General features: G+C 70.0%; 58 protein-coding genes and 1 pseudogene. 27 read left to right on the top strand and 32 right to left on the bottom strand.

Translation table 11 applies throughout. From position 1 onward, the window contains the following. Window positions 1–32: 32 nt before the first annotated feature. Window positions 33–404 carry a hypothetical protein gene (locus CHC09_RS24960; RefSeq protein WP_089295622.1) on the bottom strand — a complete coding sequence of 124 codons (372 nt, stop codon included), beginning with the start codon at window positions 402–404 and terminating at the stop codon, window positions 33–35. A 171-nt stretch (window positions 405–575) separates the two neighbouring features. Between CHC09_RS24960 and CHC09_RS24955 the strand changes: the two genes are divergently transcribed. Further along, window positions 576–1,160, top strand: coding sequence for a class I SAM-dependent methyltransferase (locus CHC09_RS24955; RefSeq protein WP_089295836.1), 585 nt, complete (start codon window positions 576–578; stop codon window positions 1,158–1,160). On the opposite strand, the gene CHC09_RS24950 is transcribed toward CHC09_RS24955, so the two are convergent. From CHC09_RS24950 to coaD, 3 genes are all read right to left on the bottom strand, one after another. Then, window positions 1,127–1,753: a GNAT family N-acetyltransferase gene (locus CHC09_RS24950; protein WP_143232527.1), complete on the bottom strand. Its 627-nt coding sequence runs from the start codon at window positions 1,751–1,753 to the stop codon at window positions 1,127–1,129. The two genes, CHC09_RS24955 and CHC09_RS24950, sit on opposite strands and share 34 nt — an antisense overlap. Before the next feature lie 1,491 nt (window positions 1,754–3,244). After that, complete coding sequence (locus CHC09_RS24945) at window positions 3,245–4,210, bottom strand: tyrosine-type recombinase/integrase (protein ID WP_179277269.1); 966 nt, start codon at window positions 4,208–4,210, stop codon at window positions 3,245–3,247. A 410-nt stretch (window positions 4,211–4,620) separates the two neighbouring features. Beyond that, the gene (gene coaD / locus CHC09_RS24940; protein WP_089295835.1) at window positions 4,621–5,058 is read right to left on the bottom strand and encodes a pantetheine-phosphate adenylyltransferase; all 438 of its coding nucleotides are present in this window, start codon (window positions 5,056–5,058) and stop codon (window positions 4,621–4,623) included. A gap of 128 nt (window positions 5,059–5,186) precedes the next feature. Here coaD and CHC09_RS24935 point away from each other — a divergent pair, with 128 nt between their 5' ends. Both CHC09_RS24935 and CHC09_RS24925 read left to right on the top strand, forming a co-directional pair. Then, window positions 5,187–5,843, top strand: coding sequence for a 3'-5' exonuclease family protein (locus CHC09_RS24935; RefSeq protein ID WP_089295619.1), 657 nt, complete (start codon window positions 5,187–5,189; stop codon window positions 5,841–5,843). A gap of 943 nt (window positions 5,844–6,786) precedes the next feature. Then, window positions 6,787–7,185, top strand: coding sequence for a hypothetical protein (locus CHC09_RS24925; protein ID WP_089295617.1), 399 nt, complete (start codon window positions 6,787–6,789; stop codon window positions 7,183–7,185). Between the two features lie 149 nt (window positions 7,186–7,334). On the opposite strand, the gene CHC09_RS24920 is transcribed toward CHC09_RS24925, so the two are convergent. Both CHC09_RS24920 and CHC09_RS24915 read right to left on the bottom strand, forming a co-directional pair. After that, on the bottom strand, window positions 7,335–7,574 hold the full coding sequence (locus CHC09_RS24920) for a hypothetical protein (RefSeq protein WP_089295616.1): 240 nt from the start codon (window positions 7,572–7,574) through the stop codon (window positions 7,335–7,337). A gap of 50 nt (window positions 7,575–7,624) precedes the next feature. Continuing rightward, window positions 7,625–7,846 carry a hypothetical protein gene (locus CHC09_RS24915; RefSeq protein WP_089295615.1) on the bottom strand — a complete coding sequence of 74 codons (222 nt, stop codon included), beginning with the start codon at window positions 7,844–7,846 and terminating at the stop codon, window positions 7,625–7,627. A 353-nt stretch (window positions 7,847–8,199) separates the two neighbouring features. Between CHC09_RS24915 and CHC09_RS24910 the strand changes: the two genes are divergently transcribed. Then, entirely contained in the window at window positions 8,200–8,931 is a 732-nt protein-coding gene (locus tag CHC09_RS24910; protein ID WP_285551796.1) for a hypothetical protein, read from the top strand. A 60-nt stretch (window positions 8,932–8,991) separates the two neighbouring features. Here the strand turns inward: CHC09_RS24910 and CHC09_RS24905 are convergent, their stop codons facing one another. The 4 genes from CHC09_RS24905 to CHC09_RS24890 all read right to left on the bottom strand — a co-directional run bounded on the left by CHC09_RS24905 (window position 8,992) and on the right by CHC09_RS24890 (window position 14,673). Then, a complete protein-coding gene (locus tag CHC09_RS24905; RefSeq protein WP_089295614.1) occupies window positions 8,992–9,828 on the bottom strand; it encodes an undecaprenyl-diphosphate phosphatase in 837 nt (278 codons plus the stop codon). Window positions 9,829–9,887: 59 nt separating this feature from the next. Next, window positions 9,888–10,820, bottom strand: coding sequence for a tyrosine-type recombinase/integrase (locus tag CHC09_RS24900; RefSeq protein ID WP_089295613.1), 933 nt, complete (start codon window positions 10,818–10,820; stop codon window positions 9,888–9,890). Between the two features lie 4 nt (window positions 10,821–10,824). After that, window positions 10,825–12,423 (bottom strand): ABC-F family ATP-binding cassette domain-containing protein, encoded by a 1,599-nt coding sequence (locus CHC09_RS24895; RefSeq protein WP_089295612.1) that lies wholly within the window; start codon window positions 12,421–12,423, stop codon window positions 10,825–10,827. Window positions 12,424–12,579: 156 nt separating this feature from the next. Further along, a complete protein-coding gene (locus CHC09_RS24890) occupies window positions 12,580–14,673 on the bottom strand; it encodes a HEAT repeat domain-containing protein (RefSeq protein WP_089295611.1) in 2,094 nt (697 codons plus the stop codon). 207 nt (window positions 14,674–14,880) lie between these two features. Here CHC09_RS24890 and CHC09_RS24885 point away from each other — a divergent pair, with 207 nt between their 5' ends. Both CHC09_RS24885 and CHC09_RS24880 read left to right on the top strand, forming a co-directional pair. Beyond that, on the top strand, window positions 14,881–16,056 hold the full coding sequence (locus CHC09_RS24885) for an aminotransferase-like domain-containing protein (protein ID WP_089295610.1): 1,176 nt from the start codon (window positions 14,881–14,883) through the stop codon (window positions 16,054–16,056). Between the two features lie 86 nt (window positions 16,057–16,142). Next, entirely contained in the window at window positions 16,143–16,757 is a 615-nt protein-coding gene (locus CHC09_RS24880) for a dihydrofolate reductase family protein (RefSeq protein WP_089295609.1), read from the top strand. Between the two features lie 82 nt (window positions 16,758–16,839). Here CHC09_RS24880 and CHC09_RS24875 read toward each other — a convergent pair whose 3' ends face one another. The 5 genes from CHC09_RS24875 to CHC09_RS24855 all read right to left on the bottom strand — a co-directional run bounded on the left by CHC09_RS24875 (window position 16,840) and on the right by CHC09_RS24855 (window position 21,386). Continuing rightward, window positions 16,840–17,706, bottom strand: coding sequence for a sigma-70 family RNA polymerase sigma factor (locus tag CHC09_RS24875; RefSeq protein WP_089295608.1), 867 nt, complete (start codon window positions 17,704–17,706; stop codon window positions 16,840–16,842). Window positions 17,707–17,917: 211 nt separating this feature from the next. Beyond that, window positions 17,918–18,529, bottom strand: coding sequence for a response regulator transcription factor (locus tag CHC09_RS24870; RefSeq protein ID WP_089295607.1), 612 nt, complete (start codon window positions 18,527–18,529; stop codon window positions 17,918–17,920). Next, entirely contained in the window at window positions 18,526–19,641 is a 1,116-nt protein-coding gene (locus CHC09_RS24865) for a sensor histidine kinase (RefSeq protein WP_089295606.1), read from the bottom strand. The genes CHC09_RS24870 and CHC09_RS24865 overlap by 4 nt, the downstream gene beginning before the upstream one ends. A 21-nt stretch (window positions 19,642–19,662) precedes the next feature. Beyond that, window positions 19,663–20,451, bottom strand: a complete 789-nt coding sequence (locus tag CHC09_RS24860; protein ID WP_089295605.1) for an ABC transporter permease — start codon at window positions 20,449–20,451, stop codon at window positions 19,663–19,665. Next, window positions 20,448–21,386: an ABC transporter ATP-binding protein gene (locus CHC09_RS24855; RefSeq protein ID WP_089295604.1), complete on the bottom strand. Its 939-nt coding sequence runs from the start codon at window positions 21,384–21,386 to the stop codon at window positions 20,448–20,450. Before CHC09_RS24855 ends, CHC09_RS24860 begins: the two co-directional genes overlap by 4 nt. Window positions 21,387–21,500: 114 nt before the next feature. Here CHC09_RS24855 and CHC09_RS24850 point away from each other — a divergent pair, with 114 nt between their 5' ends. The 3 genes from CHC09_RS24850 to CHC09_RS24840 all read left to right on the top strand — a co-directional run bounded on the left by CHC09_RS24850 (window position 21,501) and on the right by CHC09_RS24840 (window position 24,523). Beyond that, on the top strand, window positions 21,501–22,019 hold the full coding sequence (locus CHC09_RS24850) for a 2'-5' RNA ligase family protein (protein ID WP_089295603.1): 519 nt from the start codon (window positions 21,501–21,503) through the stop codon (window positions 22,017–22,019). 347 nt (window positions 22,020–22,366) lie between these two features. Continuing rightward, the gene (locus CHC09_RS24845) at window positions 22,367–24,046 is read left to right on the top strand and encodes an ATP-binding cassette domain-containing protein (protein ID WP_089295602.1); all 1,680 of its coding nucleotides are present in this window, start codon (window positions 22,367–22,369) and stop codon (window positions 24,044–24,046) included. Between the two features lie 93 nt (window positions 24,047–24,139). Beyond that, window positions 24,140–24,523 carry a VOC family protein gene (locus tag CHC09_RS24840; protein ID WP_089295601.1) on the top strand — a complete coding sequence of 128 codons (384 nt, stop codon included), beginning with the start codon at window positions 24,140–24,142 and terminating at the stop codon, window positions 24,521–24,523. 163 nt (window positions 24,524–24,686) lie between these two features. On the opposite strand, the gene CHC09_RS24835 is transcribed toward CHC09_RS24840, so the two are convergent. Beyond that, on the bottom strand, window positions 24,687–25,043 hold the full coding sequence (locus CHC09_RS24835) for a DUF6204 family protein (RefSeq protein WP_089295600.1): 357 nt from the start codon (window positions 25,041–25,043) through the stop codon (window positions 24,687–24,689). Window positions 25,044–25,251: 208 nt separating this feature from the next. On the opposite strand from CHC09_RS24835, the gene CHC09_RS24830 reads away from it, so the two are divergent. Continuing rightward, on the top strand, window positions 25,252–25,659 hold the full coding sequence (locus CHC09_RS24830; RefSeq protein ID WP_089295599.1) for a hypothetical protein: 408 nt from the start codon (window positions 25,252–25,254) through the stop codon (window positions 25,657–25,659). Window positions 25,660–25,742: 83 nt separating this feature from the next. Here the strand turns inward: CHC09_RS24830 and CHC09_RS24825 are convergent, their stop codons facing one another. Further along, window positions 25,743–26,561 carry an SDR family oxidoreductase gene (locus tag CHC09_RS24825; protein WP_089295598.1) on the bottom strand — a complete coding sequence of 273 codons (819 nt, stop codon included), beginning with the start codon at window positions 26,559–26,561 and terminating at the stop codon, window positions 25,743–25,745. A 62-nt stretch (window positions 26,562–26,623) separates the two neighbouring features. Next, the gene (locus CHC09_RS24820; protein WP_089295833.1) at window positions 26,624–27,547 is read right to left on the bottom strand and encodes a dihydrodipicolinate synthase family protein; all 924 of its coding nucleotides are present in this window, start codon (window positions 27,545–27,547) and stop codon (window positions 26,624–26,626) included. A 71-nt stretch (window positions 27,548–27,618) separates the two neighbouring features. Here CHC09_RS24820 and CHC09_RS24815 point away from each other — a divergent pair, with 71 nt between their 5' ends. Both CHC09_RS24815 and CHC09_RS24810 read left to right on the top strand, forming a co-directional pair. Then, on the top strand, window positions 27,619–28,476 hold the full coding sequence (locus CHC09_RS24815; RefSeq protein WP_089295597.1) for a LysR substrate-binding domain-containing protein: 858 nt from the start codon (window positions 27,619–27,621) through the stop codon (window positions 28,474–28,476). A gap of 436 nt (window positions 28,477–28,912) precedes the next feature. Beyond that, window positions 28,913–29,533, top strand: a complete 621-nt coding sequence (locus CHC09_RS24810) for a hypothetical protein (protein ID WP_143232523.1) — start codon at window positions 28,913–28,915, stop codon at window positions 29,531–29,533. A 575-nt stretch (window positions 29,534–30,108) separates the two neighbouring features. On the opposite strand, the gene CHC09_RS24805 is transcribed toward CHC09_RS24810, so the two are convergent. Beyond that, window positions 30,109–30,783 (bottom strand): class I SAM-dependent methyltransferase, encoded by a 675-nt coding sequence (locus CHC09_RS24805; RefSeq protein ID WP_239138514.1) that lies wholly within the window; start codon window positions 30,781–30,783, stop codon window positions 30,109–30,111. A gap of 206 nt (window positions 30,784–30,989) precedes the next feature. Here CHC09_RS24805 and CHC09_RS24800 point away from each other — a divergent pair, with 206 nt between their 5' ends. The 8 genes from CHC09_RS24800 to CHC09_RS24760 all read left to right on the top strand — a co-directional run bounded on the left by CHC09_RS24800 (window position 30,990) and on the right by CHC09_RS24760 (window position 40,638). Further along, the gene (locus CHC09_RS24800; protein WP_089295595.1) at window positions 30,990–31,940 is read left to right on the top strand and encodes a DUF2332 domain-containing protein; all 951 of its coding nucleotides are present in this window, start codon (window positions 30,990–30,992) and stop codon (window positions 31,938–31,940) included. Between the two features lie 1,188 nt (window positions 31,941–33,128). Further along, a complete protein-coding gene (locus tag CHC09_RS24790) occupies window positions 33,129–34,634 on the top strand; it encodes a M1 family metallopeptidase (RefSeq protein ID WP_089295594.1) in 1,506 nt (501 codons plus the stop codon). Between the two features lie 363 nt (window positions 34,635–34,997). Further along, window positions 34,998–35,990 carry a TerC family protein gene (locus CHC09_RS24785; protein ID WP_089295593.1) on the top strand — a complete coding sequence of 331 codons (993 nt, stop codon included), beginning with the start codon at window positions 34,998–35,000 and terminating at the stop codon, window positions 35,988–35,990. A 92-nt stretch (window positions 35,991–36,082) separates the two neighbouring features. Further along, window positions 36,083–36,766, top strand: a complete 684-nt coding sequence (locus CHC09_RS24780; RefSeq protein WP_089295592.1) for a hypothetical protein — start codon at window positions 36,083–36,085, stop codon at window positions 36,764–36,766. A 125-nt stretch (window positions 36,767–36,891) separates the two neighbouring features. Beyond that, complete coding sequence (locus CHC09_RS24775) at window positions 36,892–37,425, top strand: hypothetical protein (protein ID WP_089295591.1); 534 nt, start codon at window positions 36,892–36,894, stop codon at window positions 37,423–37,425. Then, on the top strand, window positions 37,422–38,435 hold the full coding sequence (locus CHC09_RS24770) for a hypothetical protein (RefSeq protein WP_089295590.1): 1,014 nt from the start codon (window positions 37,422–37,424) through the stop codon (window positions 38,433–38,435). Before CHC09_RS24775 ends, CHC09_RS24770 begins: the two co-directional genes overlap by 4 nt. A gap of 21 nt (window positions 38,436–38,456) precedes the next feature. Further along, window positions 38,457–39,761, top strand: a complete 1,305-nt coding sequence (locus CHC09_RS24765; RefSeq protein ID WP_089295589.1) for a Dyp-type peroxidase — start codon at window positions 38,457–38,459, stop codon at window positions 39,759–39,761. A gap of 10 nt (window positions 39,762–39,771) precedes the next feature. Beyond that, the gene (locus tag CHC09_RS24760; RefSeq protein ID WP_089295588.1) at window positions 39,772–40,638 is read left to right on the top strand and encodes a bile acid:sodium symporter; all 867 of its coding nucleotides are present in this window, start codon (window positions 39,772–39,774) and stop codon (window positions 40,636–40,638) included. Here the strand turns inward: CHC09_RS24760 and CHC09_RS24755 are convergent. Genes CHC09_RS24755 through CHC09_RS24745 form a run of 3 tightly spaced genes read right to left on the bottom strand, consistent with a single transcriptional unit; the run spans window position 40,610 to window position 43,137 of the window. Next, window positions 40,610–41,713 carry a sensor histidine kinase gene (locus tag CHC09_RS24755; protein ID WP_089295587.1) on the bottom strand — a complete coding sequence of 368 codons (1,104 nt, stop codon included), beginning with the start codon at window positions 41,711–41,713 and terminating at the stop codon, window positions 40,610–40,612. The genes CHC09_RS24760 and CHC09_RS24755 overlap by 29 nt on opposite strands. After that, a complete protein-coding gene (locus CHC09_RS24750; RefSeq protein ID WP_089295586.1) occupies window positions 41,706–42,392 on the bottom strand; it encodes a response regulator transcription factor in 687 nt (228 codons plus the stop codon). Before CHC09_RS24750 ends, CHC09_RS24755 begins: the two co-directional genes overlap by 8 nt. Before the next feature lie 40 nt (window positions 42,393–42,432). Continuing rightward, window positions 42,433–43,137 carry a VanZ family protein gene (locus tag CHC09_RS24745; RefSeq protein ID WP_089295585.1) on the bottom strand — a complete coding sequence of 235 codons (705 nt, stop codon included), beginning with the start codon at window positions 43,135–43,137 and terminating at the stop codon, window positions 42,433–42,435. Window positions 43,138–43,166: 29 nt separating this feature from the next. On the opposite strand from CHC09_RS24745, the gene CHC09_RS45415 reads away from it, so the two are divergent. From CHC09_RS45415 to CHC09_RS24720, 6 genes are all read left to right on the top strand, one after another. Then, window positions 43,167–43,355 carry a hypothetical protein gene (locus tag CHC09_RS45415; RefSeq protein WP_143232521.1) on the top strand — a complete coding sequence of 63 codons (189 nt, stop codon included), beginning with the start codon at window positions 43,167–43,169 and terminating at the stop codon, window positions 43,353–43,355. A gap of 103 nt (window positions 43,356–43,458) precedes the next feature. Continuing rightward, complete coding sequence (locus CHC09_RS46560) at window positions 43,459–44,133, top strand: hypothetical protein (RefSeq protein ID WP_179277268.1); 675 nt, start codon at window positions 43,459–43,461, stop codon at window positions 44,131–44,133. Between the two features lie 37 nt (window positions 44,134–44,170). Continuing rightward, the gene (locus CHC09_RS24735; RefSeq protein WP_203833212.1) at window positions 44,171–44,713 is read left to right on the top strand and encodes a YbhB/YbcL family Raf kinase inhibitor-like protein; all 543 of its coding nucleotides are present in this window, start codon (window positions 44,171–44,173) and stop codon (window positions 44,711–44,713) included. Window positions 44,714–44,777: 64 nt separating this feature from the next. Further along, on the top strand, window positions 44,778–45,329 hold the full coding sequence (locus CHC09_RS24730) for a hypothetical protein (protein ID WP_089295583.1): 552 nt from the start codon (window positions 44,778–44,780) through the stop codon (window positions 45,327–45,329). A 7-nt stretch (window positions 45,330–45,336) separates the two neighbouring features. Further along, window positions 45,337–45,828, top strand: a complete 492-nt coding sequence (locus CHC09_RS24725) for a hypothetical protein (protein WP_089295582.1) — start codon at window positions 45,337–45,339, stop codon at window positions 45,826–45,828. A gap of 23 nt (window positions 45,829–45,851) precedes the next feature. Continuing rightward, window positions 45,852–46,454 (top strand): DUF3626 domain-containing protein, encoded by a 603-nt coding sequence (locus tag CHC09_RS24720; RefSeq protein WP_179277289.1) that lies wholly within the window; start codon window positions 45,852–45,854, stop codon window positions 46,452–46,454. On the opposite strand, the gene CHC09_RS24715 is transcribed toward CHC09_RS24720, so the two are convergent. The 9 genes from CHC09_RS24715 to CHC09_RS48485 form a co-directional block, all read right to left on the bottom strand. Then, the gene (locus CHC09_RS24715; RefSeq protein ID WP_089295580.1) at window positions 46,432–46,677 is read right to left on the bottom strand and encodes a hypothetical protein; all 246 of its coding nucleotides are present in this window, start codon (window positions 46,675–46,677) and stop codon (window positions 46,432–46,434) included. The two genes, CHC09_RS24720 and CHC09_RS24715, sit on opposite strands and share 23 nt — an antisense overlap. Before the next feature lie 33 nt (window positions 46,678–46,710). Next, window positions 46,711–47,400, bottom strand: coding sequence for a hypothetical protein (locus tag CHC09_RS24710; protein WP_089295579.1), 690 nt, complete (start codon window positions 47,398–47,400; stop codon window positions 46,711–46,713). Between the two features lie 96 nt (window positions 47,401–47,496). Continuing rightward, complete coding sequence (locus CHC09_RS46555) at window positions 47,497–47,637, bottom strand: hypothetical protein (protein WP_179277267.1); 141 nt, start codon at window positions 47,635–47,637, stop codon at window positions 47,497–47,499. Between the two features lie 73 nt (window positions 47,638–47,710). After that, a complete protein-coding gene (locus tag CHC09_RS24705) occupies window positions 47,711–48,910 on the bottom strand; it encodes an MFS transporter (RefSeq protein ID WP_179277266.1) in 1,200 nt (399 codons plus the stop codon). A gap of 366 nt (window positions 48,911–49,276) precedes the next feature. After that, window positions 49,277–51,052 (bottom strand): ABC transporter ATP-binding protein, encoded by a 1,776-nt coding sequence (locus CHC09_RS24700; protein WP_179277265.1) that lies wholly within the window; start codon window positions 51,050–51,052, stop codon window positions 49,277–49,279. A 13-nt stretch (window positions 51,053–51,065) separates the two neighbouring features. Beyond that, a complete protein-coding gene (locus CHC09_RS24695) occupies window positions 51,066–51,515 on the bottom strand; it encodes a lasso peptide biosynthesis B2 protein (protein WP_089295577.1) in 450 nt (149 codons plus the stop codon). Beyond that, window positions 51,512–51,772 carry a lasso peptide biosynthesis PqqD family chaperone gene (locus tag CHC09_RS24690; protein WP_089295576.1) on the bottom strand — a complete coding sequence of 87 codons (261 nt, stop codon included), beginning with the start codon at window positions 51,770–51,772 and terminating at the stop codon, window positions 51,512–51,514. The genes CHC09_RS24695 and CHC09_RS24690 overlap by 4 nt, the downstream gene beginning before the upstream one ends. Further along, window positions 51,750–53,555 (bottom strand): lasso peptide isopeptide bond-forming cyclase, encoded by a 1,806-nt coding sequence (locus CHC09_RS24685; RefSeq protein ID WP_275407891.1) that lies wholly within the window; start codon window positions 53,553–53,555, stop codon window positions 51,750–51,752. Before CHC09_RS24685 ends, CHC09_RS24690 begins: the two co-directional genes overlap by 23 nt. 102 nt (window positions 53,556–53,657) lie before the next feature. Then, window positions 53,658–53,783, bottom strand: a complete 126-nt coding sequence (locus CHC09_RS48485) for a putative RiPP precursor (RefSeq protein WP_143232515.1) — start codon at window positions 53,781–53,783, stop codon at window positions 53,658–53,660. Between the two features lie 470 nt (window positions 53,784–54,253). On the opposite strand from CHC09_RS48485, the gene CHC09_RS24680 reads away from it, so the two are divergent. Continuing rightward, window positions 54,254–54,415 (top strand): tetratricopeptide repeat protein, encoded by a 162-nt coding sequence (locus tag CHC09_RS24680; RefSeq protein WP_239138515.1) that lies wholly within the window; start codon window positions 54,254–54,256, stop codon window positions 54,413–54,415. Between the two features lie 529 nt (window positions 54,416–54,944). Here the strand turns inward: CHC09_RS24680 and CHC09_RS46550 are convergent. After that, window positions 54,945–55,151 (bottom strand): annotated as a pseudogene (locus CHC09_RS46550) (helicase associated domain-containing protein); the annotation flags it as partial. Between the last annotated feature and the right edge of the window lie 582 nt (window positions 55,152–55,733).

Raw genomic sequence — 55,733 nt, 5'->3', positions numbered from 1 at the left:
GGCCGGGCCGCCTCGCAGGCCCGGCCCGCCCGTCAGCCCTGACGCTCCAGCACCAGCGCAACCCCGGCCCGGGCCAGATGCCGCCGCGCCACCGTCATCTCCGCCTCGGTCCCGGTCAACCCGTCCTCCAGTACGGCCTTGAGCCGCGACAACGGCGTCCCGAACTCCCGCAACACCTTCATCACCGCCACCCGCCGCGACCCCGGATCCGCAGCGAACCGCAGCCGGAACACGCCGTAATGCTCCATGATCGCCCGCCGCAGATCCTCCGGCAGCTCCCCACGACCACACTCCAGCGCACCGCACTCGTGATCCACCGACCACCCCAGCCGCTCGCCGGCCACGAAGTCGTACACCCGGCCGGTCCCGCAGCAGGACGTGGGCACCGCGGTTCCGTCACTCATCACACACGCGATCATCACACCGGCCGCGCCGACGACGAACGCGGGGGAGTAGACCGTACCGCCGAAATCGCTTTAAGGTTTTGGCCTCTAAACCCGACGATCAAGGTACGAAGTCTCAAACGTCAGACCGACGCGATAGGGTCGTCGGACAGATCCATGGGGGAGGGCACGATGATCGACTACGACGAGCCGTACCGCACCGGCACCGCGCCCTGGGAGATCGGCCGCCCGCAACCCGCGATCACCGCCCTGCTCGAACACGGCGTGCGCGGCCCCAAAGTCCTCGACCTCGGCTGCGGCACCGGCAACCTCTCCATCGTCCTGGCCAACCGCGGATACCACGTCACCGGAGTGGACATCTCACCACTGGCCATCGAGAAGGCCCGAGCCAAAGCCACCGGCCTCACCGTCCGCTTCGAAGTCCAGGACGCCACCGCACTGACCCTGCCCAACGCGCCCTTCGACACCATCTTCGACTGCGGCCTGCTGCACAACCTGCACCGCAACGGCGGCGTCGACGACTACCTCGCCCAACTACCCGCACTCAGCGAACCGGGCACCCTCGTCTACGTCCTGGCCATCTCCGCCGACGCCGGCGAGCACTGGAGCATCACCCGCGACCACCTGCAGCAGTGGTTCCCCGAACCCACCTGGACCGACACCGCCATCAAAGACGTCGAAGTCCTCGCCCAGGTCGACGGCGAACAGCTCAAACTGCCCGGCTACCGGCTGCGCACCTCCCGCTCGTTCACCTGAAGATCACCCGGGACCAGACTGAACACCGCAAGATCACCCCGGCCCGACCGGGTCCACGACGCGTTGCGCAGCACACCCTCGAAAACGAAACCGGCACTCTCCGCCACCCGCCGCGACGCCACATTGCGGGTATCCGTCTGCAACGCCACCCGCACCAGCCCCAACTCCGTCAACGCCCACCGGCTCACCGCCCGCGCCGCCTCCACCGCGAAACCGTTGCCGCGCGCCCACACCGCCGTCCAGTAGTGGATCTCGGTCGTCTTCGCCGTCCAGTCAGTACCGAACAACGCCACATGACACGCCAACCGGCCGCTCTCACGCTCCACGCCGGCGAAATTCTCCCCACGCGAACACCAGTCGAGCACCAGATCGAGACTCGCCCCGGCATACCGGAAACCCACCGGCGCGAAACGCAGAAAACTCTTCTCGTTCCAGACCGCGTGCACACCGGCGGCATCACCGGCCTCGAACGGCCGCAACACCAGCCGCTCCGTCGACAACACCGCACCCACCGGCAACCTCATGAAGATCAATTTTAGCCGGGGCACGGCGTTCCCCTGCGCATCGCCTGCTCGAGCCGCGGCGGTTTCCACCGCCCCAGCCGACCCATCGCACAGGATCCGCACGGCAAACGGCCGCGCCCGAGGGCGCGACCGTTTGTTCGACGACTACCGCCGCTAATTCCCCTCGGACCAACGCCAGGGGCGTCCGGCGCGATAGTTGCGGTCCACGTCCACGTCGACATTGCGGTACGGCGACCCGTAGTTACGGTCGACATCCACATCTACATCGCGGTATCCGGGACGCCACGGGCGTGCCCCACGGTAACGGTTGTAATCTACGTCAACATTGCGGTACGGAGACCCATAGTTGCGGTCCACGTCCACATCTACATCGCGGTATCCGGGACGCCACGGGCGTGCCCCACGGTAACGGTTGTAATCTACGTCAACATTGCGGTACGGAGACCCATAGTTACGGTCCACGTCCACGTCCACGTCGCGGTACCGGGGACGCCACGGGCGTACCGCACGGTAATTGCGGTCGACATTCACGTCTACGTCCCGGTAGGGCGACCCGTAGTTACGGTCGACATCCACATCCACGTCGGGCCAACCAGACCGGGCGTGAACGGCTGTCGTCGAACCTGTGCCGCCTGAGGAGGCGAGCGCCGGGACCGCCCCGATCGTCGCCCCAGCAGCGAGCCCGATCCCCACCATCAGCGTGCGTGTCATGACGTTCAAGGTTCATTTCCTTCCGAAGAACTACCGACTCCGACAAGACGACCACGACTTTCGGAAATACATTCGCGTTCCCGCGTTAGGTAGTTGTTCGGCCGATGACCACACCCTCCGAACGGTCAATTTCTCGGCATAATCACGCAACCCAGGATTCACCCCAGAAGATCTCGGCGATAATCCGGAATCACTTCCCTGATATTGATCTTACAATTGAGGCCAGAATTCATTCGCGTTACCGGCGTGAATACGGATAGCAGAGGGGCAATAACGCTCGCAAGTGACCAAGCCGGGGGAGTACGCCATCACACCCAATGCCACTCAGCATAAGTTGATCTCGGATGCGATCTCATGCGTCGCACCCGCAACCGCGCCGTGTGCCCGCCAGCCACCGTCCGCCTTGGGCCACCCTCCTGGCCGCCGCCTGCGATTCGCGGGTGGGCGCGTCTATCTGCCGGGGTGCGGCGGGATTGCGGAAACTCGCGGGCCAGCTGGTGCTGATGGTCATGCCCCAGCCTGGGATACAGCCGAGCCACCCCGACTGGACCACAGGGGCGTAGCAACAGCAGCGATACGACCATGACAACCAGCCGGGACCGCCACCACCGCGAACGCGGAAACTTTGCGCACGTACCGCCGCGCCGCGGGTCCGCAAGTTGCTGTCGCGGCCCACCTTCCAGGAGCCCCCGCCCGCATCTCGGGACGACCCTGTCCTGCCACCTACCGCGAACGGCGCTACCGGCGGTCACACCGCATGGCGACCAACCCAGCCACCCACACCATCGCAAGCAAACCCCGAGAGACCCCACCCCATTCAAGGTCAACTTAGGTTGAGTGGCATTGCCGTCACGCCAACTCGCGCAACACCCGATTCGTGCGATTCGACTGGATCGCCGCCCGCTGCTGCTCCGCCGTCACCTCGATGTAGTTCTGCGACGTAGCCAGCGACGCATGCCCCAGCAACCGCATGATCTCCGACGCGTTCGCCCCATCCTCCGCCAACCGCGTCGCGAACGTATGCCGCAACGCATGCAACTGCGCCCCACGCGGCACCCGATCACCGATCCCCGCCCGCCGGAAACACGACCGCACCAGATACTGCAAACCACCCCGCTGCAACGGCTCCCCGAACCGATCCACCAGCAACGGCGCCGACTTCTCCACCCGACCGAACCGCACCCGCCGGCTCGCCACATACCGCCACACCGCCGCATCCAAACCCGCGTCGATCGGCACCGTCCGCGGCCGCCCACCCTTACCGGCCACCTCCACCCGCCGCTCACCATCACGCCCCGACACCGCGCCCACCGTCAAACCAAGCAACTCCGACAACCGCAACCCGGCACACAACGCCAACGCCAGCACCAGCACATCGCGCTCCGGCCACGGATCCCGCTGCCGCTCATCAGCGCGGGACACCACCCGCAACAACTGCTCCGGCGTGTCCTCACCCCGCAACGGCTTGGGGGAGTGCGCCACCAGCCGCGGCTTGTCCACCGCCGACATCGGATTGCCCGCCACCACACCCTCGGTCACCAGGAACGTGAAGAACGCGTTCCACGACGACCAGGCACGAGCGATGGAAGCGGGGGCGCGGTCCGCCGCGAAACGCGCGAAGGCGGCACGCAGCACGCGAGGGGAGAGGTCGGCCGGGGCGGTAGGGGCGGGCACGGCGTGCTGCAGCACCAGGGTGAGATCCCTGCGGTACGCGGCGAGGGTGTGTGCCGAGGGCTTCCGTGTGGCTCGAGCGGCCAGGAACTCGTCGACGAACTCAGCCAGGGGAGTCGGCTCGACAGGTGATTCGTGCTGCATAAGAGATATTATGCATGATATATCCATATCTGTACCCAGATGGACCTTAGCATGCCTGCAGTCCGTTTCAAGTGCCGTTCACCGGGCACGGGGCTGCCCGGCCGGGGAAGGGCGGGGCTGCTCGAGCCGAAACCGACCAGCCGGCGTAGTCGTCCCGCTCGGGGCGGCTAGCGATCGCAACCTGTCCCGAACTCTGTCCACGGACGCTTCGGGGGGCGTGGCTCAGCTTCTTACGGCGTACCCCAGGGAAATGATCGTCGGTTCGGACCCGGCCGATCTTGCCGGGTCTTGCGCATGCGAAGTGCGGCGGCCGTGCCCCTGAAGGGACCCCTTTCCGCGTTCTAGTTGACATAATGTGCATTATCGACCTGATATTTTGGCCTGGATCCGGGCGGACGGCGGGAACGTGGTCAGGCCACAGTCGCGCGGACGATGGTTGAAGAGATCGTCGCCAGTTCGGGCCGGGTCGGCATGAGCAGGGTCGTGACACCCAGCGTCTCGTTCATCGCCGCCAGCTGATTCTCCCGCACCACGTCGCCGGTGTTCCGCACCCCACGGATGATCACTCCGGCCCCGTGCTGCCGGCAGTAGGCCACGGTCAGCCCGTTCCAGGCCGCAACCGCAACGTTCTCCCACTCCCTCGGGAGTCCGGCACGGATATCCGCCGCGCGGTGCACGCCCGACCTCGTGGGCCGCTTCTCGTCGTTGACCGCGACCAGGACCGTCACGTGTTCGAACAAGCGGCGCGCCCGATCGACGAGATCTCGATGCCCGGCGGTGAAGGGATCGAACGTACCTGGATAGACCGCTCGGGAATTCCGAGGATCGCCGACAGGGCCGGGAAACATCGACACATGTTACCTACCGGCGGACGACTCCCCCTCCCCTGTGGCCGGCGTCAGCAGCCCGTGCGGAAGTAACGGAGAGTAACGCTCCGAGAGGGACTGAAGCTCGCCGGTTGAGCCTAGGGACGATCATGGTGCCGACGGGCAGGCTCCCTGGCGACGAGAGACGTGGAGGCTTCGTTTTGCGGGACGAGTGGGTGTATGTCGTGACGGATATCGAGACGGACGGGCCGTGGCCGGGAGCGAATTCGATGCGGTCGTTCGCTTCGGTCGCGGTCACTGCCGAGGGCGAGGAGGTCGGCGTGTTCGAGGCGGTTCTCGAGCCGCTCGCCGGCGCGGCGCCGAATCCGGCCACGTATGCGTGGTTCCAGACGCAGCCTGAGGCGTGGGCCGCGGCGACCGCCGATCCACGACCGGTCCCCCAGGTGATGGCCGACTTCACGGCGTGGGTGCGCAGCCTGCCGGGGCCGAGGATGTTCGCGGCGTCGCCGCTGGCGTTCGATGGTGGGTGGATCGATTTCTACCTACGGCGGTTCACCCGCTACGGGTTGGTGCAGGGGCCTTATGAGACGGATGTGCTGTTCGACGGTCCCGGCCTGTGTCTGCGCAGCTATGCCGCGGCGGTCACCGGCCGCCCGGTCGCCGAGGTGTCGCCGGAGACGCTGCCTGCGGGGTGGCTCGGCGATGTTCCGCACACGCATCGGGCGATCGACGATGCCCGTGGCTACGCGCACCTGCTCGGGGTGTTGTTCCATCGGGCGCGGGCGCTGCAGGAGCCGGAGGCCTGACCGCCTCTCCCCTGCGCGGATGATCATCGGTTGTGGAGCTTTACGGGTACGACGGGGGTAGGCACAGCCGGGGTTCGGAGTTCGTGCTGACGGCGGAGCGTTTGGCGGCCGACTTCGAGGTGGGTGTGGAGCATGCGAGGTGGGCTCTCGAGGAGTTGAGGTCGTTCGAGTCGCAACCGGCTTCGGCGTTGGTGACGGATGGTTCGGGGTTGCTCGGTGAGCCGGGGTTCTGGGCGCGGGATGTCGCGGCGTTGGAGGCGGTGTTGGGGCTGCGCCGGGTGGAGTGGCTCAGGCAGTACCGGGCCGAGGCGTGGCCGGCCTTCACCGTCGGGCGCGGTGGCACTGGTGGTGTATCGCACCGATCTGGCGCCCACGCTGGGTCCGGGGTGTGTGGAGCTCGCTGAGGAGTACCGGGTCGATTTCTGGCTGGCGCCGGGTGACGGTGGGCCGGGGATGATGCTGGCGGACCTGTTGGGGCATTGGTTCGGGCCGGCGTTGCGGTGGGTGGAGTTGCGCGGGATCGTTCGGGCCGCACTGCCGGATCGGGTGGCGGCGGCGCGGCGGTTGTTGCTGTTGGCGCCGTTTCTGGGTGATGCCGCTGCCGGTGACGAGGCGGTGGATTGGCTGGCGCGGGCGTTGGGGTTGGTCAGTGGGCGGGATCAGCGGTCGGCTGAGGTGCGGGCGGCGGAACGGGGTTTGGGTGAACGACGGGTGTTACTGCAAGCGCAGTCCGGGCCGGGAGTCCCAGTTGCGTCGTGTGGACGTGGCTCTGGCGCCGGGTGTGGGTTCTCCCTTCCCTGCTGTGGCGACCCCCGTAGCTTCGAGAGCGAGAGTTGGCCCCGGCTAGGAACGAGTCTTGGCCCCATTACGCGATCGCCCGGTCCATGGTCACGGGCGGTTTTTGGCCCCACCGCGGTTGATCGGCAGCGGGCATGATCTAAGGGTGCTGGTCGAGATTGAGAACGTGAGCCGGTTCGATTGGAGCCCGTTCCCGATAGTGCAGGTCCAGACTCCGGTGGGCCGGACGGCGGTGCCGTGGTGTGGCGCGCCGGATGCTGTCTTGGGGCGGTATGACGTCGAGTGGACGATCGACCTGGAGATCAGTTGGGGTGTGAACGCGAAGCTCGCGGCCGGGCCTGGGCCAGCGATCTTGGCGGGTGACCATTGCGTGATCTTGCGCGGGCGGTTGGGTTTGACTCCCGACGGTGCCGGCGTCCTGGATCTGGACGGGTCGATGATCCTGCTGGACTTCGTTGAGCCTCCGCCGGCAGAGGTGGACGCGAGCTGGGTGCAGATTTACGTTCCTCACAAGGATGTCCAGCTGCATCCGTTCGAGCTCTAGGCTGCCATCGCTCGCTTGTCCTCGGGGCGGACGCCAGAAGGCTGAAGTAGCGGCTGACCTGTCATTCGGCGCCGGCTATAAGAGCGGTTCTCCCCCGGTCGAGGATTTGGCCGGTTTGTTTCGGGCGTCGATTTGTCGATGTCGTCGGGTCAGGGTGCGGGCCGGCCGTCATCGTCCCAGAAGCCGCTCTCTGCGCCGGTGGCGTGGAGACCGGCGTGGAGAGCCTCGCCGGTCAACGCGGCCGGCGTGCTCGGGTTGGCGCTGCCGACGTGAATCCGTGTGAGCGGATTGGCGAAGGCCAGGCGCTGGGCCTTGAGGACGCCGAACAGGTCATGCAGGACGTGAGCGTCGCCAGCCCGGTGTTTGCGGTCGTCGAGCCAGTCCAGCACGTCTTGGCGGGTGACCTGCCGGAGAGTGGTGTAGCGGTCGGTGATCTCGGTCAGGAAGGGGTGGGCGGCCGCCGGCAGGGTGAAGGTGGTGATACGGGGACGGCTCGCCGCCGTGGGGTGCCGTGTCGTAGCACGGTGATCCAGACGACGAGGTCGTCGCCGGCGGCGAACAGGACTTCGAGCACGCGCAGGCCGGAGACGCCGTGCGGGCTCATCGCGGTGACGGTGCTGGCCTTGACGGGCTCACCCGGTTCGTGGCAGCTGGCGATCATCCGTAGACCGCGGCGGACCTGAGGAACAGTTGCTGGCCGGTGCTGGCCGCAACGGTCAGGTCCAGCGCGGTCTTGCAGTGGGGTCCGGCGATCAGGCTGGCCTGCCGGCGGCAGAGCCGGCAGACGCCGTCGTCGACCGGGAAGGCTTGGCGGGCGCAGGTGCGGCAGCGGCGTATACGTGGCCTTCCAGGAACGCTTCCTGCCCGCAGGAGGCTGTCGGGCAATTGGTTCGGGTTGGCCCCGGGTGGTGAGTTGTAGGGTCTTGATCTTGCGTGATCGGCGGGGCGAGCGGTTGTTGTCGGTGGCGGCTGGTAAAAAGAGTCCTCTCATACAGGCGTACGAAGGTGGGGACGATGGCCGTGGCGGGCGTGGAGGCCCGTGGGTTGACCACGGAGGAGTTGGACGGGTTCCGGGACGCGTTGGCGGCTGGGCGTAAGCCGAGGGTGCAGTTCACCGAGTCGGCGGGGCAGATTTCGGGGCAGATCGGGCAGGTGGTGGCGCTGGAGGATCCGGCCGTCTCCGAGGAGTGGGTGGTGGTCCGCTTCGGGCGGGACGAGTTGCCCTTCTCCCCCGGTGATCTGCGGATCGCGCCGAAGGGTGCGGCGGCGAGGAAGGCGGTGCCGGTGGTCGAGCCGGAGCCGGAGCCGGTGTTGTCGGGGCCGGAGTTTTTGATCGACAAGCCGATCGAGAGGCCGAAGCCGGCGCCGGTGCAACGTAAGAGCGAGGACGTCATGGACAAGGAAACGCAGGATGTGTCGGCGCCGGCTCCGCGTAAGGCGGTGCGGGCGGTGAAGGCGAAGCCCTCGCCGTCGTTGACGGTGACGCTGGCGTATGGCGAGGGTGAGTGGACCATCGGTGCGACGCAGGGCGCGAAGGCGCTGGCGAAGCCGTATGTGATTCGGCCGGCTGAGGCGTTGAAGATGGTTCAGTTGATCGATGTGCCGGGGGTGCAGGAGGCGGTGGAGCAGATCCTGTCGGCGGAGCGGTCGGAGGCGGAGCAGCAGGCGCAGAAGTTGCGGGCTGAGCTGGCCGAGATCGAGGCTCGGCTGGCGGAGCTGGGCGAGGCCGGTTCCGCTTCGTCGTGATGGCTGGGTTTACGAAAAAGGCGCCCGCACGTGTGTGCGGGCGCCTTTTTGGTGGGTCGGTTACTGGGCGCTGATGGTGCCTGTCGCGAGCAGGAGGATGAGCAGGGAGCCGAGGGCGAGGCGGTAGAAGATGAAGATGCTGTAGGAGTGCTTGGCGACGAATTTGAGCAGCCAGGTCACCGAGAAGTAGGCGACGACGAAGCTGACCGCGGTCGCGACGAGGGTGTTGGTCCAGCCGACGCCGTTGGAGATGTTGTCGAACTCTTCGTAGCCCTGCAGGAGCGATGCGCCGGTGAGGGCGGGGATGGACAGGAAGAACGAGAGTTTGGTGACGGTGACCCGGTCCAGGTCGCGCAGCAGGCCGGCGGACATGGTGGAGCCGGATCGGGAGATGCCGGGGATGACGGCGAGGCACTGGACGACGCCGATGATGAGGGCGTCTTTCCAGGTGACGTCGTCTTCGTGGCGGACCTGGGTGGCGGCGTGGTCGGCGAAGGCCATCACGCCGGACCAGAGGATGAGGGCGCCGGCGACGAACCAGAGGCTGCGCAGGGTGGTTTCGATGGCGTCTTTGAAGGTGAGGCCGGCGATGATGATCGGCAGTGAGCCGAGCAGGACGGCGATGGCGAATCGGAAGTCCGGGTGGCTGCGCTGGTCCTTTTTGGCCAGGCCGCGGAAGAACGCCGGGACGATGCGCACGATGTCCTTCATCAGGAAGATGATCGTGGCGAGGACGGCGCCGGACTGGATGATCACCGTGAAGGCGGTGATGTCCGGGTCGTCGAGTTTATGGCCGAAGAGTTTCTCCAGGATGGTCAGGTGACCGGTGCTGGACACCGGGAGGAACTCGGTGACGCCCTCCACAGCGCCCATCACCACTGCTTCGAAGATGTTCAAACCCTGATCCCGCCCTGTTTGTAGCTAAATCTGGCCGGGACAGAGCATAGGGGGACGTGTCACGCCGTCCTGCGGCGGTCCCGGGCCGCCGCGATCGTGTACGCGGGGTCACGATCCAGGTTGTGTCGGTCACGGTCGTAGCGGCGGGTGGTGCGCGGGTCGGCGTGCCCCATCGCGTCCTGTACGTCTTCCAGCGGTACCCCTTCGGCGCGGGCCGTGGTGGCGAAGGCGTGCCGCAGGGAGTGCGGTGACAGCTTTTCGGAGCCGGCGATTCCGGCTTCGGCGGCGAGGCGGCGGACCAGGCGGAAGACGGCGTGCCGGTCGAGGCGGGCGCCGGAGGCGGTGGCGAAGAGCGGGCCCTGCTGCGCGCCGCGTACGCGCAGGTATTCGTCGAGGGTCGCGGCAGCCGACGGGGCCAGGACGCGGCGGCGGGGGCGGCCGCCTTTGCCGACGAAGCGGACGGTGCGGTGCCCGCGTTCCCAGCCGAGGTCGGCCAGGTCGAGGCTGACCAGTTCACCGACGCGCAGGCCGAGGTCGGCCAGGAGGGTGAGCACGGCGCGGTGGCGGGTGGCGGCCGGGCCGGCCTGAGCGTCGGCGGCGGCCAGCAGCGCGTCGACCTCCTCGGCGGTGAGGCCGACGGTGGCGGAGTGGTCGCGGTCGACGTAGGGGCGGTCGGCGCCGCCGACGGGGTTGGCCGCGACGGCGCCGAGTTTGACGAGGAAGGCGTACCAGCTGGAGAGGCCGGAGAGCTTACGGGCGACGGTCGCGGCGGCCATCGGCCGGGCTTCCAGGCCGCGGGCGTACGCGTTGACGTCGAGGAAGGACGCGGACAGCGGGTCGAGTCCGCGTTCGGCGCACCAGGTGAGCCAGGCCGTCACGTCACGGCGGTAGGCGTCTCGGGTGTGGTCGGACAGTCGCCGGTTCTCCAGCCAGGCGTCGGTGAATTTGGTGGCTGACGCGGTGACGTGGGGCAGCAGCGACATGTGTGCCATCGTGTCAGTTCTCGATCACGGTGCCGTCCGCGACATGCCAGTGGCGGGTGTGGCCGACCGCGTCGGCGAAGTACCGGTCGTGGCTGACGATCAGCAGGGTGCCGCGGTAGCGGCGCAGGGCCTCCTCGATGACGTCGAGGGCGTCGAGGTCGAGGAAGTTGGTCGGCTCGTCGAGCAGCAGCACCCGCGACGGACTGTTGACCAGGACGGCGAGCAGCAGGCGGCGCAACTCCCCCGCCGACAGGTCGCGCAGGCGCGCGCTCCATTGCTCGGGCTCGAACTGGTGGCCGGCGAGCAGGTGTTCGGCGTCGTCGGCGTAGACCGGGACCTGGGAGCGGAAGTAGTCCATCACCGTGGTGGTGGTGCGCAGCTCGTCGGCGGTCTGTGGGAGCACGGCGACGTGTGGGTGCGCGGCCGCGATCGCGCGCAGCAGGGTGGTCTTGCCGGAGCCGTTGCGGCCGGTGATCAGGATGCGGTCGGCGCGGGTGACGTCCAGGTCGACGTGGTCGAGCAGGGTGCGCTCGTCGTAGCCGACGGTGAGGTCACGGATCTTCAGGACGATCTCGCCGGGGTCGCCGTCGTCGTCGGGGAAGGCGAGGGTCAGCGGTGGGCGTTTGCGGGGTTCGGCGATCCATCGTACGGAGGCCATCTGCCGGCGTAGCCGGTTTTCCCGGACCTTGGCCTTGCGGGCGACCAGGCGCGCCACTCGTCGCAGGTGCGGGGCTTCGGCGCCGGAGCGGACGGTGTTCTCGACGCCGCGGGCGTAGCTCTTGGTGCGTTCGATGTCGGCTTCCCAGCGGGCGCGGTCCTTCTCCTGGGCCTCGTAGTCGAGCAGCAGGCGTTGCCAGCGGCGTTGCTTCTCCTCGCGGTAGGCGGTGTAGCCGCCGCCGGGATAGTCCTGGGGTTGCTGGTCGATGCCGTCGAGCTCGATGATCCGGGTGACGGTGGCGTCCAGGAACGCGCGGTCGTGGCTGACGGTCAGGACACCGCCGGGGTACTGCTGGAGCCAGTCGCGCAGCCAGGTGGCGCCCTCGGCGTCCAGGTGGTTGGTGGGTTCGTCGAGCAGGAGCAGGTCGGGGGTGCTCAGCAGGGCGCGGGCGAGCATCAGGCGGGCCTGTTCCCCGCCGGAGATCGCGGACAGCGGCAGGTCGTCGTCGAGGTGGTCGATGTCGAGGCGCTGGCGGATCTCGGTGAGCCGGGTCTCGGCGGTCCAGCCTTGCAGGGCGGTCCAGCGTTCCTGCGCGTGGGCGTAGGCGTCGAGGACGTCGTCGCCGTCGGTCAGGCGGGCTTCCAGGGCGCGCATGGCGGTGATGACGTGTGCGAGTTCGCCGAGGCCCTCGGTGAGGTAGGCGGCGACGGTTCCGGTGGGGTTCGGGACCTGCTGGGTCACGTAGGCGATGCGGGCGCCGGGTGGCCGGGTGACGCTGCCGTGGGTGGGTGGCAGGTCGCCGGCCAGCACGCGCAGCAGGGTGGTCTTGCCGGCGCCGTTCGGGCCGACGACGCCGATGCGGTCACCGTCCTGCAGGACGAGGTCGAAACCGGAGAAGAGCAGGTCGCCGTCGTGGGCGCGGGCGAGATTGCTGGCTTTGAGGTGTGCGGGCATGGCGGCCTCCGAGAGCAAAGATCAACACCGATTGGGGCGTACGGGGTGTTGGTTGCTCTCACATGAGTCGCTCGTGCTCCCTTGGCTCTCGGCTGCGCGGACAACTCTGCCTCGGGGCGCGGGCGGGCCGCAACCGAAATTGGTGTGGGCAACGCGTCACCGGCGGGTTCGGCGCGGGTCGCGCGCGGTCAGGGCCGCCGCGACGGCGTGCAGGCGGTGCCGCAGCAGGTCGTCCGACCAGCAGTTCTCGTCGAAGTGGGCGACGCGGATGCGCTCGTCGCGGGTTGCCAGTCGCAGCAGCGCCGGGGCTGCGCCGGCCGCGCCGATCGTGACGAGGGTGTCCAGCGGGTCGACGGGGTTGCGGGGGTCGAAGGGCTGCTGCCGTGGACTTGCGTGGCCGTCGGCGACGGCAGAGATCAGGGGGCCGGCCAGCTCGTCGGCGGGGACGCCCAGGCCGTGCAGGGCCACGGCGGCGCCGTTTCGGGCGTACCACTCGGATGTGAGAAGTCTGCGCAGCTCGGGCTGCAGGTCGCCGCAGGCGCCGAGCTCGGCCAGCAGCGCCGCCGCCGGGCCGGCCGGAGCGAACCCGGCCCGCAGCACCGCCCGCAGGGTGGGCAGGACCTGTTGCGCGTCGCCGGTCGCGCGCCAGGCCACCCGGGCCGCCGCCACCCTGCTGTGGCGCTCGTCGTGGTCTCGCTCCGGCGCGTCGCCGGTGAGCCGACGCCGGAGCGCCGGCAGCAGGACGGCGGCCGCCGTTGCGGCGTCGGCGACCAGGTCCAGCTCGTGGGCGCTGGGGGTGTCGCGCCTTCCCGGTTCGAGGCGGATCGCGGCGGCGGCGATGAGCGGCCCCGGGTCGCCGGTCAGCGTCAGCACGGCGTGACCGGCCCGGATGTCGCCGCGAGAGGCCAGCTCGGTCAGGGCCGCGACGGCCGGAGCGGCCGTGGCGGGATCGGGCGCCAGGATGCGGGTGAGGGCGCGGGCGGCCATCGCCGAGTTGTCCGGCAGGACGGCGATGATCTCGGGGACGGCGTCGGCGGCGGCCGGGCCCCAGGCGCTCAGGACGGCGAGCAGGTCGTCGCGGTCGTCGCGGGGTCGCGTGGCGTGTGACACCCGCGCCGGCGCCACGGGCAGGGCGGCCAGCCGGCGGCGGACGGCGGCGAGCACGTCCGGGTCGAACGGCGGCCGGAGACCGCTGAGCAGGCCGAGGGCCTCGTCGGCGAGCAGCGGCTTCGCGTAGCCGGGATGACCGAGACGGATCAGGATCTCCAGTGCGCCGTGGTCGCTGTGGCCGGCGGCGCTCAGCAGCAGGTCGGCCACGGGTGCGGCGGCCTCACCGGCGGCCAGGGCGGCCTGGGTGGCGGCCGTGCGCACCTGCGGATCCGCGTCGGCGAGCAGGGTCCGTAGCGCCGGGAGCAGGCCGGTCGTGGCGGACCGCGAGCTCCTGAAACGGACGACGAGGCCGTAGGCGAGGCTCGTCCGGGCGTCCGCGGACTCGGCGCGGGCCATCGTCGTGGCCAGGTCGACGGCCTCGTCGGCACCGGCGGCGGTGAAGATCCGGTCCCAGCCGGGGCCTTCGCCGGACCACGGGTTGTCGTCGGGATCGAGGCGGGCGAACGCGTCGGCGACCGATGCCCGGGCGGCGGCCGGCAGCGGACGGCCGGCGAGCACGACGGCCAGCGCGGCCGCGGCCCGGATCTGCGGGGCGGGGTCGCGGAAGGCGGCGTCCAGCAACGGCTCGGCGGCGACCGGGTCGAGCATGGCGAGGCCGGGGAGGACGTTCGCCCGTACCCCGGGATGGGTCTCGGTGGTCCAGAGGTGGTGCAACGCGTCGGTGAAGTGCGGGCCGCTCCACGCGGCCGCGTAGGCGGCGTACCGCCGGATCTGCGGATCCGGATCGGCGAGCGCCGCTTGCAGCGGCCCGCTGTGCACGGCGACGGCGGCCCGGACCGCGTGCCGCGCCGGCCCGTTGACCTGTTCCGGGTCGCACAGGCCGCCGAGAATGTGCAGCAGGTGGTCGCGACGGTGGACGCCGGGTGTGGTGGCGAGTTCGATCAGGAACGGGACGACCGCGACGGTGGCCGGATACACCGAGCACTGGTGCCAGATGCTGGAGAGGAGCTCGTAACGTCCCTCGCCGGCGGTCTCGGGAAACGGCGAGGCGATGTCCCGCAGGATCGCGGGCGTCTCGGTGCACGGGCCGTAGGCGCCGTCCAGCGCGGACCAGTCGATGTCGTCGATTCCGTTCAGCACCGGATCACCGTATGCGGTGCCGGCACGGCCGCCGGGCGGACCAATTCGCCGAACCAATCCGGTGCGGTTGCCGGAGTTAGCCGGCGTTAGGCTGCTGCTGTGGCCTTGACCAGGCCGCCCTTTTTCTCCCGCCGCGCGCGTTGATGGCACGACCGTCCGTAGTACGTGGGCTTGCTTCGCACCTCACCTGGAATTGGACTGTGTGTCATGCCTAGTCAGCGTCTTGCCAACGTGGCCAGTTCGCCCGTGCGGGATCTGCTCGCCCTGATCGAGCGACCCGAAGTGATCTCCTTCGCCGGTGGGTTGCCGGCGCCGGAGCTGTTCGATGTCGAGGGCTGGCGGGCCGCCTTCGACACGGTGCTGTCCGGTGCGGGCGCCCGCCGGCACCTGCAGTACGCCCCGACCGAGGGTGACCTGCGGTTACGTGGTCACATCGCGGCCCGTACGACGCGGCGGGGCCTGCCGACACGGGCTGAGGACCTGCTGGTGACGACCGGGTCGCAGCAGGGGTTGACCCTGGTGGCGGCGGCACTGCTGGATCCGGGCGCGACGGTGGTGGTCGAGGAGCCGACGTATCTGGCCGCGCTGCAGTGCTTCAGCATGGCGGGCGCGCGGATCGTGCCGGTGCCCTCGGACGAGCAGGGGGTGGATCCGGCGGCGCTGGCCGAGGTGTTCGAGCGGGAACGCCCGGAGCTGCTGTACCTGGTTCCGACGTTCGCCAACCCGACCGGGCGCACGCTGGGCCGGGCGCGGCGGGAGCGGGTCGCCGAGCTGGCCGAACGGTACGGTGTCTGGATCGTCGAGGATGATCCGTACGGTGAGCTGCGCTATCGCGGTGCGGCCCTGGAGCCGGTCGCGTCGCTCAGCGAGCGGGTGATCTACCTGGGCAGCCTGTCGAAGATCGGTGCGCCCGGGCTGCGGCTCGGGTGGGTGCGTACGCCGCGGGAGCTGCGCTCGGCGCTCGTCGTGGCGAAGCAGGCGGCCGATCTGCACACCTCGACGATCGATCAGGCGGCCGCCGCCGAATATCTGTCCGTGGCCGATCTGGACGCTCACGTGCGGGGGCTGTGCGCGGCCTACCGGGAGCGCCGCGACACCATGCTGGGGCTGCTGCCGCGGGTTCTGCCGGACGGGGCGGTGTGGAGTGATCCGGACGGCGGGATGTTCGTGTGGGTCACGCTGCCCGGCGGGGTCGACACGGCGCGGGTGCTGCCGGTGGCGTTGCGCCATGACGTGGCGTTCGTGCCGGGGGCGCCGTTCTTCGCCGGCCGGGCCGAGCCGGCGACGCTGCGGCTGTCGTTCAGCTCGACCAGCCCGGAGCGGATCAGCGAGGGCATGCGGCGGCTCGGCGAGGCGGTACTTTCGGCCGGGGTCGCGGCGTGAGAACCGGTCGCGGGTACCGGGCGCGCGACCGTCGAGTTTGGGATGCTTCAACGGTCTGAACCCCTGATGTGAAGGGAACACCCGCGATGGCGAAGCTCGTCTCGACTCTGTTCATCTCGGCCGACGGGGTTGCCGAGATCGATCCGGACTGGCATTTTCCGTACTTCGACGATCACATGGGGCGCGCGGTCAGCGAGGATTACGACAGCGCGGACGTGCTGCTGATCGGCCGGGAGACGTATGACAGCTTCGCCGGGGCGTGGCCGCAGCGGGAGGCCGCCGGCGAGCAGGACGCGCCGTTCGCCAAACAGCTCGGGGACATGCGCAAGGTGGTGGTGTCACGGCGGCCCGCGCAGTTCAGCTGGCGTAACAGCGAGCTGCTGGCAGGCGATCTCGTCGCTGGTGTCACGGCGCTCAAGGCGGATCCGGCGATCAAGGGGTTGTTGATCCCGGGGTCGATCTCGGTGGTGCAGCAGCTGCTTGCGGCGGGGCTGGTCGACGAGTTGCGGCTGCTGGTGCACCCGGTGGCCGCGCGTAAGGGGCGGCGGCTGTTCGACGACGGGGACAGCCCGTATCACCTGACGGTGGTGACGGCCGAGGTGTTCCCGACCGGGGTCATCCGGGTGATCTACGCGCCCGCCGAAGCGCCGGGCAAGGTGGGGTATGACGAGGTCAAGGGGCAGGTTCCCACCGGCAGCTGACCGGCTTTCACGCGTGAGGTCGCCCGGATCGGCGAGGTCGTGGGGCTGACGCGGACCACGACCCCGCCGGGCGACGGCCGCATCAGGCGGCGGTGGCGAGGCGTTCGCCCTGAGCGTCGGTGATGCTCAGGCGGGTGGCCATCGTGCTGCGGGCGGCGATCTGCGCCGCGTAGGCGGCACGCTTGCGGGTGACGCAGCTGTCCTTGACGGCCGGGCCGCTGACCTGCTCCATGTGGATGCTCAGGCCGTCGCGCAGCAGGGCCAGGGCCTCGGTGCGCAACTGCGAGACGCGTGACTCGGTGACGCCGAGTTCGGCGGCGACCTCACTGAGCGGGCGCTCCTGAAGGAAGGAGGACTCGACGACGAACCGCAGGCGCTCGGGCAGCACGACGACGGCGTCGTGCAGGTAGCCGAGGCGCTCGCGGTGCAGCAGGGTCTCCTCCGGGTTCATCGCCGACTCGGTGACCATGTCATCAGCGGAGCCGGTGGCGAAGCCCTGCAGCGACAGGACGGCGGCGCGCTGCACGTCGTCGTCGACGTTGCTGAGCTCGCCGACCGCGACGCCCAGCAGCTCGGCCAGTTCCTCGGTGGTCGGGGTGCGGCCCAGCTGGCGGGTCAGCTCCTCCCGGGCCACGTCAGCGCGGCGAGCGCGGGCGCGGACCGAGCGGCTGGCCCAGTCCATGCTGCGCAGCTCGTCGAGCAGGGCGCCGCGGACACGGACGGCGGCGAACCGGCCGAACGGGATGCCGCGGCTGTCGTCGTACGCCTTCGCGGCGGTGACCAGCGCGGCGTAACCGGCCGAGGCCAGGTCGTCGCGGTGCACGTGCGGCGGCACCTTGAACAGCATCTCGCGGACCATGTGGCCCACCAGGGCCATGTTGTCGCGGATCAGCTGCTCCTGCTCGCGGGTGACGGAGCAGACGGCGGACTTGTTCGCGGTCGCGGTCATTTCGGTTCCCCCCGGAATGTCGGTTGCTGGGGGAACTTTTCGCGGCTACGGGTGCAGCGAATGGCCACTCTTAGTTGCCGGTCGGTTGCACCGCGAATTTCTTCTCAACTACGGCGCAGCGGCCCCGTCGGCATCGCCGCGGGTGTATCAGCGGCCTCGATGGCACCACCGGACCCGGCGCGACCGAGGGCGGGAGCGGCGTACGGCCGGGTCAGTCGATCAGCCACCCGTTGTCGACGGCGAGACGGACCGCCTCGGCGCGGGTGCGGGCACCGGTCTTACCGATCGCCGAGGACAGGTGATTGCGTACCGTACCGTCGGAAAGACGCAGTTCACGGGCGATATCAGCGACCGTGCCGCCATCGCTGGCGGCGCGCAGCACGTCCGTCTCCCGTTCGGTCAGCGGCGAGTCGCCGTGCGCCAGGCTCTGCGCGGCCAGGGCCGGATCCACCACCCGCAGGCCCTGATGGACGCGGCGGACCGCGTCGGCCAGTTGCCGGGCCGGAGTGTCCTTGACGACGAAGCCCCCGGCCCCGGCGGCCATCGCCTGGCGCAGGTAGCCGGCCCGGCCGAAGGTGGTCACCATCAGCACCTTGCAGGCGGGCAGGGCCTCGTTGAGCAGCCGCGCCGCGGCGATCCCGTCCAGCCCGGGCATCTGCACGTCGAGCAGGGCCACGTCGACCTCGTGCGCGCGGGCCGCTTCGAGCACCTCGTCGCCGCGGCCGACCTCGGCGACGACCTTGATGTCGGGTTCCAGGTCGAGCAGGGCGGCCATCGCGCCACGTACCAGGGCCTGGTCGTCGGCGAGCAGCAATTTGATCAAGAGGGGACCTCCACTCGTACTCGGAATCCCGGCCGGTCCCCGCGTCGGCCGGCGGTCAACTGCGCGCCCATCTCCTCGGCCCGCCGGCGCAGCCCGGCGAGGCCCTGCCCGTTGCCCGTCACCGTGCCCGGGCCCGGGCCGTCGTCGACGATCTCGACGCTGTCCGGGCTCAGCCGGACCTCGGCGTTGCACGCCCGGCTGTGCCGCACGATGTTGGTGACCGCCTCCCGGATCGTCCAGGCGAACAGCTCCCGGTTGCGGGTCGGCACGTCATCGGCCGCGCCAGGCAGTTCGGCCTTGACGTCGGCCGCGGCCAGGGCGGCCTTGGCGGCGGCGATCTCACCGGGCAGCGAGATGCCGCGCATGCCCAGGGCGGTCGCCCGCACGTCCGCCAGCGCGTCGCGGGCCAGCGCCTCCAGACCCTGCAGCTCGGCGCGGGCCCGTTCGAGATCCACGTCCAGCAGCCGCTGGGCGAGCTCGGCCTTGACCGCGACGACGGTCAGCGAGTGGCCCAGGATGTCGTGCAGGTCACCGGCGATCCGGGACCGTTCGTCGGCGACCGCCAGGTCGGCGAGCTCCTGCTGCGCCTGGATCAGCCGGGCCTGGCGTTCGAAGGCCAGGCGCATGCCCCAGGTGGCGGCGGCGGCCAGCACGACCGCGAGGGCGTACCCCTGGCTGACGGCATGCCAGCCGGGCGCGAACCGGATGGAGACCTCCACCACGAAGGCCACCGCCAGCGCCACGGCGAGTCCCTGCCGCAGCGGCAGGCCCATCACCGCGGTCGCGCTGAGATACACCGCGCAGGTCAGGGTCGACTGCCCGGCCGCCGGCAGCTGCAGCAGTGCCAGGGCCAGCATGACCGCCAGGCCGATCCAGACCGGCAGCGGGCGCGGGTACAGCACGTCCCCGCGCATGCGCCGGACCATGCCGATGATCGCCATGTAGACGCCGGCGAACAGGGCCAGGGCGGCCAGGCCGACATCACGCCACACCCCGGCGGGATGGTCGAGCAGGGCGTTGAGGTTCTCCCCCAGGTAGAACAACCAGATCGCGGCGAACACCCAGCCGAAACGGAAGCCTCGGCCGGGTGCCTCGGGTGTCGCGGACGCCATGACAGGAAAGGTACCGGTGGGTCAGACCCGAGCGGTGTCGCGGCGGAACCGCCACATCGCGCCGACGGAGAAGACCAGGGTCCAGACGGCCACGTTCACGATCGCCTGCCACAGGTGACCGGACTGGGTGACCGGGTAGCGGGCCAGCTCACCGACGCCGTACACCGGGGTGAACTTGGCGACCGTGGCGAACGTGTCGCCGAGCGTGTCGAGCGGGACGAACAGGCCACCGGCGAACGACAGCAGCGCCAGCGCCGGGCCGAGGATCTGCATCACGTTCTCACTGGGCAGCAGGTAGCCCATGAACAGGCCGAACGCGGCGAACACCAGGGCGCACACCCAGGCCAGCAGGGCGCAGGCGATCCACTCCCCGACCGGCAGGTCGGCGCCGAAGAACACGCCGGTCACGTTCACCACGACCACCGACACCAAACCGATGATCATCGCGATGGTGAGCTTGACCGCGACGTACGCGGCGGGTTTGAGCGGGGTGAGGCGCAGCTGCCGGCTCCAGCCGGCGGCCCGTTCGATAGAGACCATCGCGCCGCCGGAGGTGGTCGCCAGCATCGCGCCGTAGACGGCCATGCTGATCAGCACGTAGCCGGTGACGTTGCCGTCGCCGACCCGCTCGTGCTTGTAGTCCGCGCTGGTCCCGAACAGGATGAAGAACGCCGGCGGCATGATGACGCTGAACACGACGGTGCGCTTGTTGCGGACCAGCCGGCGCAGCTCCAGGGCGATCATGCCGAGGCTGAAGCCGCCGAGGGCGGGCAGGGCGCGGGTCTGCGGGGTGGCGGTGGTGGCGGTCATGCCGCGGTCTCCTCGTCGGCGGTGAGGGTGAGGAACGCGTCCTCCAGGTTCCGGGAGGTGATCTCCAGGTCCCGTGCGTCGGTCTGGGTCAGCAGGTGCCGGGCGATCGCGTCGGTGTCGCGCCCGTGCAGGTAGACGCTGTCGCCGCGGACCTCGCAGGATTCGACGCCGGGCAGCCGGGAGAGGTCGGCCGGCTGGGCGCCGGGCAGGGTGGCGCGGACGGTGCGGCCGGCCGCGAGAGCCTTGATCTCGGAGGCGGTGCCGTCGGCGACGATCCGGCCGCGGCGCACCAGCACCACCCGATCGGCGTACGCGTCGGCCTCCTCCAGGTAGTGGGTGGCGAAGATGACCGTCCGGCCGCCCTGGGCGTCCTCGCGGATCGCGTCCCAGAACTCACGGCGGCCACCGACGTCCATGCCGGTCGTCGGCTCGTCCAGGATCAGCAGCTCCGGATCGGGCAGCAGGGCCATCGCGAAACGCAGCCGCTGCTGCTGGCCGCCGGAGCACTTGCCGACCAGCCGGTCGCCGAGGTCGGCGATCCCGGCCCGCTTGAGCGCGACCGCGACCGCCGAGCGGGGGCGGCCGAACAGCACGGCGGTCAGCCGTACGGTCTCCTCGACGGTGTAATCCTTGAGCAGGCCACCGCTCTGCATCACCGCGGAGACCAGCCCCAGCGCGACCGCCTCCTGCGGGGCCCGGCCATAGACCCGGACCGTGCCCTCGGTGGGCTGCGACAGCCCGAGCAACATGTCGACCGTGGTCGTCTTGCCGGCGCCGTTCGGCCCCAGCAGGGCGACCACCTCCCCGGGGCGGATGCGCAGGTCGATCCCGTCCACGGCGGTGACCGTGCCGAATCGTTTGACCACGCCGTCCAGGTTCACGGCCGGCTGCCCCGTAGCGGCGGCCGCGAGATCGGTTGAAGCGGTGAGCGTCATGAGGACATCCTGTTGTGCGGACGCGGCCGGGACCCCCGTCATGCGTCACGGCTCGCTCATGACATCCGTCAGTATGTGCTTGGCCCGTCAGCGCCCATCGTCGACACTTCCCGGATGGAACCGACGCAGAGCGCCCTGATCGTTCCGATTCCGGAGGCCGAACCGGCCGTCGCCGACCTGCGAGCCCGCCTCGACCGTTCCGCTTCGTGGGGTGTGCCGGCCCACATCACGGTCACCTTCCCGTTCCTGCCGCCGAAGCAGCTGAGCCCCCGGGTGCTCGCCGCGGTCCGCCTGATCGCCGCCGGGGTGCCGCGCTTCTACCTGAGCCTGGACAGGGTGAGCTGGTTCGACAAGCGGGTGCTGTGGCTCTCGCCCAACCCGGCCGAGCCGTTCCGGGAGCTGACCAACCGGCTCGCGGTCCGCTTCCCCACCGCCCAGCCGTACGGCGGCCGGTACCCGGAGGTCGTCCCCCACCTGACCGTCGGGCAGGACGGGCCGGACCTGCCCGAAGCGGCCGCCGAAGTGGCGCCGAAACTGCCGATCCGGGCCCGGGTCACCGCCCTGCGGCTGATCACCGGCCGCCCCGAGCCGGGCGACTCCTGGCAGACCCTGACCGACTTCCCGCTCGGCTGACAACCCTTCCAAAACCCCATTCCTCCGGTACGACCTGTGGGGCCCCGTGCGGATCCCGCGCGACGTCGCCGCCGCACCGGGCGCTGCCGTGCCCTGTCGAGTGGGCGCGCATCGTCAGGGCGGCGCGGGGGTGATCACAGAACGGCCGGACCTCACGAAACTCGGATGAGCAGGGGATGCCGCCGCTGTTAGCATCGCCGCCATGGCACGAGGTATCTGGTCGCAGAAGGTTCGCACCGCCCGCTGACGGCGGCGCGACCTGTCTGCTGAATCCGCGCTCGCCGTCCCGGTCCCCGCCGGGCGGCCGCTTGTCGCTGCCCGGCTCCGCCGCGAGCCGTGGAGCTTCGTTGAATCCCGTCCCGAACCCCGAAACCCTGTCCGCGCCCGTCGAAGCGGGCGACAGCGCACACCTGCGCGCCGAGAACGTCGTCGTCGTCCGCGGGTCCCGGCGTGTCCTGAACGACGTCTCGGTCACCGTCTCCGCCCGCTCCCGAATCGCCGTCGTCGGCGAGAACGGCCGGGGCAAGACCACGCTGCTGCACGTTCTCGCGGGCCTGATCCCGCCCGACGCGGGCACCGTGCACCGGGCCGGCACGATCGGCCTGGCCCGCCAGGAACTGGCGGTGCGCCAGGGTGCGACCGTCGGCACCCTGACGGCCGAGGCGCTGGCCGACTCGCTCGCGGCCCTCGCCGCGCTGCAAGAGGCGACGGGCGCGCTGGCCGCCGGCGATCCCGAGGCCGGCGACCGGTATGCCACCGCACTCGAGACCGCCACCCGACTCGACGCGTGGGACGCCGAACGCCGGATCGAGGTCGCCCTCGAAGCCCTCGGCGCCTGCACCGACCGCGACCGCACGCTGTCGACGCTGTCGACCGGGCAGCGTTACCGGGCCCGGCTGGCGTGCCTGCTCGGCGCGCGCCACGACCTGCTGCTGCTCGACGAACCGACCAACCACCTCGACGCCGGCGGGCTGGACTTCCTGACCCACCGGCTGCGCGAGCACGACGGCGGTCTGGCCGTCGTCAGTCACGACCGGGCGCTGCTGCGCGACGTCGCCGACCGGTTCCTCGACCTCGACCCGACCCGCGACGGCGGGGCACGCCTGTACGTCGGCGGCTATGACGCCTGGCAGGAGGCCCGGCGGCGCGAAGGTGAGCACTGGCGGCAGGAGTACGAGGAGCAGCAGCTCGAGCAGCAGCGGCTGCGGGAGGCGGTATCGAGGGCCCGTGACCGGCTCTCCACCGGCTGGCGGCCGGACAAGGGAACCGGCAGGCATCAGCGCCAGTCCCGCGCGCCGGGCGTCGTGCGGGCCCTGAACAGCCGGCAGGACGCCCTGCGGGCACATCGGATCGACGTGCCGAAGCCGCCGCCGTCGCTGCGCTGGCCCGAGCTGGACATCCGGCCGGGTGCGCCACAGGTACGGGCGCATGGTGTCACCGTCGACGGACGCCTGGGCGGTCCCGTCGACCTCGCCCTCGACGGCGGCGACCGGCTGCTCGTCACCGGGGCCAACGGCGCCGGGAAGTCCACACTGCTCGCGGTCCTGGCCGGAGCATTGCAGCCCACGCATGGACACCTCTGGACGGCGGCGCCCGCACGGATCGCCCTGATCACTCAGGAGGACCGTGGCTTCGGCACAGGGGACGCCGAACGCCGGGGCGACGTCGGCCTCGAAGCCCTCACCGCGGGCGAGGTGTACACCCGCCACGTCGGACGGCTGGTGGCCCGGGAGGCCGACGTCCTCCCGCTCGGGGCGTTCGGGCTGCTGGACTCCGAGGCGATGCGTACGCCGGCCGGGCGGTTGTCGCAAGGGCAGCGGCGGCGCCTCGATCTGGCGTTGGCGCTGGCCGGATGGCCCAGCCTGATCCTGCTCGACGAGCCGACCAACCACCTGTCGGCGGCCCTGGTCGACGAGGTGACCGACGCTATTCGTCGTACGAGTGCCGCCGTGGTGGTCGCCACGCACGACCGCCAACTGTTGCGGGATTTCGCCGACTGGCCGCGCCTGGAGATCGACGGCGGGTAGAGGGTGCCGCCACTGTCCACAGGCGGAAGCTCCGGGTGGCGGTTGTCCACAGGCGGGACATGGGCACGTGCGGGGACGGGCATGATGGGCGGCATGAACAGCAACCCGATCCGGCACATCACCGTCGACGCCCACGACCCGCTCAAGATCGCACAGTTCTGGGCGCAGGTCACCGGCTATCCGGTGGACGACGACTCGGATGCCGAGGGGGCGCTGCTGAGGTCGCCGTTCGAGCAGTCGCCCGGGCTGCTGTTCGTTCCGGTGCCGGAGGACAAGACCGTGAAGAACCGGCTGCACCTGGACATCCAGCCACCCACCGGCACCCGCGACGAATTCGTCGACGCGATGCTGTCGCTGGGCGCGACCATTTACGAGGACCACCGCAACCCCGACGGGACCGGCTGGGTCACCATGCGCGACCCGGAGGGCAACGAGTTCTGTGTGGAGCGCAGTGCCGGTGAGCGCAGCGCGACCTGAACGCGCCGTGGGACGGCACGATCGTGCCGTCCCGCGGCCGGGTCCGGTGCCCCGGGTCCGGTGCGCCTGGGTCCGGTGTTCCCGCGAGGGCCAGTCGCCTCGTCCCCCGGCGAGCCTGGGCGCGTGAAGTGGCGGGCTACGCCGAGGCGGGTCGCAGCCTCGGTCAGGAGGGCTTGGCGGCCTCGCGCTTGCCGCGCTTGCCCAGGGGCACCTCGGACATGTCGACGGTCTGGGAGGTGATCTTCTTGTAGCCGTAGCCGCGCTGGTCCAACCACGCGATCGTCTTCGCCTCGGCCCGGGCGGTGACCCGCGGGATCTCCTTCTCGTCGGTGACCTGCTCGGCGAAGCGGAACGTGAAGAACGGCCGGGCCGCGATGTCGTAGGTGACGTGCCCCTGCTCGGTGTACTCGACGGTGAGCAGGTCGTCACCCCCGTCGGCCTTCAGTTCGGCCTTCTGCTCGTCGGTCAGGTTGTCGAAGGATCCGCGTACGGTCACGCGAATCGTGCGGCTGTCGCTCATCGGGTCAGTATCAGCGCGAGCCCACGGCCGCGACACCGGTTTACCCGCGCCGGCCACCGAGCCTGTGAGCCGAGACGGTTCCGGATTACCCGCACCGGCCGCTGCGCTCGTCGGCGGGCCGAATTTGCTGGATTGGTGCGGTTGCTCCCGGGCGTTACCGTCGCTCACTGAAATGGCGATCATGGCGAATTGTGGGGAGTTGACGCGGATGAAACTGAGCAGGACGACGCGGGCCCGGGCGCTGATCACGGTGCCGGTGACCGCGGCCCTCGTGCTGGCCGGCACCGCCTCGGCGGCATCGGCCAGCAGCGCGCCGCCGGCGGCGAACGGTTACGACGTGTGGTGTGTCTCGGTGACCGGCGCGAAGGCGTGCTTTGCCGCATACGGTGATCGGGTCTGGGTCAAGGACACCAAGGCGAACGGCGAGAACGCCGCCGGCGTGATCCAGGGACCGCACTGGGCACGGCGCTGCATCAACGACAAAGGCGCGGCCTCCGGCTGGGTGATGTGCGACTTCGACGTGCCGGAGTACCAGGACGGCCTGCTGTGGGCCGTGAACAACCCGTTCATCGGCAGCCAGGGCAGCGTAAAGATCAACACCGGCAACCTGATCTGATCCCGGAGCCGGGCCGGCTTCGCCGAATACGCGGAGAAGACCGCCGGGATCCGCACGATCCCCGTCCCGCCGGGCACAGCGGGTCAGCGGGCGAGGAACTCGTTGGCGCCGCGCAGCCGGGTCCGCAGCACCTGCTTGGCGCGGTCCAGGACCAGGCGGACGTCGCCGGGGCGCTGCAGGCCCAGCGCGGCCAGCGAGGCCGACGGGATCGCGGCCGGGTCGAGGCCGTCGCGGTGAGCGACCAGAACGCCCAGGTCGTAACGGCTCACCGCGTCGGCTCCGGCCACGTTCAGGACGCCGGCGAAGTCGCCGGACGCGAGTTCGAGCAGGGCGTCGGCCAGGTCGTCGACGTGGACCGGTTTGCGGATCTCGTCGGTGAACAGGGCGCCCTCGACGCGGCCGGCGATCAGCTCGCGAGTGAGTAGTTCGTGGGCGCCGTTGCCGTCGCCCAGGATCAGCGACGTGCGTACGACGGCCGCCGACGGGTCGATCGCCCGGACCGCGGTCTCCGCGGCGGCCTTCGCGGCGCCGTACCGGTAGACCGGGTCGGGCAGGGCGGACTCGTCGTAGTGGACGTCGCGACCGGAGAAGATCGCGTCGCTGGAGACGTGCACCAGGCGGATCCCGCGGGCGGCCATCGCCACGTGCGCGGCGCCGTCCGCGGTGGACGGCCAGTCGTTGCGGTCCCGGCCGGAGGCCGTGTGCACGATCGCATCCGGCCGGACGTCGGCCAGGACACGGCGGAGGTCATCGGGGTCGCGGATGTCCAGGCGCACCTCGGCGGTCGGCGCCGGGGCCGCCAGGTAGGTGCCGACCGGCTCCCAGCCGGCCACCGCGGCACGGGCGAAAACCCGCCGGCCGAGAGATCCGCTACCACCGGTGATCAACACGCGTCCCGTCACACCGCGCAGCCTATCCGGCGCACGGCAAAGCGTTGTGCATCGCGAAGGCCACGCCGGGCGGCTCAACCGGCGTATCGGAGGGCGTTTTGCAGGGCGGTTGGCGAAGCGGGCAGCAGCGGCAGCCGTACCGCGGGGGTGGGAATGCGGCCCTGTGCGTGCAGGACTGCCTTGATCACCGTGGGGTTGGGCTCGGCGAACAGGGCCGTTGACAGCGGCGTCAGCTCATGGCCCAGCTTGCGGGCGGTGGATACGTCGCCGGTGCGCCAGGCCGTGGCCAGCGCGACGAAACGGTCCGTGGCGACGTGCGCGGAGGCGAGGATTCCGCCGGTGGCGCCCAGGGCGAGCAGCGGGGACAGGTAGATGTCGTCGCCGCTGAGCACCGCGAAGTTCGGGGGCGGGTCGGCCAGCAGGGCGATCACGTCGGCGTCCAGCGTGCCGGTCGCGTATTTGATGCCGATCACGCGGTCGAGCGTGCCGATGGCGCGCAGGGTCGCCGCGTCGAGGGGCTGGCCGGTGCGTGGGGGTACGTGGTAGATCACCAACGGGACCGGGCTGATGGCAGCGAGGGCGGTGAAGTGCGCGAGGACGCCGGCCGCACCGGGGCGTACGAACGGCGGGACCAGGCTCAGCATGGCGGTGACCTGCGGGAACTCCGCGCCGGGGCGGGCGCCGGCGGGCAGCGGGGCGTGGAGGCCAGCGCCGGGGCGGGCGCCGGCGAGGAGTGGGGCGTGGAGGCCAGCGTCGGGGTGGGCGCCGGCGAGCAGCGGGGCGTGGTGGTGGGCGCAGACCTTTGACAGGACGGTCAGGATGTCGTGCTGTTCGCCGGGGGTCAGCGCGGACGGCTCGCCGGTGGTGCCCAGGGCGACGAGGCCGGTGGCGCCCGCTTCGAGAATCTGGTGGGCGAGGCTTTCCAGTGCGGGGTACGCGACCGCCCCGGACTCGTCGAACGGGGTGATCATTGGGACGAATACGCCGGTCAGCTCCATGGTCACCAGCGTTGTCCGCCTGGAGCATCAGGTCCAGTTCACGTTTCTGGTGCTGTTCGTAAGCTGAGCTGATGCTCGACGTGCGGAAGCTTCGGCTGCTCTGTGATCTGGAACGTCTGGGGACGATCGCCGCGGTGGCGCAGGCCCGGTCGTATACGCCCAGCGCGGTGTCACAGCAGCTGGCCACCCTGGAACGGGAGGCCGGGGTCGCCCTGCTCGAACGCAGCGGCCGCCGAGTCGCGTTCACGGCGGCCGGACAGGTGCTGGCGCGGCACGCGGCCACCGTTCTCTCCGCGCTGGAGGAGACCGACGCGGCCCTGGCCGCCGTGCGGAGCGGGCCGGCGGGACCGCTGCGGATCGGGGCGTTCCCCACCGCGGTGCGGACGTTGCTGCCGGCGGCGCTGGTCACGCTCGGCTGTGACCATCCCGCCCTGGAGCTGATGGTGACCGAGTTGGATCCGGCGCAGGTGCCGGCGGCGCTGCGCGAGCGGCGCCTGGATGTGGGGCTGCTCAACGACTACGACGTGGCGCCGGGGGACGTGGATCCGGACCTGGACTCGGTGCCGTTGCTGGAGGAGACGGTGTTCCTGGCGGTGCCGGTCGCGGTCCGGTGCGGCACGCTGGCCGAGGCTCGCGACCAGCCGTGGATCATGGCGAGTGAGGGGACGCTCTGCCATGACGTCACGCTGCGGGTGTGCGCGGCGGAGGGATACCGGCCCCGGGTGCGTCATCGGGCCGATGACTTCGTGACCGTCCTCGCCCTGGTCGGGGCCGGCCAGGGGGTGTCACTGGTGCCGGAGCTCGCGGCGTCACCGGTGGAAGGGGTCCGTCTGCTCCCGCTCGGGCTGCGGCGGCGTACGCGGATCGCGTACCGGAAAGGGGCAGCCGGCCACCCGGCTGTCGCCGCCCTCGTCGCGGCCCTGAGTTGAGCCGGGATCAGAGCCATCTCAAATTGGGAAACGCCCAATTGCTCGGGCCTGACCAGCCGCGGTTTTCTGCCGCCTCCAGCCTGGCTGCCGGGTGATCAAATGGAGCCTTACGGTCGGACCGATCATGTGGCCCAAAACGGTCCGACCGTAAGGCTCCATGCCCCTTTTCCAGCCTCTGGGCATATGCCCTTTCCGGACCGAATTGGCCGGCCGCTTGAGTTGTGGCCAGCCTTGGCGAGCGCCACGGTAAGTAGCCTGTTCAACAGGGATTATGCCTGTCTGGGACGCCTCGGCCGGGCGTCTCGATCTTGGCCTTATCGTACTTTCGGACGATGCCATTATGCCTGAACGGACGATATTCGAAAAAGCGTCGTTTGACGTACGAGGCGACGTGATCGGCTTATCCATGTAGAACCTTTTCAGAAAGGACTTACAAATGGACAAGCTAAGGCGCTTGCTGATGAATGGAATTGGTCTGGCAACGGGCGCGTTCATCGGAGTGGCACCCGCAGCCGCGACACCGCCCACCGATCACGTTCCAGCAGGTATCGGGAGCATCGGTAGTGGCGCCAAGGCGCCCGGCGGCAACAAGCCGATCTTCGCGAACCAGGCCGCCGGCAAGTCGTTCGCCGCGTACGGGGCGAAATCGATCCCGGATCAGGAGGCACTGCAGGTACCGCCTGACGAAGAGCCACCGGGTTCGACCGAACCGGACTGGTGGAAGTACGAGTTCCCGAACCGGAAGTACACCCCGGACTGGGATAAACCATCCCAGAAACCACCCGACACAGAACCACCAAGCTCAACCGAACCGGACTGGTGGAAGTACGAGTTCCCGAACCGGAAGTACACCCCGGACTGGGATAAGCCGTCTCAGAAACCGACCGGCGAAAAACCACCGAGCTCAACCGAACCGGACTGGTGGAAGTACGAATTTCCGAACCGGAAATATACCCCGGACTGGGATAAGCCAAATTCAGGCCAGTTCGAGAATCCACCCCAGTCCGACAACTCGGAACCGCCAGGGTTCGAGCCGCCGCCCGGAGGTTTTCGGTGACCGACCCGCAGTTCGGGTAGTTCCGGCAATCCGGCCCGTCGCCGGAGTGCGGCCGACAGCAACGGCTCAGGCCTGCGGTGATGCAGCTTCGTGAAGTGCCCTGGGCCCAGCCTGGATCGAGGCGAAACCGGGCGACGATCTCTCGATCGAGAGTCGCAGGTCGCAACCTATACCGGCTGCGACCTGCGACTCTTTGTGCGTGGTGGGCTTCGGAGCCACCCGGCTGCTGATCAGTCGTGTGCGTCCGGCGGTGTTTTCGGGCCCAGGCCCGGCGTTGTCAGGGTTCCCGGGTCCGGCGGCTTGTTCGGGCCTGATCCCGGCGTCGTCAGGGTTGATGTATCCGGCGGGCCGAGGCCCGGGGTCGTCAGGGTCGATCCGTCCGACGGTGGCGTTGTCAGGGGTGCTGCGACAGCAGGCGCAATTCCGATCATGGCGCCTGCTGTCAGACCGACTCCGACCGTCAAAAGGCATCTCAGCGCGTCCATTCGTAAGTCCTCTCAAGATTGACTCGATCGCTGACAAGCCGATCACAGTTGCACCACCGGTGCACCCGAAAGCCGAATTCGATCGAGGACCTACAGCACCTCGTGAACGGTCAGGCAGGCTTGTGAGCCTCGATCAGAAAGCGTCGTGAATGCGCGACGAACGGGCCGTCCGACGAGATCTTCTCGTGCAGCGCGCGCAGGCGATCCGCATAGGCGGACACCGTGAAGCCGGGAACCGTCCAGATGACTTTGCGGAGGAAGACGATGACCGCGGCGACGTCGAAGAACTCCATGCGCAGCCACTCGTCGCGCAGGTCGAACGACCTCCAGGCCGGCGGCGGTCGCGGCCGCACGGTGGCTGGCGGGCTCGCGGACGGAACCGGCGGGCTGCGGGCCCATCATGAATTCGTACAGCTCACGCACCGAGTTCGCCCCGACCTGCTGGGAGAGGTAGGTGGCGCCGGCCGCGAGGACCCGGGAGACCTCCGCATAGTCGGTCACCACCGGATGGCGGCTCACCACCAGATCGAACGACCCGGCCTCGAACGGCAGCGGATCGTCCTCGGCCGCCTCCACCACGACTCCGCCGAGCGGCGCGAGCCGTTCCCGCGCGAGGGCGGCGTTCGGCGGCCACCCCTCGGTCGCCACGAGCTTGTCCACCGGCGAAGCAGCACCAGCGCCGGCGGCAGCAGCAGCGGCACCGGCGGTGGCCAGGACCTCTCCGCCGCCGGTCTGCAGGTCGAGGACCCGCCGAGCGTCGGCCATCCGCGCACCCACCAGCCCGGCGTAACCCCAACTCGGCCGCTGCTCGGTCGCCCGTCCCGCGAACCAGGAGAAATCCCACCCCTCGACCGGCGCGGTCCTCCCCTCGGCGACAAGATCCTCGAAGGTACGCATGGCCTGATCTTGGTGAGGCGGCTCACCACGGTCAAGCGACTTTGTGGACGGACGGGAACGGCATGATGTGACGGGTGACCGCCGCCGAGGTATACCAGCAATTCGCGGCGCGTGAAGCCCGCGGTGTCTCGCCCGCGTACGAGCGGCTCGCCCAGCATGTCGCGTCCGATTGCGATCTGCTCGAGCGGCTCTCCGGCCTGCCCGCGCCCAAGCGTCAGCCGAACCTGCTCTTCGCCGTCGTGCGCCTGCTCGGCGGACCGGTCACCGATCCCGCCGGCTTCCGTGACTTCGTGATCGAGCGGTGGGACGACATCGTCGCGCAGCTGCTGGTCCGGGCCACCCAGACGAACGAGGTCGGCCGGTGTGCCGCCCTGCTGCCGGTGCTGGCGAGCCTGCCGCAGCCGCTGGCGCTGCTCGACGTCGGCGCGTCCGCCGGCCTCTGCCTGTTCCCGGACCGGTACGCCTACCGCTACGGCTCGCACACGGTCGGCGCCGGCGCCCCGCTGCTCGACTGCGCCGCCACCGGCTTCACCCCGCCGGAGCGTCTGCCGCGGGTCGTCTGGCGGGCCGGGCTCGACCTCAACCCGCTCGACGTGGCCGATCCTGACGATGTCGCCTGGCTGGACGCCCTGATCTGGCCGGAGCACCACCACCGCCGCGAGCGGCTGCGCGCGGCGGTGGCGGCGGCCCGGGAGGACCCACCGTTGCTGATGCGCGGTGACGCGGTCACCGACCTGCCGGCCCTGGCCGCGAAGGCCCCGGCGGACGCGACCCTGGTCGTCTACCACACGTCGATGGCCTATCAGCTGCCCGATCCGCAGGCGTTCCTCGACACCCTCCGCGGGCTGCCCGGTCACTGGGTCGCGGTCGAGAGCCCGAGCCTCGTCGACGCCCGGTATCCATTGCCCAGCCCGCCGTCTCCGGCGCTGTACAACGTGCTCACCTTGGACGGTGAACCCCTCGCCTGGGTGCGGGGACACGGCGAGACGCTGACCTGGTTCGGACCACGGCTCGCCGGGACCTGACGGGCCCGTGGTCACGAATGGAATCGCAGGCCGGACCCCGGTGGGTCGCGGCCTGCGATTCTCGATGAAGCGCTCCTCAGCAACCGGCTGATCGTGTCACCAGGCTACGTACCAGTGTTCGGCCACGGGTGCGGACCTGGAGGCGGTCCCGGCGGCGGTCCGGGGAAGTGCGGTCCCGGGTAGTGCGGACCCGGCGGCGGAGCTGGGAAGTGCGGACCCGGCGGCGGCCATGGATGCGGGCCTGGATAGTGCGGTCCCGGGTAGTACGGGCCTGGCGGCGGCCATGGATGCGGTCCCGGGTAGTGCGGTCCCGGGTAGTGCGGGCCCGGATACGGCCACGGACGCGGATAGTGCGGGCGCGGCCATGGGCGTGGACCCGGAGGCGGCCACGTAGCAACCTTCGGGCCGGTGACATCGTTCAGGCCCTTGGCAACAGTCGTCGAGCTCTTGGCGCCCGGCTTCGCCGGCTTGTCGAGTGCTGTGCCACCAGTGTGGAGGTTCTCGGCACCCGCGAGGCTCTGACCGGTTGACGGCGTCGCGGCCGCGGGCGTAATTCCGATCATCGCGCCTGCCGTCAGGCCGATCCCGATCATCAGAAAGCGTCTCAGGCTTCCCATTTGTAAATCCTTTCCGGAGTGGCTATTTCGCGGACAAGCACATCACGGCACCGCAGCGGCAAAGCGATATTTCCCTGGATGTAGTACCTTCGGTCAGCACGGTGCCGCCGAAGGATCAGGGCTGGATCGTGCGCTTTCACGAGGCGTTGAATCCATGCCAGAACCGCCTACGACCAGGGAGTTCGCAGAAACGCACCTCTGCCGCAAACTGGTATCCGAATACGATCGAGACCTGTTTGCGGACTTGCGTACCTCGATGAGAGGGCGCCGGGAATGTGCGGCCAACGGCCTGGTCGGCAAAATATGGCCGCACAACGCGCGCAGCCGGTCAAATGGGCCGACACCGTGATACCGGGAACCGTTCAGATCATCTTGCGGAAGAAAAGGAGGGTGCGTGAGCCGCAGCACGAGCGGCGCGCGAGAGCACCCCGAGGTGAGCGGCGGGGCGGGTCGCTCTCCCCCGGCCCGGGGCTCACCATTCACTCACGTAAACGGATCTAGGCATACACGTCTCTAACTTCTTCGATAGGTTGCAGCGGACTGCTCTAACCAAATCGGAAGGAGTTCGACCGTGCGACGACTGCTCGTGGCCACCCTCGCCACAGCGTTGACGCTCGCCGGAACGGGCGCGGCCGCCCAGGCACACCGGCAGGCCGCCCCCGCTCCCGGAGCACCGGGAATCGGCGACTCGTACTACCCGGACTACGGCAACAGCGGATACGACGTCTCGCATTACGACATCCGCCTGCGTTACACGCCGAGCACCGACAAGCTGACCGGCACGACCACCATCCTGGCCACCGCCACCACGGACCTGAGCCGGCTCAACCTGGACTTCGTCCTGGACGTGTCGTCGATCCAGGTCAACAACCGGCCGGCCACCTTCGCCCGCGAGGGCGACCACGAACTGGTCGTCACCCCGGCCCGGACCGTCGCCAAGGGCGGCGCGCTGACCATCGTGGTGCAGTACTCCGGCGTGCCGTCCAGCAAGGTCGCCGCCGGCTACACCGCCTGGATCCGCACCCCGGACGGGGCCGCGGCGGTCGGCGAGCCGGAGATCGCCTGGTGGTGGTACCCGAGCAACGACCACCCGTCGGACAAGGCCACCTTCGACGTGTCGGTGTCCGTGCCGGACGGTGTCGAGGCGATCAGCAACGGTGTGCAGCCGCGTCCGCCGGTCCGCGAGACGCTCGGCTACACCCGGTGGAGCTGGCGGTCGCTGAAGCCGCAGGCCACGTACCTGACCTTCCTCACCGTCGGCCAGTACGACATCACCACCGACACCACCGCGGACGGCTCGACCGTCTACAACGCGTACTCGCAGCTGCTGCCCCAGGACTTCCGGGACGCCGCGCAGGCCAGCGTCGAGCGCACCGCGGAGATCACCGACTGGGAGTCGACGGTCTTCGGGCCGTTCCCGTTCGAGGCCCGCGGCGGCGTCGTCACCCCGCCCGGCACGCTCGGCTTCGCCCTGGAGAACCAGACCCGCCCGAACTACTCGTCGGGGTTCTTCCGGCGCGGCTCGAACCCGTATGTGATCGCGCACGAGAACGCCCACCAGTGGTTCGGCGACTCCGTCTCGGTCGAGAGCTGGCAGAACATCTGGCTCAACGAGGGCTTCGCCAGCTACGCCGAGTGGCTGTGGTCGGAGAAGAACGACGAGGGCACCGCCCAGGAGATCTTCGACTACCTGTACGCGACGTACCCGGACGACGCGGCGGTCTGGACGACCGCGCCGGCCGACCCGGGCGTGGCGGAGCTGTTCGGTGACGCCGTCTACGACCGCGGCGCGATGACCCTGCACCAGCTGCGCCTCGCGGTCGGCGACGACGCGTTCTTCGCGATCATCCGGACCTGGGTGGCCCAGCACAAGTACGGCAACGCCACCACCGCGCAGTTCACCGCCCTGGCCGAGCAGGTCTCCGGCAAAGATCTGGACGCGCTGTTCCAGGCGTGGCTCTACAGCCCGTCGAAGCCGGTCCTGGCCTCGTCGCTGGCGCGCACCCTGAACGTCCCGGCGGCGCCGAAGTCACTGGCCAAGATCAGCGAGACCCACGAGCTGCTCAACGGACGCTGACCGATGCCGACCACCGCGCCGCGGCGTCCGCTCCCCCGGGCGCCGCGGCGCGGTGCGGCATCGTCCATCCACAAACATCTTCGCCGGTACGACCTACGTGTCCCGTCCGGAGGCCTTTCGGCCGAGCACCGCGAAGCGCGGCCCGCGCCGCCCGCCCGTGGTCACGCCAACCTCCGCAAAGCTCGGGCCGCGCCGCCCGCCGCCGGCCGCGCGGACCTCGCGCGGGAGCTCCACGGGGCTCGGCCGAAAGGCCTGCGGACGGGACACGTAGGTCGTACCGAGGAAAGGTTTTGAGATTTTCGGCCTTTTTTGGCTGATCCATCTCTGAGACGCTGCTCGTGGAGCGCTGGGGAGGTTGTGCCCGTGGAGGTAACCGGCTGGTTGTGGACGGTGACCCTGGTCTGCCTCGGTGCTCTCGTGCTGGGCGACCTGATCCTGGTCAGCCGGCGCCCGCACGAACCGTCCATCCGGGAGTGCGCACTCTGGGTGAGCGCCTACATCACCCTGGCCCTGCTCTTCGGCGGCTTCCTCTGGCTGCACCTGGGCGGCGAGGCCGCCGGGCAGTACCTCGCCGGTTGGCTCACCGAGTACAGCCTGTCGATCGACAACCTGTTCGTCTTCGTGATCATCATGTCGCGGTTCCGGATCGAGCGCCGCTACCAGCAGCGGGTGCTCCTCGTCGGGATCATCCTGTCGCTGCTGCTACGCGGCGCCTTCATCGCCCTGGGCGCGGCCGCGATCAGCCGGTTCACCTGGGTGTTCTACATCTTCGGCGGGTTTCTGATCTACACCGCGGTCAAGCTGTCCGGCCACAGCCGTGACGAGCCCGAATACAGCGAGAACCTGCTGGTCCGCTGGGCCCGCCGGGTCCTGCCGATGACCGGGAAGTACGACAAGGCACGCCTGACCACCCGCGACGCCCGCGGCCGGCGCCGTTTCACCCCGCTGATCGTGGTCTTCATCGCGATCGGCACCACCGACGTGATCTTCGCGCTCGACTCCCTCCCGGCGATCTTCGGCCTGACCGACCAGCCGTACCTGATCTTCACCGCGACGGTCTTCGCGATGATGGGTTTGCGCCAGCTGTACTTCCTGCTCGGCGGCCTGCTGGACCGGCTCGCCTACCTGTCGGTCGGCCTCAGCGTGGTGCTCGCCTTCATCGGGGTGAAACTGGTGCTGCAGGCCCTCGCCGAGAACAACCTGCCGTTCCTCAACGGCGGCGAGCCGATCGGCTGGGCGCCGCACATCGGCATCGGCGTCTCCCTGTCGGTGATCGTCGGCGCGCTGACCCTGACCGCGCTCGCCTCCCTGGTCAAAGCATGGTTGACCGCGTCGAAGGTCGGCTCCCGCGACTGATAATCTCCCGCGGCCACACGCCGTCGTCCTGTTGTCCGGTGTGGGTAGCCTGCTTCTCGACAGGCTCGGCCAGCGAACCGTGAGGTTTTCCAGTGATCGCGTATCCGCCGTTCGGCGCCGGCGTTCCGCAGGAGGTCGTCGACGCCATCGTCGCCGGCTATGCCGATGGCGAGCCGGTGATGTCGCTGGCGGCACGCTTCGGGATGGCGCCGGGCCAGATCGAGGCGCTGGTCGCCCATGCCGTCGCCGCGCCGGAGTTCATGTCGCAGGGGCCGGCGGCGCCGACGCCCGCGCCCGCTCCCGGGTGGCCGGGTCCGGTTCCGGCGTATTCGCCCGCGCCCGGATGGTCGGTCCCGGCCGGTCCGTCGCCGGAGCTGATCGATGCCATCGTCGCCGGCTATGCCGATGGTGAGCCGGTGGTGTCGCTGGCGGCACGCTTCGGAATGGCGCCGGCTCAGATCGAGGCGCTGGTCGCCCAGGACGTCGCGGACCCCGTGGCGCCCCAACCGGGCTTCGCCGTGCCGCCCGCCGACGTTCCGCAGGGGCCCTCCGCCGCATGGCCGTTGCCCGCCGGTCCGGTCGGCTTTCCGCAGGGTTACCCGGCGCCGGCCCAGCCGCAGTTCCCACCGGCGGGCTTCCAGCCACCCGTCTCCCCGGTCTCCTTCACGCCGTCCCGGACCTCCGGCCTGTTGATCGCCGTCCTGGTCCTCGGGGGGATCAGCTTCCTGCTCGTCGTGGCTTTCGCGCTGTTCTGGATCAAGGCGCGGGGAGGCTGAGCCCTCCCGCCCGGGACCCCCGGATGCGCTCATTTTTCGCATATTGAGCTGTTATCGCGTGTCACATCGCCATACTCGCGTTACGGCGGTGGTTTGTCGGCCGCCCGGAGCCGATGGGGCGTGCCATGGAACTCAAGCCGGCGGCGATGGTTCTGCCGCACGACGAAAGCCAGCTGGAACAGGGCAAATACGGGCCGATCTTCCCCCGTACACCCGCCTGCTACGGGTTCACGATCATCGCGAGGGTGAAGCCCGGCCACGCCGGCGCGATCCGCGGGTACGGCAGCACCCTGGCCGAGGCGCTGGAGACCGACCCGTACCTGCTGGCGCCGCTGAAGCTGCACTACCTGCGCTGGGTGCTGTTCGACGACGACACCCGGTTCATGTACCAGGGCATCTTCGACACGGACTTCGACAAGTACACCGAGGACGCGGTCGCGCTGTTCCGCAAGGCCGGGGTCGACACCGTCTTCGAGCACCTGGAGGACTTCCCCGAGGACTGGAAGACCAACTCGGAGGCGTTCGTCCGGTTCGTGCGCGAACACCAGTGCAACAGCTTCATGGAGTACGGCGAATACCCGTACGTCACCGCGGACGAGGTGAAGAAAGCGCTGCGGGTGCGTGACGCCTTCTCCGAGATGCTCGACCAGATGCAATGACCCAGCCATCGACCGCCCGGGTCTACAACACCCGTCACCAGGCCCGCCCGTACACGCCCGGCCGGCGCCGGGTCAGCGTGTACGTGGCGTGGAGCTACCCGGCCGAGGCCGGCGCCGACCCGCGGGAACTGGACAACCGGTTCTCCACCATGACCGAGGTACGCCGGGTCACCTGGCCCGCCTACGAGAAACCCGAGTTCGCCGACCCGCGCCGGTTCCAGCAGACGATCGCCGGAACCCTCGAGCTGTTCTTCTGGGCGTGGGTACCGTTCCAGGACTTCACCGCCGAGACCACCGGCCACCCGGTCGCCATGTACCAGCGCGTCGACCAGGCCGGGTTCGTGACACCGCTGGACGAGCGGGTGCTGGCCGACACCGACACCCTGTTCGTGTTCGGCCTGGACCACCTGGTCACCGGCCAGGAGGCGACCGCCGGGGAGATCGAGGCGATCCGGGACTGGCTCGGCCGCGACGACACCCGCCTGGTGCTGGGACCGCACCACGATGTCGGCGCCGACGACGACCTGACCGTCCGCGACCTGGAGTACCTGCACCACGGCGACGCCCTGGTCCCCCGCCAGCAGCGGTTCGGCCGCTACACCCGCTCGCTGATGACCGGCCTGGACGTGCCGGTGGAGAACCGCTACGGACTGCGCCCGGCGGTACGGGAACCGGGCCGGATCGCCGCGCTGAACATCGACCGGGACCTCGACGAGCGGGGCTGGCTGGAAGGGGTGAGCACGTTCAACTTCCACCCGCATCTGCCGCACTACGCCGTCACCGGCGGCGACCCGGAAAGCGTGCGGGTGCTGGGCCGCCAGCCGATCGACCAGGCACGGCCGCATCCGTACAGCCAGGCCGGCAATACCGAGTTCAACACGTTCCTGTGGCTGCCGCCCACCGACGCCCGGGCCGGCGACATCCTGATGGCCGACTCGACGATCTTCAGCACGCTGTTCGGCGCCGACGACAGCCTGCGCAACTTCTGGCGCAACGTCGTCACCAAGTGACCTCTGACGGAAGGACGTGGCGTGGACCTGCACGACATCCAGCGCGGGGTCCTGAGCGGGCGCCCGTCGCCGTACGCGGCGACCTACCTGCTGTTCCGCGTCGACGACCCCGCGCACGGCCGGGAACTGATCCGCCACTGCGCCGGCGTCGTCACCTCCGCGGCCGACACGCCGCTGGGCCACACCTGGATCAGCGTGGCGCTCACCCACGAGGGCCTCAAGGCGCTCGGCGTGCCGCAACACTCGCTGGAGAGCATGGCGTGGGAGTTCCAGCAGGGCATGGCGGCCCGGGCCGGCGCGCTGGGGGACGTCGGGCCGAGCGCACCGCAGCACTGGGAAGCGCCGCTGGGCTCCCCCGACGTTCACGTGGTGCTGGTCGCGCTCGCTCCCGACCAGCAGCGACTGCAGGTCGCGATCGACCGGGCCCGGCCCGCCTACGAGCATCTGCCCGGCATCACCGCGATCTGGCGGCAGGACTGCTATGCCCTGCCGACCGAGACCGAGCACTTCGGCTACCGCGACGGCATCAGCCACCCCGCCGTCGACGGAAGCAACGTGCCCGCCTCCAACCCGCTGGAGAAACCCCTGGCCGCCGGCGAGTTCGTGCTGGGTTACCCCGACGAGCTCGGCGGCACGCAGGTCACCGACCCACCGGTACTGGGCCGCAACGGCAGCTACGTCGCCTTCCGGAAACTGCACCAGGACGTCGCGGCGTTCCGTCGCCTCCTGGCCGCCGAGACCACCGACGCCGCCGGCCGGGAGCTGCTGGCGGCCAAGCTGATGGGCCGGTGGCGCAGCGGCGCCCCGCTCGCGCTGGCACCCGAGCACGACGACCCGGTGCTGGGCGCGGACCGGCAGCGCAACAACGCCTTCGGGTACGCCGACGACGACCCGGACGGGTTCGTCACCCCGGGCAGTTGCCACATCCGCCGCGCCAATCCCCGCGACTCCGCCGTCGCCGGCGAGGTCCGGCTGCACCGCATGATCCGACGCGGTACCGCGTACGGGCCGCCGCTGCCCGACGGGACCCTCGACGACGACGGCGTCGACCGCGGCCTGATGTTCGCCTTCGTCGGCGCGCACCTCGGGCGGCAGTTCGAGTTCGCGCAGACCCAGTGGCTCAACGACGGCGTGGCCTTCGGCTGCGGCGACGCCCGCGACCCGATCGCCGCCACCGGGGACGGGCCCGGCGACTACACCATCCCGCAGCGGCCGGTCCGCCGCAAACTCCACGACCTGCCGCTGTTCGTGACGACGCGAGGCGGGGAGTACGCGTTCCTGCCGAGCATCAGCGCCCTGCGCTGGCTCGCCCGACCCACCGATTGAGGACGCCGGCATGGACCTCTTCTACGTGCTGCTCAACGCCGTCACGGTCGTCTTCATCGCCGCCACCATGTTCGCCGCCGGTCTCGGCGCCACCATCACCGCGCTGCGCCGGGCGTTCACCGACCTGCCCCTGCTCGCGCTGGTGCTGGCCGCGAACCTGATCCTCATCCCGTTGCTGGGTTGGGGACTGGCCGCGCTGTTCGGGCTGGCCGCCGCACCGTACGTCGCACTCGTGCTGGTCGCGTCGTCGCCCGGCGGCCCGTTCGGCGCCAAACTCGCCATGATGCAGCACGGCGACGTCACCACGGGCGCCGCGATGCAGGTCCTGCTCGCCGCGCTCGGCAGCATCACGTTCGGGCTGACCGCGGACGCGCTGCTGACCGCGGCCGACGTCGGCGGCGGCGTCACCCTCGACGTGGCCGCGCTCGTGCGCACCGTCGCCGTCCTGCAACTCGTACCGTTCGCGATCGGGCTCGTCCTGCGGCACTACGCCACCGACACCGCCTTGGCCTGGCACCCCGCAGCGGTCAAGGTCTCCAACGTGACGTTCCTGATCGTGCTCGCCGGCATGCTGCTGGGCAACTGGAGCGACATCGTCGCCCTGATCGGCTCGCGCGTGCCGCTGGCCGGGTTCCTGCTCTCCGTACTCGCCTTCGGCCTGGGCACACTGCTGGCCACCGGCGGCCGTGCGCGCCGGACCACCATGGGCTCGGTCGCCACCGTACGCAACGCCGGACCGGCCCTGGCCGCCATCGGTATCAGCTTCGACAGCGAACCGGCCATCCTCGGCGCTTTGGCCGCCATCCTGATCAGTGGCCTGACCGCCGCCGTCCCGATCGCCGCGGTCCTCAGCCGTGGGCGGGAAGCCGGACCGTGACCAGCAGGCCGCCGTCGGGCCGGGGAGCGAGGGTGAGGGTGCCGTGATGGGCGCGCACGATGCTGTGCACGATCGCCAGGCCCAGGCCGACCCCGGCGTGCTCGTCGGTGCGCACCCGCTCGGTTCCGCGCTGGAAGGGTTCGGTGAGGGTCGGTACCAGCTCGGGCGGCAGCCGCCGGCCGGTGTTCTCGATCCGCAGCAGGCTGCCGTCACCGTGCGCCTCGGTCTGCACCGTGACGGTCCCGCCGGTGGGCAGGTTGTGGACGATCGCGTTCTGGACGAGGTTGGTCACCATGTGCAGCAGCAGCTCGGCGGAGCCGCTCGTCTCGGCCTTCGCGCTGGTCACGTCGAGGGTGATCCGGCGCTGTTCGGCGAGGGGGAGCAGCGTTTCGGCGGCCTCCTCGGCGAGCAGGGAGAGGTCGACGCTCTCCCGGGTGAAGTTTCCGCGGTCGCCGCGGCTGAGCAGCAGCAGCGCCTCGGTGAGGTCGATCGCCCGCGCGTTGACGGTCTGCAAGCGCTCGATCAGTTCGTCCCGGTCACGGGTGGGATCCCTGCGGGCGACGTCGAGCAGGGTCCGGGAGATCGCCAGCGGGGTGCGCAGCTCGTGCGACGCGTTCGCGGCGAACCGCTGCTGCTCGGCGACGTGCGACTCGAGCTGCTCGAGCATCGAGTCGAACGTGTCCGAGAGCTCACGGAACTCGTCCCGGCGGCCCCTCATCCGGATCCGGTGCGCCAGCGAGCCGCTCCCGGCCATCCACGCCGCCTCGGTGATCCGGGTGAGAGGGGCGAGCATCCGGCCGGCCAGCAACCACCCGCCGACCACGCCGAATGCCAGCAGGAACACCAGGACCCCGGCCGCCCGCGGACCGAAGAAACGCAACAGGTTGCCCCGGGTCGGGAAGACACCTCCGTTGACGGAGCCATGGGAGCCGGGAACGATGAGCCCGCTGTCGGGGACGTAGCGCAGCAGGAACAGCCAGACCGCCGCGAGCAGCAGGGCGCCGGCGAGCATGATGAACCCGGCGTAGCTGAGGGTGAGCTTGACGCGGACACTCAGCCCGGGTGCCCTATCCACGCTCGGCTCCCGCCTCCGGTTGGGTGTCGATGCGGTAGCCGACGCCCGGCACGGTGGCGATGATCCACGGCTCGCCGAGTCGCTTGCGCAACGCGGAGACGGTGATCCGGACGGCGTTGGTGAGCGGGTCGGCGTTCTCATCCCAGGCCCGTTCCAGCAGCTCCTCGGCGCTGACGATGCCGCCCTCGGCGGCGACGAGGACCTCCAGCACGGCGAACTGCTTACGGGTGAGCGCCACGTACCGCCCGTCGCGGAAGACCTCCCGGCGGAACGGGTCGAGCCGCAGCCCCGCGATCTCGCGGACCGGCGGCCGGACGTACGCGCGCCGGCGGTCGAGCGCCCTCAGCCGCATGACGAGTTCCCGCAGCTCGAACGGCTTGGTGAGGTAGTCGTCGGCGCCGAGCTCGAACCCGGAGACCTTGTCGTCGAGCCGGTCGGCGGCGGTGAGCATGAGGATCGGGATGCCGCTGCCGGAGGCGACGATGCGCCGGGCGACCTCGTCGCCGGACGGGCCGGGGATGTCCCGGTCGAGGACCGCGAGGTCGTAGGAGTTGACGCTGAGCAGCTCCAGGGCGACGTCGCCGTCACCGGCGATGTCGGCGGCGATCGCCTCCAGCCGCAGACCGTCCCGGACGGCCTCGGCCAAGAGGGGCTCATCCTCCACGATCAGCACGCGCATACAGGAAGCCTATGATCGGCCGGCCAACCGGACACGCGACTCAGTCCGCCAGGGCCGGCACGGGCTGCGGCCGCTCCGCCGGCACCCGCGCCGCGGTCCGCCACCAGCGACGCGACGCCAGCGCGGCCAGCACGGCGCCGGCGGCGTTGACCAGCACGTCGTCCACCGACGACACCCGGTCCAGCTGGAAGACGTACTGGGCGACCTCGACCAGGAGCGAGCAGCCCGCCCCGAGCGCCAGGATCCTCGGCACGGACGCCAGCGCCGCGAACCGCATCGGGGCGAAGAATCCCAGCGCCGCGAAGACCAGCAGGTTCCCGCCGATCCCGATCGGCCCCATCGTGACCAGGTCCACCAGCGGGACCAGGCTCACCCGGCCCGGTACGACGCCGGCCCCCGGGCCTGGCTGCAGCGTCAGCCACACCATCGGCACCGTCCCGTAGACCAGGCCCACCTCGGCCAGCGAACTACGCCATGCCCAGGCGGCCCCGGCGGCACGCCGGAGGCTCGCCAGGGCCCACGCCAGCAGCGCCGGCAACGGCAACCCGACCAGCATCATCAGCAGCGGACCGTTGAACGTGTCGTAGCAGCCGTGCCACCGGCCGGAGAAGCACGCCGGAGCCGTCATCAACAGCGGCCCCCGCACCAGGAACAGGACGCCTGCCAAGCCCAGGATCGCCAGGCTGACGAGCACGAGCGTGCGCGTACGACGTGGTGGTGCTGACGGGGATGCGCTGTGGTTCATGAAGGTATTCAAGCTGGAGGGCCGTTGCGGTGGCGTATGCGATTTCCGATACGCCCGCGATATACGCCATCCCCGGTGCCGTTGGGGGCATGGGCGGCGAAAACGCTTCGCGCGTCACCGTGCCGTGCAAGCCTGGCGGCATGGCCACGCCGAAGCGGATCGCCGCCGAGTTTCTCCGGACGTTCTGGCTGGTCTTCGCCGGCGCCACCAGAGCCTGAGCGCACCCCGTGCCCAGCTCGAGCGTCGAGTAGCTTCGGCGACCTTGCCTCCGGGCCACCTGTTGTCTACGTTGAAGGAACATCGTTTCCCTCAATGGAACAGGTGGCACGTATGCTCAGCGCGTTCTTCGGGCTGATCGCCGTCGCGCAGCTCGTCCTGCTCGCCCTGGTGATCGCGATGCGCCGCCGCCGGCCAGACTGGGCCCTCAGCCTGCTGATCTTGGTGATCCTCGCGCTGATCTGGGACAACGCCGTCATCGCGATCGGCGGCACACTCGGCGAGGGCGAGCCGCTGCGAACCCTTTCCGTCCCGCGCTACGTGACGCACGGGCTGCTCGTACCCCTGCTGATCATGGTTGGGGTGGGCCTCGCCCGCCGGTACGGCATTCAGAGCCTCGCCGGGAGAGCCGTGCCCGCCGTCTTCGGCGCGTTCACCGCAGCCCTCATCGTCGCCGGGATCTGGCTCGACGTGATCGACCTCGACCTGGAGCCGACCCGTTACGCCGACACCCTGCGGTACACCAACGCAGCCTCGCACGGCGCGCCGATCCCGGCCGTGGTGACCATCCTGGTGCTGATCGGCATCGCCCTCCTGGTCCGGGCGCGCCAGCCGTGGCTGCTCGCCGGGGCGGTCGCCATGTTCGTCGCGGCCGCGGCCGGCGCGCTGGCGTTCTGGATCGGCAACGTCGGCGAACTGCTGCTGATCCTCAGCATCTGGTGGACGGCCGAGCACACCTCTTCGCCCAGCTCAAGCTTTCCGGCAGCGATCCGGCGCTGAGCAGGTTTGTCCGGCTTAGAGTCGTTATTGTACGAGAGTGCGTTCATGGGCTTCGCTGATCGCCGTCAGCGCGCTGGCCGGCCTGCTCGCCGGACGATGCGAGACCGGGCCCGAACTGGCCGATCCGGGAGCCGCGATGAGCATCACCGTGTCCAGCAGCGCCTTCGCCGACGGCGGCGACATTCCACGGCGCTTCACCTGCGACGGGGACGACCTGTCACCGCCACTGGCGTTCGGCGGCATACCGTCCGGCGCGCGGGAGCTGACCCTGCTGGTCGAGGACCCCGACGCGCCGAACGGGACGTTCGTGCACTGGGTGGCGTGGGGCATCGACCCGGCCCAGCCGACGCTCGGGGAGGGTGAGGCTGCCGGTGGCTCCGGGAGCAACGGCTTCGGCCGTACCGGATATGGCGGTCCGTGCCCGCCGCCCGGCCCCGCACACCGCTACATCTTCAAGGTGTTCGCCCTGTCGCGCCCGAGCGGGCTGCGGGCGGGAGCCACCGCGGCGGACCTCAGATCGGCCGCCGACGGCGCGGTCCTCGCCGAGGGAACCCTTACCGGCCGGTACGCCCGGGAGTGATTTACCTGGTTGCCGCCGGGATCTAGGGTTGGCCCAGATCATTTCGAGATGGGAGCGGCCCCCGGTGGTTCGACGTCTGGCACTCGTTTCGTTCCTGCTGCTGCCCCTCGCGGCGTGCGGGCACACCACCGATGCGGGCAAGCCCGCCGACACCGCGGCGGCAGGCACCGTCGCGGCGAGCACCGCGCCGGCCGAGCCGTCACCCGAGTCGACGTCCGCGCCGGTCACGCCGACCGCCACCGCCGCCTCCGATCAGCTCACCGGCACGCAGTACGCGTACCTCAAGGCGGCCGACACGACGAAGGGCACGATCACCTTCGACCTGGTCGAATGGTTCGAGGGCAAAGCCGCGGCGAACGCCTGCAAGGCGGACGGTGTCGAGCCGGCCGAGAACGACTGGTGCACCGGCTGGTACATCCGCAACAACAACAAGAAGCTGCGGACCTACCCGGTGGCCCCGGGCGCGAAACTGCGCGTCGTCGAGACCACCGGAACGAGCCTGGTGGCCGCCGATCTCAAGGATTTCCGGACGCGGCTGCTGGAGACCGGCCGGGTCTTCGTCTTCACCGTGGCAGCGGGCCAGATCACCAAGGCGGACGAGATCTACACGCCCTGAGCGCACCGTGGATGACGGACTTCTTCGCCGCCTCCGGACCGAGCAGGCCCGGGCGCTGTTCGACGACGCCGACCCGCACGAGGCGGTGATGCTGGCCTGCGACCTGCTGGTGACCGGCGTCGACGGCGACGCCGTGGTCACGCTTGCGTCGGAGTCGGTGCGGACCCTGTCGGCGCGGGACGCGAATCGGCGTCTGGCCGCGGTCGTCGCCGAACTCGGGCTTGCGGAACTCGAGCCGCCGGTCGCGGTGGCGCTGGTCGCGGGTGACACCTGCGAGCGGATCCTCGACCGGAGGCTCCGCACCGAGGAGGGAATCCACGGTCTCTACGTCGTGGGGCACGAGGGCAGCCCGCTGGATGACCTGCTCCCCGCGGTCGCAGCGCTGGCCGGACGTCTTGAGGACGACCTCGGCGGCCGGGCCGACGACGAACTGCGAAGCCGGGTCGCCGCGCTGGCCCGGGCCATCCTGAACCGCCTGGCCTCCGGCGTTCCGTCTTGACGCACTCCTCGTCCCAGCAGGCGCTGCGGCACGTCGCCAGGCTGTCGACCGGTCCGCCCGTCGAAGCCTTACTGCGGATCACACTCAACTTCCATCCCGACCGCGGGTCCATCCTGCACGCGCTCGGCACCGACGGGGTCTACTTTTCGCAATTCCTCACCGGCACCAGCAACGGCGGACTGACCGCACATCCCGGCGGTGACCGGTGGCGCTGGGAACAGGCCATGTTCGGCGGCGCCAAGGATGCCCTCGACGACTACATAGAGGCCCAGGTCCACGGCGAGGTCCGGCTCGACCGCGACGTCGAGGCCCTCGTACTCGACCCCTGCTACCGCGAAACCGACGTCGAAGCCGCTGCCCGGCGACTGGCCTGCCCGGTGGAGTGGCATCCCGGATTCCGGCTCTCCGTCGCCGAACTCCAGCGGTACCCCGACTACCGCGGTCAGCGATACGTCGACCTCGGCGTCCGGCTCGCCGAGAACGGCTGTCTCACACCCCGGCTCATCGGTGACGCGGCCCGCAGCGGCCACCATGACCAGCAGGACCTCAAACGGGTCTGGCACTACCTCGCACGATTCGGTGCACCAGCGGCGCCCCCGACCATCAGTGGAACCGGTCGACGGTGACGGGGATCATGCCCTGCTGCCGCATCTGCGTCGTCAGGCCGCGCAGCAGTACGCCGACCGACTCGTCACGCTCCCCCACCAGGTCGCAGGTCACGTCCAATCCCCAGGCGGCGCCCGCGGCGACCCGGCGCAGATCCCAGCGGAAGGCGTCGCCGGAAAACTGGCGGCGAACCGCGCCCAGGACGCGGACCTCGGGATCCGCGACGTCGCCGGTGATCGGCATCTGCCACTCCTCACCGAGCGCCGCGAGGCCGTCCTAGAAAGGAGGGTCGTCGTAGGAGCCTTGCTGCGGCTCGTAGGCTGGCTTCGCGGGTTTCGCCGCGGGCAGGCCGTGCTCACCCCAGTAACGCAGGTTGAGCACCGCGGTGCTGGTGTGACACCAGTGCGGGTCGGCCGCGATCGTGGCCCGGACGCGGGCGGACAGGGCGGCGCGGTGCGGGGCGAGCTCGGATGCGGAGGCCAGGTTCACGGCGGCGATGAGGGCGGCGTCGCGCACGTAGTCGTCGGGATCGTCGAGAAAGGCGGTGACCACAGCGTGGAGTCGCGGCCGCATCGGGCGCAGCGGGCCGCCGATCTTCTCGACGAAGGGGCCGTCGCCGAACAGTTCCCGCCATTGGACACCCATCGCGTATCCGAGCCCCGACAGCCAGTGCAGCAGCGCGGCCGCCAGTGGCCCGTCACCGTATTCGCGGGTGGGGCCGGGCTGGGCACGGACTCGCGGGTCGGCCAGCGCCGCAGCGACGAACCGGGCCGCCGCGGGTGTCGCCCCATAGATGGTGCCCTGGTGGAACAGCTCCTCCCACAGGTGGGACAGAGCCCGCCGCGCGTCGTCGCGGTCACCGGTAAGCAGCCCGGCCAGAAGTCGCGGGGTCTGTGGCCACGCCGGCCCATGACTGTGTTCCAGGGCACGCCAGTCGGTCTGCTCGAGAACGGTCTCCGGACGCACCGGGCGAGCTTAGACACCCTTGGTCGCGAGCCGGTACCGGTCGGGCGCGACCAAGGGTGAACGAGCCGTCGCCGCCAGGGTCTTGAATCGGCGCTGCTAGATCGAGATGCTGAGCAGGACAGCCCGGCCGCTGTCGGCCGCCTCCCGGTAGAAGACACGCAACTCGCGCAGCGGACTCCGTGGCGGACGCCACGGAGCGCACGCGATTACAGTGGTCCGGGTCAGGGATGGAAACACGCCTCGATCATTCGGTGAACGTGGCGGCGCGGCCTGCTCCTGAGCGACGAACCGAGCTGTTGCCGGGTCGCGCTTATTCAAGCGTCGTGAATCCGGGCCCTGATCGCACGACCTCCTCGCCCTCAACGGCCCGCTGCCCACCACGGCTTTCCGTCTCTTTCCCCATTTCCGGGCAACGGTTGTCGCCTCGGACCTGGTCGATATAGCGAAGCAGGAGCAATGCGGCCAACAGCGGGAGGGTGAGGAGGAAGGCGAGCCGCAGGTCCACCACCTCGGCCAGCCGGGCCAACGCCGCAGGAGCCGCGATGATGGCCGTTCCTGAGGCCAGAGCGCCCAGCGACGCGGCGTGTGTGGCGTTCAGGCGCGGGGTCGCGATAAGGCCGGCAAGGGTCACCGGATACAGGATCGCCACGCCGACACCGGCCACCAGCAGCCCTACGGTGATCGCGGCCGCGTTGCCGGCGACAACGACCACCAGCGCACCGGCAGCGGTGACTGCGGCGGCGACCTGTGCCACCGGAATCCGGCCGATCAGGGGCGGCCCGGCCAGCCGTCCCAACGCCATGCCGAACGGAAACATTGTGCCGAGCACGGCGGCGGTCCCGGGTGTCAGGCCCGCCGCGGCCAACCGGGTCACGGCCCAGATGCTGAAGCAGAACTCGACCGATACGGCGAGCACCACCGCACCCCAGCGTCGCGCTGCGGCACCAGCGGCCGGCCGGTCGATCCGCTGCGGCCGGGGTTCCGGCGCCGCCGGACGCGCGGTCGCAGCCAGATGGAGCAACGGGGGTACGACGAGCAGCAGCGCCAGCCGGCCGTTGACCACGCCGGTCGCGTTCAGGCCCCCGATCGCGGCCGGGGCGAGCACCGAGGCGCCACTGGCCGCGGCGTTGACCTTGGTGAGCTGCACCGCCGCCCGCGCCCCGGCCAGCATCGCCGGGGTGACGAGCGCGAACGCCGCACCGCCCGCGCCGAGCAGCAGGCCGCCGACGACCGCCATCGCCGGGATCCAGGCGAACGCCAGCAGAGTCGCGCCGGCTGCGATGGCGAACGAACCTCCGGCCAGCGCCCGGCGCGGACCGTCGCGCAGCAGCACCGGGCCGGCCGGCGCCATGGCCAGCAATCCGAAGCCGAACGTTGCGGGCAGCCAGGCGAGTTGTTCCGGGGGTACGCCGAAGTCGTCGGAGAGCAGCACAATGCAGGTGCCGAGAGCGGTGATGACGTAGCCGAGGGCGGCCATGGCGGTGGCCGCGTACCTGACGTCAGCGCCCATTCGACTGCTCTCCCGAGGCTGCGGCGGTGGCCAGAAGATGACGTAAGCCCGAAACCCGCCACGAGTGGATCTTGGAATAAGGTCTCTTGCACGCTGGCATCAACATCGACGGGGTGACGGGCTCTTCGGAAGCCGACCCTCGATATACTAGTGAGACCGCCTGATCAACTGTCGCCTGTTCGGCCTGGATGAGATCGGCAACCGACCGGGCCAGATACTTTCCGTGGTCACCGGGCGCGTAGCTGAACTAGGTCGCGCCGGGCTCAGCGACGAGACGGGCAGTGGTGACCCTGGTGGTAGCCGAGTGCGGTCGCGACGATCGTTTCCCGCTGGACCCTCAGACACGCCCACGACCGTCGCCTCGCCCTACGGAGGACTGTTCGACGGCGCCAGCCGCCACTCGCTCGCCAAGCGGCGGTAGTAAGGGCTCCGGACGAGCAGATCCTCGTGATCGCCGACCGCGGCGACCCGGCCCTCGTCGAGGACGACGATCTGGTTTGCGTCCCGCACGGTGGAGAAGCGATGCGCCGCCACGAGCAGCGCGCAGTCGCGGGACACCTGCTCGATGGCCTGCCGCAGGGCCGCCTCGTTGACCGGGTCCAGGTGCGCGGTGGGTTCGTCCAGCAGAAGCAGTGCCGGGCGGGCCAGCAGGGCGCGCGCTACGGCGATCCGCTGGCGTTGGCCGCCGGAGAGCCGGATTCCGCGCTCTCCCAGCGGGCTGTCCAGACCGTCCGGCAGGCGCCGGACCAGGTCCTCGAGATTGGTCAGCGCCACGATTCGGCCGAGGTCGTCGGCGGTGGCCTCGGGCGCACCGTAGGTGAGGTTCTCCCGCAGGGTGCCGTGGAACACCGGCGAGTGCTGCTCGACGAATCCGAGCTTTGCCCGGCATTCGGACCTGCGCAACTTCCGGATGTCCACGCCGTCGAGGAGGATCTCGCCGCGGTCAGGGTCGTAGAACCGCTCGGCCAGCGCGAAGATGGTGGATTTTCCTGAACCGGAGCCACCCACCAGCGCGATGTGCCCACGATCGGGCAAGCGGAACGAGACACCACGCAGTACCGGCTGCCGGGTGTCGTAGCCGAACCAGACGTCGCGGAACTCCAGCACCGGCGCCGGCTCCCGACCGGTTGCGGAAGTGCTGCTGGTAGACCGGCTTACCGCGGAGGCCGGCGCGGCGACCGGGACGGGTTCGTCGGTCTCGATCGGCAGGGCGAGGATCTCGTTGATGCGGTGCAGTGCGCCGCTGCTTTCCTGGATGGCGCTCAGGGCCTGGAAGACGGAGCTGATCGGCACCGCGAGGTAACTGATGTACAGCAGGAACGCGACCAGATCGGCCAGCGAACTGGCCCCGGTGGAGACCCGCACGCCGCCGACCAGCAGCACCACCAGGAAGGAGCCGTCCACCGCCAGTTGGCTCGCCGGTCCTACCGCGGCGCTCAGCCGTGCCGTACGTACGCCGTGCTCGTAGGCCGCGCGGGCCTGGGCGCCGATGCGTTGCGTCTCGCGGTGTTCGGCGCGGTTCGCCCGCACCGTGCGCAAGGCGGACAGGGCCCGGTCCAGATCGCCGGCGAGTTCGCCGGTGGCCTGCTGGCTGCCGAGCGCGGCCTGTCGCATGCCGCGCAGCACCGGCACGAGGGTGCCCAGCCCGACCGCGACGAGTACCGCGACGACCAGGAACAGGACCGGGTCGAGCCAGATCAGCACGGCCACGGCCCCGCCCAGACCGATGACGCCGGTCACCGCGTCGGCGCAGCCGTCGGCGGCGAGCCGGCGCAGGGCGAAACTGTCGGTGCCGGCGCGGGAGATCAGATCGCCGACCCGGTAGGTGTCGTGGCATGGCATGGTGAGCCGCAGCAGGTGGTGCACGAGATTGAGCCGGATCCCGAGGACGATGTGCTCGCCGGCGCGGGCCAGCACGAACCCCGCCACGGCCTGGACGAGCGCCTGCGCCGCGAACAACGACACCAGCATGATCACCGTGGCGGTGAACGGGCGGCCGGCGCCGGTGGCTTCGATGATGTTCCGGACCAGCAGCGGCTGAGCGAGGCCGAACAGCGAGCCGGCGAGCGTCAGCGCGACCGCTGCGGCGATGCGGCGGTGATGTCCCCGTAGCAGGTCCAGCAGGGCCGGCCCGTTCCGCATCCGCCGAGCCTGGTCAACCAGCATCGGAGCATCGGCGGTCCGGGCCCGGAGGCACCGTGATGAGCCGGGCCAGGCACTCGCCCGGCATGGGTTCGTCCACCAGTCGCCGGTCGGCCTCCACCCAGCTGTGCGCACTGAACGGCGGCGTCACCCGTACCCCCACGCACCACGTCGGCCACCGGCCAGCGAACCGGCACAATAGGACGGTGGCTAGCGAGCGGGGCAAACAGCCCTGCGGGCCCAGGCAGCGCAGGCTGACCGCCATGACCAGGTCCCGGGCCGCCTTGGCCTGCGCGTATCGCGCCGGTCGGGCACCACGGCTGAGGACCGTCAGCACCCAGCGGAGTCGCTTGGGCGGCAGCATCGCCAGGGCACGGGCCAGCAGGACGGCGATGCGCGCCGCGAACCGCCGGGCGGCCGTACCCGGTGGTTCGGGCCGGGTGAGAGCGGCCGGCGTGGTCACGACTCGACCACCAGGCCGGCCTCGGTAAGCGCGTCCACCAGCGAGTCGACGTCACGCAGCGCCGCATCCGGCTCGACGTCGAACTGCTCCAGGAGCGCATCCGCGGCCCGGTCGCGGTCGCCGCCGTCGGCGAGGACCTGCATGATCAGGGCGGCGCTGGGGTTGAGCTGCCAGTATCGTCCGGCACGCTGGTCCAGCAGGACGGTGCCGTACTCGGTGTCGGCCGAGGCCAGATCAGGGTGTAGCCGTAGCGACATCGTCGCTGCTCCTCTCCGGGACCCCGGCGGCGCTCAGGCCGCGGGTTTCGAGGCCACGCAGCCACACTTCGCAGCCGATGGTCGAGTACAGGATGGCGTGGCGCAGGCTCGGGTCGTCCGGCTGTGCGGTCAGCCGGACGAGGTGGTCACGATCGACCAGACCCAGCTCCCCGAGCCGCGACTCCGTCCACATGGCGACCAGCTGGGCGCTGTTTTCCCGCAGGCCCCGGGCCGCGTCGAGGGCGGCCTGGGCCTTGCTGGTCCGGGCCAGGCACTCGTCCGGGACGACTCCGCGCATGGCCTCGACGAGCAACGGCTTGTACCGCCATGGCGTCACCCGCTCCAGCGGGCGTACGGAGAGGCAGGCGCTGATCACGCGGTCGTCGAAGAACGGTGAGGCGATGGGCAGTCCGACCCGGCCGCTCATCTGTTCCCACTGCCGCACGATCCTGGCCGTGGCCTGGATCTGCTCCAGGTCGGCGTGCATGCCCCGGTCGGCGTGCAACGGCTCCGCCGACTCCGCCGCGCTCCGCAGCGCCTCCGTCACCAGGTTCGCCGCGTGCTGCGTGATCCACGGGAAGAGCCGGGGCGGGCCGTTCCAGCCGAGCGCGCCCACGACCGGCTCGGGCAGCGGTTTCCGTAGCCCGTCGGCCGCGTCGGCAAGCCAGCGACGGTACGGCCGGCGGTCGGCGAGTGTGGTCAGCAGCGGACCCAGCGGCCAGTTGAACAATGCCCGGAAGCCCCGTAGCTGCCGGATCGCGGCCACCGGAGCCTGGCGCAGCAGCCGGTGGTAGTAGGCCTCCGAACACCAGGTGACGTGGTCACCACCGATCCCGGTCAGATGCAGGCGGCTGCCGGCGGCGGCCAGCCGGGGCAGGTGACTCAGGGCCCGAGCCCGGTCCATCACGCCGATGGTGGGCTCGTCCAGAGGATCGTCGATCTCCAGCAGGCCCTCGTAGACCAGCGGCGACTCCTCGGCCCGCCACACCAGGTGATCCACGCCGGGCAGCCGCGCGGCAGCCCGGCGCGCCCACAACAGGTCGTCGTCCGCCGGGTCCAGACCGGGCCACGTGCTGGCCAGCACCTTGCCCTCACCCGCGGCGGCGAGGAAGCAGATCGAGGTCGAGTCCAGCCCGCCGGACAGATCGCAGCTGATCGTCGCGCCCGCCGCCGTACGGGCTCGCACCGCTTCGGTGAGAGCCTCGCGAACCAGTACGGCGCCCTCGGCCAGCGATCGGGTCGGTTCCGGGGGTGCCCACCAGCGCGCGAGGCGCGCGGTCCGGCCGTGGTTCTCCACCAGGAGATACCGCCCCGCCGGTACGCCGTGCAGGCCGTGCCACAGCGGCGTGTCCAGGAGGGGGTGCGGCGTTGGCCACAGCAACCGTACGGCGACCTGCCGCTGGTCCAGTGTGGCGCCGGTGAGGGCGGCCAGCACGTCGGCCCGGTCGGCGGCCACGTGAACGCCGTCGACCTCGGCGTAGTAGACGAGCCGCAGATTCGAGGCGCTGCCCTGCACGCGGAGCCGGCCGTCCGCGGCCGCGATCAGATGGAAACTGCCAGTCAGCGACGCGGCGAACGCGTCGAGCCCGGTCACTTCCCGCAACCGGTCGGCGCGCCGCGCCAACTCGGCCGGGTCGACCGCGCAAAACCCCACCACCGCGATCCGGGCCGAACCCGCCTGCGCCACCGTGATCTGATCGTCGGACCAGCGCCCGACGAGCCAGGGCCGCCCGGAGGCGTGCCGGAGGATCCGGGTGTGCGGCGTACTCAAGCGCCGAGCCACGGCGAGACCTCCCTCGTGGTCGGGAAGGACCACAAAGTACGGCTCACCGTGACCCGGCATGCCACTCAGGTCAGACATAAGCTGCGACATGCAGGCGAACGGTCAGGCCTTGGTCTGGAGTGTCCGGTCGTAGCCGCGCCGGCCGTACATACCGGTCGCGGTCCGGAACTCGCCCAGAACCGTCACCTTCGGAGCCTGGTACGGACGCTTGACGGTGGTCTTCTTCATGAACCCATCTCCTTCCGTGTGCGACACGGCGATCGTTGCGATGCCATCGTAGGCCCGGCAAGTGAGTTTATTACTTTTTATGAGAAAAAATCGCAAATTATCTCTACCGTGCATGTCCAACAGAAATCACAGAAGGCGGTGCGACGGCTGAGACGAGAAGACAGGCCAGGCACTGGCGCAAGTGAGACCCTCGCGCCTGCATGTCAGCGCGCATCTCTCGCCGAATGTCAGTGGCTGACCGGGTTGGCTACAGCGGTCCGATCACCTTGTTCCAGGGCTCGGTGAGGCGGTCGAACTGCTCTTTCGTCAATAGGTGGTGGTAGCGGATCGCTGCGGCGACGTACCCGACGCGTAGTAGTTCGAGTTTCCGGGGATTCTTAGAAGATCGTCACGCTGCTCACATCCGCCAACTCGAAGCCTTCGGGCTACCGCCGGGTGCTCGGCGACGATCGCCCCACACCCTGGCCTCGGTGGACAACCTCGCCCACGCCTACGAGTCGGCTGGGGACCTGGTCCGGGCCATCCCGCTGTACGAGCAAGCCCTGACCGACTGCCGTCGGGTGCTCGGCGACGACCACCCGACGACAAAGATCATGCGTGAGAACCTCGCGGCGGCCGCCCAAGAGGCTTGAAGGCCGCCCGTTGCGCTTCCATGGTTGTGGAACGTGCCTCCCTCAGTGTGATCAAGCGGGGCGGCGGTTCCAGGCAGTAGGACTTGATCCTCACGGCGTTCCAGAAGTCGTTCCACACTCTGCCGTTCCGGAAGTAGGCCCGGAGGGCGACTTCTGGCACCGGGTGATCGCGGCCCTTGTGTGAACTCTCTGCGTACAGCTGTCTTACGCGGGCCGCAGTTGGGTTACTGAGGCAGTCGGAGACTGGTCCTGCCCGAGAGACGCGTGCCACTCGATGTGGGCAGGCCCGTCGGTCAACCGTACCCAGCTCTGGCAGAGCGCATACACGAAACACTCCGCTGCCTGCGGCCTTGGCCTTGCTGGCTTGGGTGTCGGGACTGGTGAGACCGCCTATTCGACTGTCGCGAGTTCGCACCCCCATCAGCTTCCGTTGCCACGTTTAGTGACGGACCAGCTCGTGCCCCATCGCCGCTGAGGCGGCGGTGGGGAGTGTCGGATGAACGGCTTGGGTCACCGACGGAGCGCCCGGCTAGCGCCGCGCGTCCCACACCCGACCGGGCACCTTCTCCAGCTGTGCCGCCCGGTCGGCGCCGAGCTTCCCGAGCCGCCGGTCGCTGCGCCTGTGGCCGACCCAGTTGCCGAACTTGAACCCGTCGTCGCTCACGCAGCCCAGAGGTACTCGGGCGTGCCCGTGTTCGTCAGCGTAGGCGCGCAGCTTCTCCAGGCCCTCGGCGAAGTCCGCCTCCTGCGCGTCTCACGCCCAGCCGGGCAGCGCCTCCAGCAACGCCACGCGGTACGCGCGGGCTACGCCTCCGGATCGGGATCGACCGGCCCGGCGAACCGGACGCCCTGCAGCCGGGAGGCAGCTGCCGAGAAAATCTAGGTCCGGGTTACTAGACATTCCCGCCGAGCCTGCTAATGTTTCTCTCGTTGACAGCAGAGATCAGCTAAGACGCAGACGAAGCAGACCGAGCGTTACGCAGGGCCCGGACCCCGTTTCGTGGCTCGCTCGGCACAGCGGTGGGAAGTAAGCATCACCGCACGCAGCAAGGCAAGGTACTGGAAGTGGAATGTAAGACCCTGACGTAATTCCAGGTCAGGGCAGGGTGGGCCGATGCTGGTTTTGGGGCTCGCCTGGCAAGACAGTCCGTCGCACGTGCACGGGGCCATGAAGTCGCGTGGGGCTCCGGCACCGGCGGACGGCACGACAAGCAGCACAGCATTTTGGAAGCAGAGGAAAGGGAGGGCACGAACACCGTTGGATCGCCCGTCGCCGGGACGCAGTTCGACTCCGGCGCGGACACCGCAGTTTCCATCG

Source organism: Actinoplanes regularis (assembly GCF_900188005.1).
In the GTDB taxonomy this organism is placed as follows: Bacteria; Actinomycetota; Actinomycetes; order Mycobacteriales; family Micromonosporaceae; genus Actinoplanes; species Actinoplanes regularis.
Note: the sequence above shows the minus strand (reverse complement) of the source record. Positions and strands in the feature narration are given on the sequence as shown.

Excerpts from the sequence above, each read along its gene's own strand:
- CHC09_RS24960 (WP_089295622.1), bottom strand. The coding sequence starts at position 404 with ATGAGTGACGGAACCGCGGTGCCCACGTCCTGCTGCGGGACCGGCCGG.
- CHC09_RS24955 (WP_089295836.1), top strand. The coding sequence starts at position 576 with ATGATCGACTACGACGAGCCGTACCGCACCGGCACCGCGCCCTGGGAG.
- CHC09_RS24945 (WP_179277269.1), bottom strand. The coding sequence starts at position 4,210 with ATGCAGCACGAATCACCTGTCGAGCCGACTCCCCTGGCTGAGTTCGTC.
- coaD (WP_089295835.1), bottom strand. The coding sequence starts at position 5,058 with ATGTTTCCCGGCCCTGTCGGCGATCCTCGGAATTCCCGAGCGGTCTAT.
- CHC09_RS24935 (WP_089295619.1), top strand. The coding sequence starts at position 5,187 with ATGGTGCCGACGGGCAGGCTCCCTGGCGACGAGAGACGTGGAGGCTTC.
- CHC09_RS24915 (WP_089295615.1), bottom strand. The coding sequence starts at position 7,846 with ATGATCGCCAGCTGCCACGAACCGGGTGAGCCCGTCAAGGCCAGCACC.
- CHC09_RS24910 (WP_285551796.1), top strand. The coding sequence starts at position 8,200 with ATGGCCGTGGCGGGCGTGGAGGCCCGTGGGTTGACCACGGAGGAGTTG.
- CHC09_RS24900 (WP_089295613.1), bottom strand. The coding sequence starts at position 10,820 with ATGGCACACATGTCGCTGCTGCCCCACGTCACCGCGTCAGCCACCAAA.
- CHC09_RS24895 (WP_089295612.1), bottom strand. The coding sequence starts at position 12,423 with ATGCCCGCACACCTCAAAGCCAGCAATCTCGCCCGCGCCCACGACGGC.
- CHC09_RS24885 (WP_089295610.1), top strand. The coding sequence starts at position 14,881 with ATGCCTAGTCAGCGTCTTGCCAACGTGGCCAGTTCGCCCGTGCGGGAT.
- CHC09_RS24880 (WP_089295609.1), top strand. The coding sequence starts at position 16,143 with ATGGCGAAGCTCGTCTCGACTCTGTTCATCTCGGCCGACGGGGTTGCC.
- CHC09_RS24875 (WP_089295608.1), bottom strand. The coding sequence starts at position 17,706 with ATGACCGCGACCGCGAACAAGTCCGCCGTCTGCTCCGTCACCCGCGAG.
- CHC09_RS24865 (WP_089295606.1), bottom strand. The coding sequence starts at position 19,641 with ATGGCGTCCGCGACACCCGAGGCACCCGGCCGAGGCTTCCGTTTCGGC.
- CHC09_RS24860 (WP_089295605.1), bottom strand. The coding sequence starts at position 20,451 with ATGACCGCCACCACCGCCACCCCGCAGACCCGCGCCCTGCCCGCCCTC.
- CHC09_RS24855 (WP_089295604.1), bottom strand. The coding sequence starts at position 21,386 with ATGACGCTCACCGCTTCAACCGATCTCGCGGCCGCCGCTACGGGGCAG.
- CHC09_RS24850 (WP_089295603.1), top strand. The coding sequence starts at position 21,501 with ATGGAACCGACGCAGAGCGCCCTGATCGTTCCGATTCCGGAGGCCGAA.
- CHC09_RS24840 (WP_089295601.1), top strand. The coding sequence starts at position 24,140 with ATGAACAGCAACCCGATCCGGCACATCACCGTCGACGCCCACGACCCG.
- CHC09_RS24835 (WP_089295600.1), bottom strand. The coding sequence starts at position 25,043 with ATGAGCGACAGCCGCACGATTCGCGTGACCGTACGCGGATCCTTCGAC.
- CHC09_RS24830 (WP_089295599.1), top strand. The coding sequence starts at position 25,252 with ATGAAACTGAGCAGGACGACGCGGGCCCGGGCGCTGATCACGGTGCCG.
- CHC09_RS24820 (WP_089295833.1), bottom strand. The coding sequence starts at position 27,547 with ATGGAGCTGACCGGCGTATTCGTCCCAATGATCACCCCGTTCGACGAG.
- CHC09_RS24815 (WP_089295597.1), top strand. The coding sequence starts at position 27,619 with ATGCTCGACGTGCGGAAGCTTCGGCTGCTCTGTGATCTGGAACGTCTG.
- CHC09_RS24810 (WP_143232523.1), top strand. The coding sequence starts at position 28,913 with ATGGACAAGCTAAGGCGCTTGCTGATGAATGGAATTGGTCTGGCAACG.
- CHC09_RS24805 (WP_239138514.1), bottom strand. The coding sequence starts at position 30,783 with ATGGCCGACGCTCGGCGGGTCCTCGACCTGCAGACCGGCGGCGGAGAG.
- CHC09_RS24775 (WP_089295591.1), top strand. The coding sequence starts at position 36,892 with ATGGAACTCAAGCCGGCGGCGATGGTTCTGCCGCACGACGAAAGCCAG.
- CHC09_RS24770 (WP_089295590.1), top strand. The coding sequence starts at position 37,422 with ATGACCCAGCCATCGACCGCCCGGGTCTACAACACCCGTCACCAGGCC.
- CHC09_RS24760 (WP_089295588.1), top strand. The coding sequence starts at position 39,772 with ATGGACCTCTTCTACGTGCTGCTCAACGCCGTCACGGTCGTCTTCATC.
- CHC09_RS24750 (WP_089295586.1), bottom strand. The coding sequence starts at position 42,392 with ATGCGCGTGCTGATCGTGGAGGATGAGCCCCTCTTGGCCGAGGCCGTC.
- CHC09_RS24745 (WP_089295585.1), bottom strand. The coding sequence starts at position 43,137 with ATGAACCACAGCGCATCCCCGTCAGCACCACCACGTCGTACGCGCACG.
- CHC09_RS24715 (WP_089295580.1), bottom strand. The coding sequence starts at position 46,677 with ATGCCGATCACCGGCGACGTCGCGGATCCCGAGGTCCGCGTCCTGGGC.
- CHC09_RS24705 (WP_179277266.1), bottom strand. The coding sequence starts at position 48,910 with ATGGGCGCTGACGTCAGGTACGCGGCCACCGCCATGGCCGCCCTCGGC.
- CHC09_RS24700 (WP_179277265.1), bottom strand. The coding sequence starts at position 51,052 with ATGCGGAACGGGCCGGCCCTGCTGGACCTGCTACGGGGACATCACCGC.
- CHC09_RS24690 (WP_089295576.1), bottom strand. The coding sequence starts at position 51,772 with ATGTCGCTACGGCTACACCCTGATCTGGCCTCGGCCGACACCGAGTAC.
- CHC09_RS48485 (WP_143232515.1), bottom strand. The coding sequence starts at position 53,783 with ATGAAGAAGACCACCGTCAAGCGTCCGTACCAGGCTCCGAAGGTGACG.